Origin of the sequence: Paracraurococcus lichenis (genome assembly GCF_030657435.1) — a bacterium.
GTDB lineage: Bacteria > Pseudomonadota > Alphaproteobacteria > Acetobacterales > Acetobacteraceae > Paracraurococcus > Paracraurococcus lichenis.
The window spans coordinates 1-41,860 of the sequence record NZ_JAUTWS010000048.1 but is presented as its reverse complement, the minus strand read 5'-3'; the positions used below and the strand labels follow the sequence as shown (position 1 = coordinate 41,860).

Sequence of the window (41,860 nt, the reverse complement as noted above, 5' to 3'; positions counted from 1 at the left end):
GCCTGTCAGCCGCGCGGCCGCCATCGTTGCAGGTTCAGGGCTTCGGCATGCGCCGCGGCGGCCTGCTGGCGCAGCGGCGAAAGCCGCTGCTGCAGCGTTTCGGCTTGGTCTGCAGCCTTGCGCATGGCGCCGGCGAGGCGGCGTAGCCGCAAGGCCGCGGCGGCATTGTCTGTTCCCGTGTTGCGTTCGCGGGTCTCGGCGCAGGTGAGAAGGTGAGCGGCGTGTTGGCGCATTCGTTCAACGGTCATGGAGCCTCCGCCAGGGCAACGCCCGGGCTTGAGGAAAGAAGGTCTCTGCGCCTGCTTTCTCCATAACTTCAGATATCGCGCCTTAACGGCAGCCGCCTCTCACCGCCGATAACGCCGCTTTCTCGGAGGGAAGCGGCGCTCGCCCGAATCACCTCAAGCCGCCCAATCCCGAGCCAAACGGTTGGCCATGCGGGCCGGAGGCCGCCGGCACTACCCGGCCAAGCCGGACTAGCCCCCGAGGCCGCGCGTCTCCCGCGCCCTCTGCACGTGGGCACGGGCCAGTTCCAAGGTCTCTCGCAGGGTCTCCAGCATCGCTCTGGCGCGCGCCGCCGCCTCGGGATGATTGTCCCTGTCCAATTCTTCGATAATGCTGATCTGGCGGGCGACGCGCTTTTCGCCCTCCCGAACGTGCCGTTCGGCTTGGGTAAGCGCATTTTCGGGCAAGGCCATGACCGTCATCCCCTCAGTCCCGACCACACCCGCTAGAGGCCCAGGCGCTTGGTAGGGCTCTCCTGCATCAGCTTGGCGCGGCGGACATAGCGCCGCATGGTCTTCAGGTCGCGGTGCCGGCTGTGCTCCATGATCTCCTCGTCCCGCAGCCCTGCTTGGTAGGCCTGGGTGACGAAGCCCGCGCGGAGGCCGTGCGGCGCGATCGGCTCCAGGGCAGTGCCTTCGATGCCGGCCTCTTCCGCGCGGCGCAGCAGGATGCGCCGCACAGCGCCGGGATGCAGAGCACAGCTCTCGATCCCACCCCAGCGGTCGATCGCTCGGAAGACCGGCCCGAATTGGCAGCCTGACACCTCCAGCCAAGCCTCCATCGCTCGGACCGGGCAGGTGGCACGGTGCTGGCCGCGGGCAATCCCGAGCTCCTGCCCCTGGCCTTCCGGGTCGCCCTTCGAACGTGGGACCCGCACCCGCAGGCCCTCGGGGGTGAAGGTCAGGTGCTCGCGCTCGACCGCCACCAGCTCGCTCCGCCGCAGCGCGCCGGCGAAGCCCAGCAGCAGCAGGGCGCGGTCGCGCGTGCCGGTGAGGCCGTCGGTGCAGGTGGCGACGAGGCGGCGGATCTCGGCGGTGCCGATGGCGGCGGCGCGGCGCTGCGGCACACCATGCTCCCGGGCAATGCCCCGCAGCGTGTCCCGGATCGCGGGATGGCTCGTGGCCAGGTGCTGCCCGGCCTGCCGGTGTGCCCGGGAGATAGCCGCGAGGCGGCGTCGTAGCGTCGCCAGGGCGTGGGTGCGCGCCATGCTGGCCAGGTAGGCACCGACTGCCTCTGGCGCCGCCGGGAGGGCGACGACGCCGGCGTTGTCGCACCAGGTGCTCCAGTCCCGCCAGTCGACCGCGTAGGCCCGGCGGGTGTTCGGGGCATCGGCGCCGCGGGCATAGGTGACGGCTTGGTCCGCTGCGGCCCTCGCGTGCGGGGCCAGTTCGGCCGACCGAGGGGAGGGCACAGTGCTCACGTCGACCTCCCAGCCTCGGTGGTGCCGAGGACCTCGACCTCCTTCACGCCGCGGAGCATGTCGACGATCTGCGCCACGCTCTCGTTGACCACAAGCGCTTTGCCCGAGCCCACCTCCACGGACGTGTTGCCCACCCCACGCGCCTTGAGAGACCGGATCTGGCTGACATTGATCACCACAGTCCGCCTCGATTGGGAGCCTTCGGTGAGCTGCAGGAAGGCGGCCAGCATGGGCTCCTCCTCCTTTTGAGGGACGATAACACCCGATTATCGTCCCTTTATCACCCCCGCCGCAATCCCGAGACGACCGCTCGGCAGTGCGGTCGGATGCCGCGCGGACTGCGCCAGATGGTGGTCTCGTGCAGGATCACCGCAGCCCGAAATCCGCCGATTGAGGCACCGAAGCCGCGGCCAGCCGATTCCAGCATATCAATCTGAAGTAGATTTATTTGCCTTTCAGAATTGTCGGAAGGCTTCCTTGCTCATCAGGGACCAGACATGAAGTTTGCTCGTCTGCTGGCGCTCGGCGTCGTCAGTCTTCTGCCTGCCTGTGCCTCCGTGATGGAGGGCACCAGCGAGAGTGTCGCCATCAACACCACGCCGGCGGGCGCCTCCTGCACCGTGGACCGCGCCGGGACCCGGCTGGGCACCGTCGCGCCTACGCCGGGCAGCGTGAACGTCGCGAAGTCGAAGAACGACATCACCGTCGCCTGCACGAAGGAAGGCTTCGAGCCTGCACAGGTCTCGGCGTCACCGAAGTTCGTCGGGACCACCTTCGGGAATGTGCTCGTCGGTGGCCTCGTCGGCGTAGCCGTGGATGCTGCCACCGGTGCGAACTTCGACCTGCCGGAGAAGCTGGACATCACCCTCGCTCCCAGCGCGCCGCCGACACCGCCGGTCGCCATGGCTCCCAGGATGGCGCCGATCCCGGTCTCCACTGTGCTGCCGGCACGTGGCAAGCCAGGCGTCTGAGCTGGCGCATGCCTGACGTCCTTCCGGCCCTTCAGAGCCGGAAGGACGTCAGGCGGCGTGAAGCCGAAACCGCCTCTTGATGGCCTCCAGCACGGCGAGGCTGCGCAGAAAGGGATGCCTGCGGCTGCCTGAGCACCGCGCGTGAGTCGGCAAGGGGCGTCACGCTCGCCGCCTGCACCCCTCGTCCTGAGCCTCTTTCCGACCTCTCGGCTTGAGCCCGTTAACCGGGAGGTCGTCGCTTTGCCGCCTCTTTGGCAGCCGCCAGTTCTCGCGTCTCCCGCTCGAACTGCTCACGCCGCCGCTTCAGCGCCTCGAACGCGCTCGTCCGGTCTGGCAAGTCGAGAAGCACAGGGGGGGTAGGGGGGAAATTAAACTGATTCCTCTCTTCACGGACGCCCTGTCCGCCGCAGCGCCGGCGCGTCCGCACGCGCTCCGGCGCGGCCGGAATCTTCGGGGTGGCAGGGGTCAGTAGCTCGTAGGCGTTGCTGGTCTGCTCGGTGCGCCAGCCGACGCGCTTCAGGCGGCGCTCCCAGCGCAGTAGTCCGAGATCGTAGAGAATGTTGACCGCGCGCCGTGCCGTCCGGTCAGAGGTGCGGGTGGTTCGGCCGAGCTCCTGGTGAGTGGGGTCCAACCGCCCGTCAGGGCCGACCAGGTTGATCAGCCGACGCGCGATCCGCAGTGTTGTGTCGGTGATGCGACGCGCCCACCAGAGCTCGGTCACCCGTGAAAGCAAGAGCGCCTTCTGGCCGATGGACACGGTACGCCGCACGCCCTCCCCGAACACGCTGCCACTGTGCCAGGGCCGCGGGTGAAGGGCCGGAAGCGGGAGGATCATCGGTCGCCACCGTGGCGACGCAAGTGCCAGAGATCGTCGGCCGCGTAGCCGTGCTGCGCGAGGTGACGGAGCTTGCGCATCACGGTGGATGCGTTGCGGCCGATTGCCGCGCCGAGCATGTGCACGCTCGGGCAGCGCTCGCCATAGCAGCGGGCTTGAGGGGCGAGATCGCCCGTCAGCAGCTCGCGCACCAGCGCAACATGATCCTGATCAAGCGGGCCGCCGGCGCGCGCCAGATCCACGACCCGGCGCATGATGACGCATGAATCGTGCTGACGAGACTTAAGGGTTGGTCGAACGAAATCAGTGTGTGGGCACGCGCGATCGATCGCGCGAACGTCGTCGGGCAAGGCCTTCTCCTCTCGGGGGAGCGACCCAGCACGACGGGATCCAGGGAGCCGCCAAGCCGAGCATCAGCACGCGCAAGTTGGCTTGCGTTTCGTGCGGCACGGCACGAGAATGGGAGTTGGAAATTTGGCTCCACTCTCGCTGGCTATTTGGCGGCCCTCGTGCTCCGCGTGTCGTCACGCTGGACCGCGAGGGTTTTTTTTGGCTGCTAGCGGCTGATCGGCACCTCCTCGATTCCTCGAACCGTCACCATGCCGCAGGCGTGCGGCATGCGGCAACGTAGCTGCAAACCCAACTTTATCGGTCTTGGCAGCGCCGATTCGAGGCGTAACCGCAGCCTTATTGCGATTTCGTTTTATAAAGCCAAATTATTCGTCGTTGTAGAGCGATCTATCGGTGCAAATTCCACGCGCCGATGAAGCCTGATCGACGAATGCCAACTTACATGGCGCCTCCTGCCCCTGCGTAGCGACATAGGCAACCAGCAAACTGACACGTGCTGCGCAGCTAGCAGGCCACCAAAGGAAAGCTAGGCGCGAATTCTAGGCGCGCGCAACAGGCGAGTGCCAGCACGCATCTGGTTTACCCGCGGTCTATTGCGCATACGAGAGGAGTAGGAGCGTGGTAGTGCGACCCTGCAGTGCAGAAGAGGCCATCGCCTCCGCTCACGGCACTGAGAGCGGGGTGAGGTCTGTTCAGGCGCAGAGATGCATGTTCTGGATTTTGACGCCTCAACAGGCATTCGCGGTTGGGTTCTGGATGGTCGGCTTCTCGGACCGTCCTCTAGTCGGAGCCCTGCTCTGGTTGAGCCTGTTTCGATATGTTGACATTAATACGGGTGAGATCCTACTCAGCCCGAGCGAGTTGGCCGTCGCCACCGGCGTCAGCGAACGCGATACCGTGCGAGTGCTAAGGCAGCTCGAGCAGATTAATGCTCTTCGCAGACGCTTGGTGCGTGTGCGTGGCGTGCGCGGGCCAGGCGTTGCGCGCTATTACGTTAATCCGAACTGCCCTGAGCACATCCCTCCGCCCGAAAATCTTGCAGAGCGGGGCCAAAATCGCAGTCGTCGTGCCTTGGTCGTGCAACCCAAGCCGAAATTCGACGACACCTCTGAAGTGCGCATCTTCCTCGCCGACGTGCTGGAAGCCGCAAACGAAGCTGTCCGCACCGAAGGTCTTGACGTCACGGCTCGCTCAATCCAGCGAGATGTACCTCTCCCACGTACCGTGGCCATGGCGGTGCTGGAAGGCGCGAAGCAACGGGTCCGAATAGCCAAGGCGCAAGAGAGCTTGCCGCCTGCTCCGGACGAGGATTGAACCATGCGCCGCGAGCCGGCTACCTCGTCCGCGGGCCTTTCCAGTCGCAGTGGACTGAGGATACGCCCATTTCGCCGTGGCGACGGATTGACTGATTGATACCATTCCATCAATCTATCTATCATGATAGATCGGTAGGGCGGTGTCCGATGTTCGTGACGGTGGCGAGCTACAAGGGCGGCGTGGGCAAGACCACCACCGCCGTCCACTTGGCCGACTACCTGCAGTCGCTGGGGCCGACCCTGCTGATCGACGGCGACCCCAACCGCTCGGCCACCGGCTGGGCCAAGCGCGGTGGCTTCAGCTTTGCCGTGGTCGACGAGAAGGCCGGAGCCTACACCGCCCGCAGCTACCAGCACGTCGTGGTTGATACCGAGGCGCGGCCGGGCTCGGCCGACTTCGAGGCGTTGGCCAAGGGCTGCGACCTATTGGTGGTCCCGACTATTCCTGCTTCGCTCGATACCGATGTCCTGGTGCAGACACTGCGCGCCGCCCAGGCGCTCGCTGCCGACAAGTACCGGGTCCTTTTAGTGAAGGTCCCTCCCCCACCCGAGACCGACGGCGAGCAGCTGCGCCAGGCCCTGGTCGCCCAGGGTATCCCCGTCTTCCGGGCCGAGGTTCCTCGGCTCAAGAGCTTCGAGCACGCGGCGGCGGCCGGCGTCTCGGTTCGCAACCTGCCGCGCGCCATCCGCGCGTGGGAGGCCTATGCCGCCGTCGGTGAGGAGGCCGCACATGTCCACGCCTAAGAGCAAGTTCGCCAACCTGGTTGGGCAGATCGCCCAGCCGGAGCCCGAGGCAGCCCCGGAGCGGGTCGAGAAGGTGTCCTCCCCTACCGAAGTGACGCCCCCGGCTATCGAACCCCGGACGGCGATGACCTACCGGCCGCGCGTCGTCACCCACGAGCGGCTGCGCAAGATCAGCTTTGAGACTCGCCGCTCCATGCAGGAGTTGGTGGATGAGGCAGTCGAGGCTTGGTTGGCTGATAGATAGATATCAAGATAGATTGGTATCATGCGGTACGAGATCTACCGGATCACCTGCGCGGTGACCGGCTAAAGGAGCATCTGCGGGCGGCCCTCAGGGGAGCGGGCAGCGCGCTCAGTGAGGCGATGCGCTAGCACGGCGAGGACGCCTTCACGCTTGAAGTGCTGGAGATCGCACCCGACCCGGCGACCGCGGCCCGCCGCGAGCGGGCGTTGATCCTGGAGCATGGCACCGGCTTTCCGGCGCGGTACAACATGCACGCGCGAAAGATGATTGACTTACTTCATTCAAGATACCAAGATAGAATGATACCATAAACGCGCGGAACGAGAGCGGCGGAATTGCTCTACCTACCGCCCGCATGCGGTCCATGACCATGACAGGTCGCCCCGACTGGCTGGCGCATTATCACGTCCTAAGATTGTGAGATGTCATGATTGAGAAACCAGGAACGTCGCTTTGGAAGTCCATCACTGGCGACAAACTGACCGACCTATTCGGTATGGCCACCGACGTTGCTTTGAATGCGGCCACCTCCGGCGCTCTAGACGGTGTGCCAGTGGTCGGCCTGTTGACCGCCATGGCCCGGACCGGGCGCAGTGCCCGTGATCAGCTCTACCTGCGGAAGGTGATTGAGTTCCTCCATAACCTGAACACAACCAGTCAGGAGAAGCGGGACGCCTTCATCGCATCGCTGGCCGATCAGGACGAGTTGGAGAGGTTTGGCGACGCTATCATCCTCATTCTCGAGCAGAACGACGACTTGCGGAAGCCGGGCATCATCGGCCGGGTGGTGGCGGCGCACATTGACGGCCACATCGAATACGCGAAAGCGATGCGCCTAGTTAACATTGTCAATCGCGCTTACGCTTGTGACCTGCCTTACCTGAAGACTTTCAAATCTGGGGTCCAGGCCCATTCGCCCGATATCGCCGCCTCGCTGTTCTCGGCGGGGCTGCTAGCTAACGCTGGCATGGACGGTGGGACCTTCGACCAGGATGGGGGCCTCCTTTACGAGATGAACGAGTACGGCAGGCTGTTAGTACAATACGGCCTGAATTGATGAGATCCGATCGCGCTGCTCGGATGCGTGCAGCGTGACCTGTTCGCGCTGGCAGGACTGGCGGCTGCACGGCCCCTGCTTTCCGTCGCTGGTCGAGACGCTGCGGGCGGAGCGAGAACGGCGGAACGGCTCCGGGCTACCGAGGGCCGAATCGGCGCGCTACCGTTTGCGGCATGATCGAGCTGTTCGAGTTGCTGGACCTGACGAACAGGCGCCTCGGCGTCATCACCTTCGACCGGGGCAGCTATCACTGGACCCGCATCGACGGTTACGAGAACGGCCCGTTCGAGACGTCGGAGGCGGCCCTGGCGGACCTGAGCACGGATCTGCGGCGCCAGGTCCTGACACGGCCGATCGGCACCATGGACGGCGAGCCGGATCTGAGCGGACCCTGAGCCTGGCATGCGAACTCCGCACGAGGTGATCGCCCAGGCGAGGGTCCGGGCCGGCAGCCGCATCGGCGAGGCCAATGCCGACGCGGCCATGCTGGCGCTGACCGAGGCCGGCTATGTCGTGTCGAGGGCGGCAGAGCTCCCCCTCGACGCCCAGGTTGCGCGGCTGCAGGCACTCTTTGCGGCGGCCTCCGAGTTCCTCTCCACACCCAGTCTGGCCCGCCTGGTGGTGCAGGGCGTCTGGATGACCCGCGAGCAGGTGGTCGCCGAGATCCGCGCCATGACGCGGAAGCCGTGACCATGGCCGATAGCTTCGCGGAGTTCCTGGCAGGCGAGCTGACCACTATGACGGACGATCTCCGGCGCCATCGTCGCGCGCTCATCCGCGCCATGCAGAAGGCGCGAGGCTGTGCGACCACCGGAACCCGCTGTCGGGCCAGCGAGGACTGCGCCTGCTGCCAGGCTTACGAGGAGGCAATCGCAGATGCCTGATCCACACCTAATTTGCGCCAACTGAACCAAGGCGGACCATGACCGAGACCGAGCAGGTTTTCACCCTTGCGATGGCTATGGCTGGCGCGCTGGGCTTCCTCGACGAGGAGGCGAAACACGCCCATCTTTATATGAACGATGCTCGCGCGGTGCTTGCCAGAATGAAGCGCCACGGCTGCGAGATCACTTGCACCGGGCCGCGTGGTGACGTGCAGCTCCCGCAGGAGAAGCAACACTAGGAAGGTGCCATGGGCAAGGCCACCGACCCGCAGACGCTCGCCGAGGCCCTGGAGGCGGGCCTTTGGCTGCAAGCGCGGCGGCGTGCCTTGGGCCTCTCCCAGCTCGACCTCGCGCAACGCCTAGGCAAGACCGCGAGCTGGGTGGCCGGCGTGGAGAACGGCCGGGCGCGCGTACCCCCGCGGAGCTGGCGCGAGTGGGCGGCGGCGCTGGAGATTGAGCCACGCATCCTCGCGCGCGAGCTGCTGCGACGCCTCGAGCCGGAGGTCGCGTCCCTGGTGCTGGCGAGGATGGATAACGCCTAATGCGCGCTATTTCGCTTGCATCATAAATGCGGGCGGTTTAGCTTGCATCCGACGGCGGCAAATGGCACGGCCGGGAACGAGGGAAACGACGGATGCCTGCCATCACCATCAACGGCACCGCGCACACGATCAGCGACAATCTCAAGTGTAGCCTTAGCGATGCGCTGCTGGCCGAGGTCAAACGGTGCGCCCAAATGGTGGCCGAACATCCCGATGCCGATGCGCTGTTTGGCATTACCAAAGACCGCAGCACACTTCGCGAGACTGCCAACCGCGACGGCTTGGAGGCACAGAGGATGCACGGCTCCCTATGGAGCTATGACGCAACCGAGGCTCAGGCCCGTTGGAACGACGCGTTGTATCTGGTTGCCTAACCCATGGGTGACTTCGCCGCACTGCTGGCCGAGGCCGGGGTTTCCCGCCCCTGGCTGGCCGCCCGCACCGGCCGCACTCGCGGCGCCGTAGATCGCTGGTGCGATGGCAGCGCTGAGCCGCCGGCCGAGGTGATGGATTGGCTGCGCCGCCGCCTTGCCGACCTGCCGCCAGTCCTGGCCCGCTACACTCCAACGCCGCCCGCCCGCCGGGCGTTGAAGGCTGCCGCCGAATGAGCGACATCCCGACCGACTATCAGGACCGGCTGAACCTGCGCGAGCAATTGGCGCGGATCGACAACACTTTGGCCAGCACGCAGAAGCTGATCAGCGAGCGGCACAAGTTTGACCGTGAGCCTTGGATCATTCTCGCGGCGGCGTTGGTCGCGGCCCTCGGCGGCATCATCGTCCGGCTGCCAGAGATCATCACTGCTCTGCGCTAACACCCGCTCTCGTCCCCGGAAGCTCGCACACCGGCCTATGACCCAATATACCATTGACTTGAATACCCGGATTGTTCCTCCACAACGTCAAGTGTGGCGCCTTTTCCCGGGCAAGAAATACCGCTTCCTACAAAGCTTTGAGCGACAGCACTCGGTCTTTCTTGACCTGCCTGGGCTACAGCTTCCCGACGGGCCTATCACCTCCGACCTGCCGGATTTAGACGCACGCATTCTGGCGGCGCGCGCGATCGAGCCATGGGCTGCGCGAGCAGCACAGCTGGCGCGACAAGGCCGTACGGACGAGATCCCAGATCCGCCAGACCGCGACATCGCTGCATATGCAGACAAGCGACTTCCGAAGGAAGCACACACCGACAAGGGCGCGGTGATCGGCTTCTTTGCAAGGGCCGCTATTGGCGATCTCGTCGTGGTGCCCGACGCGATCCCCACACGACGGGTACTCATCGGCGAGTTCATTGACGGTCCCGAGCGACGTACGAGCGTCATCCTACCGGAGATGTATGGCGACGAACCGATGCCGGCACGCCTAGTTCGCTGGTATCCGCCCGTGAATGAGCTTGAGTTGTCAGCCGAGCTGTCAACCGTGCTGCGGCGCCCAAACGCTTTCACGCTGCTCGGGCAATCCTTCCATCAAGAAATTTTCGACCACAGCTACGGTACCTACTACGCCGACGGCGTCTATGCCACGAGGCTCTGGACCGAGGCCGAGCGGTTCACCACCGAGGACGCCCTGAGCCTGAGCCTACTCAGCCGTTTGGCTTCCACTGTGGCACAGGCCCAAGAGGCCGGTCTTAGTGATCCGGTCCAGATCGCACACATTTGGCAGGTCTTGGAAGTGGATGTCGCGGAGCGCTTCCTGCTCGACCTCAAGGTCAACATCAACTCACCAGGCTCCTTGGCGCTGAAGTCTCGTACGTTGGCGCCGCTTATCTTAGCTGCGTTGTTTTCTCTTCTCACCACCGCCAGTGCGGCCGAGCCGCAACCCAATCCTAATGGCGCTAAGGTCGTAAACACGGCCGCAACTGGCACGCCCGATCCATGCGCTCCCGCTGTGGACGAGGCCGTCCGTGAAGCGCTAAGCTATATGCAATACGATGTCTGGCGAAATGCCTGCCTGCGCGCCAAAAGTTTGGCAGAGCATCCGAGGATGCGCGGTGACAGTCGCGCGGCGACCCGGTAATTTCGGTTTGGGAGACGGAGGCTTACCGATGCTGGGCTGGTTGAAGAGGCAGTCTTGGCTGAAGCCGGCAGGCCTGTTGCTCGTTGGCGGCGTCGGGGGTAGCGCTGTCGCGCCTATTTGGCAGGGAGCCGTTACCCAGTACTACGCGGACCGTCAATCAGCGTCAGACAAAACCGAGAAAGCAATACGAGACTTCCGCGAAGCAGCGATGGATTTTGATCACCTTGTTGCTTCTTTCGTCATTGCTATTTCACAAGACAACAAAGTGAACTTAGAGGCGAAAAGCCGTCTTCTGTCAAATATTTTGAATCAAAAACAACTTCTTGAAGCGGCGATCCCGATGCTGCCAGCTGAAGTTGGCCCGCAAGTTCGAGCTTATGAGACTGCTCTACGCGCGCTTAATGGGACAATTCCTGGCATCCGCGAGGTTGCAACTATGCGGGAGTTTTGGGAACGGACAAGCGATTTGGTTGTTGCGCGTAGCGACTTGTACGCGAAGCTCAGAAGTACAGGTGCCTAGGGCTGGCTGGGCAACATCACTGTCTATTTTATAGCTCAAGACACAGAATCACCGCTCCGCTTGCAGCCGCGCCCTCTGCTTCGGCGAAAGCGACCCGACCTCGACTTGCCGGGCGAGTTTCGCAAAGGCGTCGCCTTTGCCACCCTCTGCGCCGATGAAGAAATCGCCCGGCTGCAGCAGGAGATGGCGGAGATGCAGGACGAGCTAGACACCCTGCGCCGGCTGCTGGGCCTCTCCCTCGCCCCGCTCTCCGCCTTACCTCTGATAATCCCGCCATATCGAAGGGGAGTAGAGGTGAACTGGTGGAGCGCCAAGGAGCGTGTGTTAGGCGGCGTTAATCGCCTTCGCCCGCTCAATGATGCGCTCGGCTTCGTCGCGCGTGGCGACGGAGCAGCGCACTCTGACTATACCATGCAAGCATGCGCTGGAGTCGGCCCAATACCCGGTCTCTTGCAAGGGAACCCAGACGGAGTGACCGCCGACGATCGTCAGGATGCGCTGCTGCGCCTCGTAGCCGCCAAGCACTGGCTCGACACGGTACTCGTCCATGAGCTGTGGTTCTCGCTTTTTCCAGATTGCGCGTTAGCAGGCGGCAACAACCTGGCTGGCGGTACCCACAGCGCACAGCAAGGCGGTGAATGCGGATAGGAAAGGGCCGGCATCCAGGAAGGTTGCCGGCCCTTTCTCTCTTCGGCTGATCCGCCGATTAGGCAGCGCGCGCGTCGCGTAAGAAGGTGCCTACCTCGGTGTCGAGTGTCGTGGCCTGGCGCGACAGGTCCTCCGAGGCGCTGGCCACTTCACTGGCAGCGGCGCTCGCCTCAGTGGCGGCGCGGCTGACCGCGCCGATCGCGCCCGAGACACTCTGTGTGCCGGCCGCAGCCTGCTGCACACTGCGGGCGATCTCGGCAGTGGCCGAGCCCTGCTCCTCGACGGCGGCAGCGATCGCAGTCGCTATTTCGCTCACCTCGCCGATGCGCGCCCCGATCGCCTGGATCGCGCCCACCGCATCGCCCGTCGCCGACTGCATGGCGCCGACCTGCGCCGCGATCTCCTCAGTGGCTTTCGCGGTCTGCGCCGCGAGGTTCTTGACCTCGGAGGCGACCACCGCGAAGCCCTTGCCGGCCTCGCCGGCGCGGGCGGCCTCGATGGTGGCGTTGAGCGCGAGCAGGTTGGTCTGGCCGGCGATGGTGGTGATCAGGTGCATGACCTCGCCAATGCGTTGAGCACCCTCGGCGAGACCGTGGACCACCTCGTCGGTGTGGCGGGCCTCGGCGACGGCTTGGCCTGCGACCTTGGAGCTCTGCGAGACCTGGCGAGTGATCTCGGCGATAGAGGCGGAGAGTTCCTCGGTTGCGGCAGCTACGGTCTGGACGTTAGCGCTGGTCTGTTCAGCCGCAGCTGCGACCGAGGCAGCCTGCTTTAGAGTACCCTCGGCGCTGCCGGACATGATTTCTGCGGCGCCCTTCAGCCGTCCCACTGCGGCCGAGAGCGTGCTGACTGCGTGCCGCACCTTGCCCTCGAAACTCTTAAGCAAGGCTGCCAACCGCGCTGCATGCTCAGCCTTGGCGGCCTGCTCAACGGCCTGTGCTGCGCTCAGGGCGTCAGCCGCGCGCAGCCCGGTGCGACATTCGTCGATAGCCCGCGCGAGATCACCAATCTCATCAGCCCGGACAGCGCACGGCAGTTCGAAAGCGTAATCACGTTGGGCAAGCTGGCGCGTTGTGCCGGCCAGCCGGAGCACCCGCGATACCACCTGCTTGTTCAGCCACAAGGCCGAGGCCAGCGCTACAAGGGCGGCGAGGAGGGTGACACCGCCGATCATCCAGAGCGCCGAGGCATAGGTCACGTGCGCAGCCGCGGCGGCATTCCGACCCATGCGGGTATTAAGGTCCTGGTCGGCGGAAACCGCCTCAAGGGTACGACGGTAAACAGGCCACGTCTCGCCTTCGTAGAGGGCGACCGCCCCATCCCTGTCCCCACGTCGGGTCAGATCGTCGATCCGTTCAGCCTTCGCCTTATAGTCGCGCCACGCCGCCACAATGGCATCGGCCCGTTGGCGTTCCTCACCTGGGGTGACGAGCCGGTCATAGGTACGCCAGTTCTCCTCGACGAGTGCGAGCACCTGCGCGTATTGCCGCTCAGCCTCTGCTTTGGTGTTCGGGTTGGTCGTCAACAGGATCTGACCCTGTAGGGCGCGATGGCGCGTGATGCTCGCTGTCAACCGTCCCAAAGTGTCGATCGACGGCATCCAGTTGTCGGCCAGGTCTGCAGCGGCCCCGTCAAGGCGCGAGAGCTGCTGGACAGCGACGCCGCCCAGGCCGGCCAGGGTGAGGAAGAGCGCGCCGAAAGCGATGATGAGCTTGCTGCGCACGCTCGTATTCTGAAAAAGAGCCATGGCGTTAACTCGTCACCGAGGCCCGGCCAGCCTGGGTATGGCGGAATGGGCCATCGGTGCCGGTGGCCGTGGAAGGACCACTGGACCATTCTTGCAACCAAGAATGATATGTGGTGCCATAAACAATCAACAAAGAGGAGAACGACTGTAGCTACAAAAGAAAAAGATGTCATGATGAAAAATTAATATTATTATATTAGAATTAAATAATATGTCGAAGGGCATTGCTGGAGATGTGTCGGACTGCGCCTATACCAGCAAGCTGCGCGCGTAGCCGCTGAACTATCCTCCGCAGCGTGCAGCGCATGGCCAACGGCGACGCGCGGGCCTCGGGCGAGATGCGGGTGATCCTCTCCATGATGCGGGATGGCCAGCGGAAGGCCATGCAGCGGAAGGCAGCGGCCCGCGAGCCTGCAAGCCAGCAGGGCGGGTGAGGGGGGCCGTCCGGCCCCGGGTCTGTCCTGCAGCGATCCCCATCGACAGCATCCGAGCGGATACTGACCGTGCAGCGGCCCCCTCCCGGCCTCCGCGCGGAGATTACCTCACTGCAGCGCTGCTGGCGCTAGGCGACGCCCGCGAAGAAGACGTGCCCACCGATCCGCGCCACCTCGCGCGCCGGCGGCCGCGCCCAGGCTGGCGTCCGGTCGATCGACAGAGCGTAGTAGTGCCGGGCGTCCGCAACGGTATCCGGCGCCGCCCAGGCGCGATCCACCACCGCGGCAATCCGCTGATAATCCGGATCGGCAGGCTTCAAGCTGAGCATCTTGGCCCGGTTCGGATCGTCCGCATTCCACGCGCTGAATTGCCACCGCCGCTGACACTCGACCGCCGCCGAGCTTCGGCGTGCAAGCGCGCGATTGCGCACCACGTGCACCACCGCGACCTGTCCCGCCTCGGGCTCGCCGCGCGCCTCGCCCCAGACGGTGCGCACCAGGATATCGCGGTCGGCCGCGGAGAGTGGAGGCGCAATCGCTGCTGCCCGCCACCCGCTGAGTAAGCCCTGCGCCACGGTCGCCGCCGAGAGCCGGGCCGTCAGGGCTCGGTTGGCGGCATTACCGTAGTTGCCGGCCAGGCGGTCCAGCAGGCTGCGGAGCGTGCCCCAGGCCGTGCCCGGCTGGCCCTGCGGCAGCCAGGCCAGCAGGTGCGGCAAGGCTACTGCCGCCAGCAGTGCAGGCAGCACCCATCGTGCCGGCAGGAGTGCCAGCAGCGTCTCGAGATCCATGGTTTGCCCTCTGTAGGAGTGCCGCCTTGCCCAGACGGCGGGGAATTTCGGACATAAATGTCCGATTCAGCTTGCGTCTCGGACATAAATGTCCGATTACCCCGACATGAACGGGATCGAGCTGCTCCGCACAATCCGCCGCCTCGCCAACCGGCGCGGACTGGTTCTGGTGGAGCGGCCGGGCAAGGGCAGCCACATCGTGGTCACCCTGAGCGGACGGCGCAGCACGATCCCGCAGCACCGTGCCGACCTGCCGATGGGCACCTATCGCGCCATCCTGCGGCACCTCGGGCTGACAGATGACGATCTGAAGGAGTGATCGCGATGCGCTACGCCTATCCTGCCGAGGTCGAAGAAGCCGCCGACGGCGTGACGGTGACCTTCCCGGATGTGCCTGGGGCTGTTGGCTGCGGGCCGGACCGGACGCAGGCCCTGGCGAGCGGTGCGGATGCGCTGGCCAGCATTCTCGCCGCCATGGTCGATGATGGCGAGGTCGTGCCTGTGCCGTCATCTGCAGATGGGCGCCCGATGGTGGCGGTTTCGGCGCTGGAGGCCGCGAAGCTGGCACTCAACGCCGCCATGGCGAAGCGGGGCATCAGCAACGTCGAGCTCGCCAAATCCCTCGGCTGCGACGAGAAGGCGGTTCGCCGCCTGCGGGGCGTGCTGCACGTCAGCCGCATGCCGGAGGTCGAGCGTGCACTTGCCGCGCTCGGCATGAGCTTGGTGGTCGAGGTGGAGGCGGTCGACGCATGAACGCGATCAAGCCCCTGGCTGAAACGCCAGAGACCGTGACCCTGAGCCGCGCTGACTTTGAGGCGTTGTTGGATGCGCTTGAGGACGCGCAGGATGCTGCGGCTTTCCGGGCCTTCGAAGCGCGCATTGCGGCCAAGGGGAAGGAGGCCGTGCTTGCCGATTGCCTGCCCATCGACCTCGTTGACCGCCTGCTCGCGGGCGAGAGCCCGGTCCGGGTCTGGCGCACGCACCGGGGCCTGACGCTGCCGGACTTGGCAGCGCGCGCCAGCATGCCGGCCAGCTGTCTCAGCGCCATCGAGACCGGGCAACAGCCAGGCAGCCTCGCCGCCATGCTGAGGCTTGCCAGGGTGCTCGACCTGCGGGTCGAGGATCTGGTGGCCGGGGATGAAACAACGGGCTGCTGAGGGCGCCGTACCCCGGCGGCAGGGCAGAGAGGTAGCCTCTGAGCTGAGACGATGCCTTAGGTCCGGCGCAGCAGACCCAGGGCCGCCGCGCGCAGCGCCTCGGTCACGAAGCCCTGGTCGGTCGGTTTGTCGGTCAGGAACACCATGACGGAGCCCCGCACGTCACCATCGCCGGTGCGTACTCCGGTGATGCAGTAGATGGTCGCGCCCGTTTCGGCCGTGATGAATTTCACGTCCACGCTGGCGTCGTTGGTGATCTCGATGCATGGGACGGAGCCGGCCCACATCTCCGCCAGGACGCGGGCGCTGACGTGGCTGCCGCTGCGCAGGATGGGGACGAGGTCCATTCCGTCGAGCACGGATTGCCCGGTGCGTGTCGCGGCGAGCACCAGGTGCCGAGAGTTGCGCGGGAAGTCGTAGCGCCACGCAGCGGCAGCGACGCCGCCTGTGGCCCGCATGAGACCTGCGAGGACTTTGGCGGCACGTTGAGGATCGACCTCGTAGGAGTGCGAGGCTTCGTTCGTCCACACGCTGACCACGACCACTCGTTGGTCCCAGACGACGGCGAGACCGGTTGCTGCCGCGGAGAGGAGGAGGAGCATGGCGAGGCGGTTCCAGGCAGTCCGGAGGCCGCCAGCACCAAGCCATTCGAGAAGAGTTTGCACAATCGCAGTCACGGCAGGGTCCGACGGGCGCTGGTTGCGGGGCAGCGCCCGCGCCCGCGAGACGTGTCCCGAACCTGTTAGGTGCTGGGCGCGCTGCTCGGCGGTGTGCCCGCGAGGATCTGCGGCACGCGGTCGGTCGCGAGGACGCCGAGCTGCACCGCTAGGCCGAGCAGGGCAGCGGTTTCGGGGCTGTCGAGATTGCAGGAGCCCTGGCCCAAGACGGTCATCGCGCCGACCATCAATCGTGCATCGGCGGTGAACTGCGCCGCGACCTCTGCCGGGGTGAAGAGCGCGATGAACTCCGCCGCCGAGACGACGCGCTTCGGCGTGGGCTCGACCGGCGGCGCGAAGCCGATGCCGTCGAAGGTCCAGCCGGGGCCGGCTGTCTCGCTGGCGACCCAGCCCCGCGCGGCGGCAAAGTCGGGTTCGGCCTCGGCCACGTTCACCACGCGGCCGCTGTCTATGATTGCGTATCGCATTGATGTGTCCTCGCCCGCGGACGCACGGCCCGCTAGCTTGATTGGCGTCGGTCTACAGGGGCGGCATCACTCGGGCGCAGCGCCTCGGCGACGGTCCGTACCCGGCGCCAGCGTCCGACGCGGCGCAAGCCGCGGGCACACCACGCGGCCGGCCTCGATGACTGCGAACCTCATGCCTGCCCCCTCACCACCAGAACACGCGGACTTCGCCGCGGCCACCGAGCCCGCCGTTGCCGAAGCCGGACGCTCCCGCCCCGCCGCCGCCGCCGCCGCCTGGGATGGCGCCGGCCGATCCGGGGCCGGGTGTGCCGCCGCTGACCGAGCCGCCATTGCCGCCACCGCCGGCGCCGAACATCAGGGCGCCCGGCAGGCCGAACGCGGCGTTTGAGCCCGCAGGCGTCGTGGTGCCGAGACCCGGCCCGCCCTGCGTGGTGGCGAAGCCGCCGGCCGCGCCGCCGGTCGCCGCGCCGGCGGCCGAGTAGCCGCCGCCCCCGCCGCCGTTGCCACCGTAGACCGACGAGCCGCCCGGGTTGCCGTTGCTGGTGCTGGCCAGGCCGCCGGCTGCGCCGCCCCACTCGGCATTGGGCGCGCTGGTCTGCGCGCCGTAGCCGCCGATGCCCGGCGCGTTGGTGCCGAGGCCGGCGATGCTGCCGCCCGCCCCCGTGCTGCCGGAGCCGCCACCCGAATAGACGAGGTTGCCGAAGTTGCTCGCCCCGCCGTCGCCCCCAACCGCGCCGCTCGTCGTGGCATTGGCGCCGGACGCGCCGACCGTCACAGTGATGGTGGAGCTGACCTGAGAGGCCGGGATGATGCGGATTTGCCGGGCGCCGCCAGCGCCGCCGCGCCCGCCCTGCGAGCCGGTGGTGCCGGCCTGGCCGCCAGAGCCCGCGCCGATGCAGTCCACGAGGTAGTAGGACGCGCCGGTCTGCGGCGAGAAGCTGCCCGACGCGGTGAACTGCTGCGAGCCCGAGGTGAGCGCGCCGGCCAGGAGGAACACGTTCCAGCTCGCCACCACGGCGCCGGCATTCGAGAGGCTGATAACCTGCACCGTCATGGCGCCGGTCGATGAGTTGTAGGCGGTGACCACGCCGTCCATGCGGGTCGTCGGTGTCGCGGTGCTGGCGATCCTCACCGGCATGCCGACGACGAAGTTCTTGCCGGTCTGGACTGTGAGGCTCTGCGCCCCGGTCGCAACCGTCATCGACGTGCTGGAGGTGGCCTGCGTGTTAGTGAAGCCGCTGAGCGCCGAGATCGCATTTGCCGCCGAGGTGACGGAGCCGGCGGCATCGTTGAGGGCAAGCTGGAAGTAAGCGAGCCAGCGCGGCAGATCGACGCCGCCGACCGTCACGGTGTCGAGGTAGCCGCCATTCGCCAGGAGGCTGCTGTCCACCTGCTGCCCGGCCCAGGTTACGATGGTCACGCGATTACCTCGCTCAGTTGGAAGGTCGGTTTCATCCGGCCGAACGACGTGTATTCGAGCGCCGACAGTTCCTTCATCGTGGCGAGGAAGGACCGGCGGTGCAGGTGCAGCGTGTCGTCGGGGTTGTGGATCCAGAAAAGCTGGCCGCTGATATCGAGCCGTCGCTGCATGTCGAAGGCCTGCGACAGCGCCTCGGCCTCCGGTATGTCGAGCTCGAACTGCATCGTGCGGCGCCCGGTCTGCACGTCGTAGAAGATCGCGCCGCCCCAGCTCTCGGCGCCGCTCGTGCGGCTCTCGAAGCCGAGCTGCGCGCCGTACTGCGGGTTGACGCTGACCCGCCAGCCAGGCGCCAGGAAGATGCGCGGCACGTCGACGTAGCCGAGCGTGCTCGCGCTGTCGTCGATCTCCACCAGCCAGTAGCGGGCATATGCGACAGGCGCGAAGGTCGCCACGAACGGCACCGGATAGGTGCCCACGTCCTCGGCCGACAGCCGCCGGTCCCACCAGGCCGGGTCGCCGTAGTCGAGAACGCCGTCCGGGTAGATCGCGGGATAGAGGGCCTTCCAGCCAGTGTCCGCGACGGCCGGAGCCGCGGCGTTCTTGACCGTGAAGCCCCGCACCCGCACGCGGCAGTCCCGGGACGCGGTGAGGAAGGGGATCGCTGCCACGCGCACGCCCCGGCTCACGCCGAGGTCCACCCAGAACTGAGTGGCGGTCAGTGTGACGCCGACACTGCGCGCCCGCTTCACGAGCAGCGGGGATGCGAGGTTGGTGAGCGGCAGGCCGGCAAGCCAGGTGCCACCGCTGAAGGCGACGGTGGCATAGGTGGGGCTCGCATCGACAAAGTTCGGGTAGGCCAGGATGGCGCGCGACATGGCGTTACCCCCAGAGGGTGAGTTCGGAGCGATTGCGCTGGAGGTCCTCGGCAATGCCGGTCACGCGGAACAACTTGCCGGCGGCCAGGCCGAAGCGCGGCACGGTGAGCTGCACCACGTCCCCGAGATCTACAGCGGCGGCGTAGCTCGTCGGGATCATGACTTTGAAGGTGTCGCGCACGACCGAGTAGATCGGCCACAGCGCTTCGCGGAGCGCGATGGCATCCGTCTCGCTGTCGAGCAGCGTCGTGATGACAAGCTCCTTGGACAGCGGGTAAGTCGTGCGGATGGTGCTGTCCTCGTGGGTAGCGGTGGTGCGGTAGTCGAGCCCCAGCCGCTCCTGCTCGGCGCGCGCGACGCCGGCGAGCTGGTCCCGGCTCTGCGTGCGCCATACTCGCTGGTACTGCACCGACACCCGCCAGTAGGGCAGGCCCTCGTCGTCGTTGACCACGCGCTCGATGGCAGTCCCGTCGTTGAGCACCATCCAGCTCTCGATGGTCAGCACGGGGGTGCCCGTCGGGGCGCGGAGTACGCCGAGCCGAATGCTCCCGTCCCGGCCGCCGATCCAGTAGCCATGGATGGAGGCGGCGAGGTCATCCATCGCCTGCCCGACCGTGACGCTCTCGCCCGCCCCGCTGAAGTAGCCCGCCACCCAGCCGGCCACGGCATCGACGGCCGAGGCGCCGAGGATCTCGCCTGCCGACAGTCCGGCATTCTGCAGGATCCGCGTCATGATCTGGGCGACCGTGCGGTCAGCGGTGGTCGCGCCCTCGGACATATCGGCGGTGAGGATGCGCACGGGCGACGAGCCGGTGCGAATATAGGCGCCTTCGGTGCTGCTGCCGACATAGGCCCGGTACGTGCCGGCAGACGGCGCGGTCACCTGCACGTCGGCCAGGGTCGCATAGGCCGTGCCGGCGGTGATCGCCGCGCCGCCGTCCTGCACGGCATCGACGCTGGTGATGCCCCGAACCGAGAGCTGATGGATCTCCCGGCTGGTGTTGACGGTCACCACCTCGGCCACGCGAACCTTGCCGTAGGCGCGCGGCTTGGTCTGCCCCTTGATATCGTTCGCCGTGCCATCGAGGCCGGCGGGCAGCGAGTTGGTGCCCCCGTAGTTTTCTTCGACCAGCAGCCGATTGGCGACCACGGCTTGCCGGTCGCGCACCCGGAACACCACCTGATCGCGCCGCAGCTCGAAGCCGCCGCAGGCGCCGCGCAGGATGACCGTGCCATCCTGGTACGTGATGAGGATATCGCGGCTGTCGAAGGCCACGTCCTTGAGCCCGTCGAGGGCGCCGTCCTGGTTGTTGATGACGACCTCGCCGTACCCGACCTCGCTGCGCCCGCTGTTGCGAGTGGGCGCCACGAGGGACCGGGTATAGTTGCCGGCCTGGACGACGCGCGGCTCGTACACGCGGGCAGACGCGTCGATAAACCCCGCGCCGGTCGCCCACCGATAGGTGGTGGAGACGCCCGCCGCGAGGCCGGCCACTGCGACCAGGATGATCATGCTGCTCTCGGTTTCGATGCGGCACGCCGCTGCGCGGCGGCAATGTCGGCCGCGCTCTCGTTGCCCTGCTCAACCGCGCCCTTCACGGCCAGCGCACCCTGCGCCGTGACGGTGACCGCCTGGCGCATGATCGCTTGCAGCACGCGGAACTCGGCCACCAGGTCGACGCCGCCGAGCAACTCGCGGGTGCGCCCCGCCGGGAGGACCATGCCCGGCTGCTTGAACCGCACGAGCTCCGGCCCTTCCTCGCCTACGAGGGCCAGGCCGGGCGAGGCGAGCCCGCCCACGGCGTAGCCGCGGATGGACTTCTCGTTGGCGACGCCCTTCATGAACTCGGTCAAGGTGCCCTGGATGTTCCCGGTGCTGGTGAGCGCGTTCGTCCAGTAGGCCAGCCCCGAGGCCTCCGGAGACCGGCCGAGGTTGGTCGAGTACCAGTTCGCCACGATGGACTGCGCCGTCGCGGCAGACAGCGAGACGGAGCCCGTCGCGGTCGGCGTGGCGGCAGGAGGCGCGGAGGCCTGGACGGCATCCCAGGCCGGGCTGACCGTCATGCCGCCGCTGCCGTTCAGCGCGGCCTTGTAGTCGGCCATTGCCGCCGCAACGGACTTCGTCGCATCGGTCAGCACGCCGAGCGCGGTGAGCTGCTGCTTCATCACGCTGAGCTGCTGGTCGGCGATGCTGCTCGTCCGGTCAGCCGTGCTGGCCGCCGCCGCCAGCGCGTCCTGCACCTGGGCGAAGTCCTGCGCGTACTGGACGCCGCTCGCGTAGTAATCCTTCGACGCGGCCAGGAAGTCGCTGGCCGCGCCCTGCATGTCAGCCATGGCATCGGCATCGCCGAGCTTCGCCCGTGCCGACACGTCAGCGAACCGGGCGCGGGTGGCGGCCAGTTGTGCTTCCGGCGACAGCGGCGAGAGGTCACCCGTCTTCAGGCTGGTGCTGAAATCCCGCAGCGTCTTGGCCAGGGCGGCGAACTTGGTCCGCGTCTGGTCGATGGCGCTGCTCTCGGCCTGATAGGCCGACAGGAGATCGGCCCGCGCCTGGTTCACCAGGGCGGTGCGGTCGGCCACCGCCTGGGCGGTCACCTGCGCCGCCTGCTGCGCGGCCTCCTGCTCGGCCGCGACCCGCTGCTGAGCGTACTTCTGGACGATGGCCGTCCGCTCCTGACCCTCGACGGTTTCCAGGATCGCCAGCCGGTCGGCCACCTGCTGCGCCGTCAGCCCTAGGGCCTGGAGCTGCTGCCGGGCCTGCGTGACCTCGGCCGCAGCGTTGCGGTCGAAGGCAAGCAGGTCGGCGGTCTGGTCGTTGCCCACGGCCCGCTGCCCACGCTCGGCAAGTGCGCTGTCAAAGCTGGTCAGGGTGTCGATCACCTGCGCGTTCCAGTCGGAGATGACCTTGAGCCGCTCGGCACCCTGGATCCGCTCCAACATGACAATGCGCGCCGACACGTCCTCGGCGGTCAGCCCCCATTGCTCGAGCGAGGCTTGCGCCTGTTCCACCCGCTGCGCCGCTGTCGCGTCGAAGTTGGCCATCAGCGTGCCGAAGGGATCGGAGGCCGTCTGGCCGTTGGCGGCTGCCATCCGGGTGGCAAGATCAGCGTCGAACGCATCGACAACCGCGGCGCGCTGCTTATTGAGCGCGTCGATCTCCTTATCCCGTGCCTCGATCACCTTGTCGGTGGCGAGGCCGAGCCTCGTCGCTTGGTCGATGACGGCCTGGTACTTGGTGTTCAGCGCGTCAAGCTGCTGCTGGTACTGATTGGCAGCCTTCGCTGCATCCTGCATCGGGTCGTACACGTCGCGGACCCATTGCAAGTCGGCTATCGCGCCCTGGAAGTTCGACCAGTCGGTGTGCTGGGCCGCGATGTTCTGGCTCTCGCTCGCCTTGCCGCCATTGGTGACAGCGGCGAGCGTCGCAAGGTCGGTCATCATGTTTTCGATGGTGTCGTGGCGGACCGAAGCCAGGCCCGCCCGCACGGCCTCCGCCATCTTCGCGCCGTTCTCGGCCAGCAGGACCGACAGCGCGTTGATGGTGAGGTTCTTGGCGCCTTCGTCGTTGGCGCCATAACCGCGGCTCGTAGTGGTCTGCGTCTGGAAGTAGAAGCCGTCGCGGTCGCCGGCGCCGACCTTGAGCGTGCCCGACGCATCGTAGTTCAGGAGCTTTTCAGTAGAGGCCACGAGCTGCTGCAGGTTCACCACCATCTGGCCGGCGATGCCGCGATTGGTGCCGGAATACTTGGCGCCGGTCTGACCGTCCTCGACCGCCGTCATGGTGTCGAAGTCGTATGTCCAGTTGCCCTCTTTGTTGCTCGGCTTCTGGCCAGGTAGCAGGCTGCCGATGATGGCGAGGACGGCAGCCGCGATCATTCCATACGGGCCCAATGCGGCGAGGGTGCCCGATGCAGCGAGCAGGCCCGCGCCCGCCGCGGCCGAGACGGCACCACTGGCGATGCCGATGGCCCCGCCGACTGCCGTGGTGTAGCCGCCGACGCCGCCGCGCTGGAGGCCGGTCGCGAGCCCGTAGGCCCCGCCGGCGATGCTCGCCACGCCGCCGAGCGTTTGGCCCCAGGTGCCGATGCCCGCCGCCGGCGCCGAGCCCGCCGCGTCGATGCTGTTCTGCGCCATCGAGCCGTAGCCGGCCGCGTTGGTGACGGCGCCCGTCGCATTGACCGAGGATCCGGCGAAGGGACTGGCGAGGAAGTTCGACACGCCCGTGTAGGCGTCGCCGATGTAGCCCTTCACGCTGCCGAGCAAGCCGCTGCTGCCCCAGCCTGACGGTATGAACCCGAGCTTGTCGGCCAGCGAATAGAGGGTGCTGCCCGTGGAGGCGTAGCTAAGAAGACCGGAGCTGCTGCCGGGCGACGTGCCATCGCCCACGGCGGTGCCCGTGCTGCCGGAGCTGCTGCCCCCGGCCACGTTGCCGAGCACGCTCGCCACCGTGCCGATATCGGGGTTATTCGACCCGAAGAGGGCATTCATGATCGGTCTGACCACGGCAATTTTGGCCAGGTACTGGATCACCTCGGACAGCACGGCCTTGGCGACGTTGCCGAAGTTCACGGCCGCGCCCTTGCCCGACACGAACGCATCGGTGATGCTCTGGCCGATTCGGTCAAAGCTCCGTTCGGCCAGGCCTTGCAGCTCCTGCATGGCGCTGCTCTGCTTCCGCAGGGCCGAAGTCTCGTCGGCGATGGCGGCGGCATTGGCGATGCGACGCTGCGACGATTCCTCGTCCAGGGCGGCTTCGTTGCCGTAGTTCTCCTTGAGGATCTTCCGCTTCTCTTGGAACACGGCCAGCTCACGCGCGCTCGCCTCAGTCGAGACGCCGACGAGCCTGATCTGCTTCTGAATGAGGTCGAGCTGTTCGGTCTGCGTTTCCTCGTCCAGCTTGGCGCGCTCAGCACGCTTGTCGGCGCGCTGGTCGGCCGCCTTCCAGAAGTTCTCCCAGCCGGTCTGGAGCTTGTCGGCGTTCGCCTGGGCTTTCTGTGCGGCCTGCTCGGCTTCGCGCTCGGCGCGCTTGCGCTCCGTCTCGGCCTCCTGCGCCGCCCGCTTCGCCGCGTCGCGCGCCGCCTCGGCGGCTTTCTGCCGAGTAGTCACCTCGCGGTCGGTCGCCACCGCCTCGGCGGCGAGCTGGGCGAACTCGCCCCGGCGCGCGGCGGCCTGCGCGGCTGCCGCGTCGGCCTCGACGCCGGCCTTCTTGAGCTTCGTGATGTAGTCTTCTTCGGCCTTCGTCGCGAGCTGCGTCGCCGTCGCGTTGTCTTTCTGCAGGTTGGTCACCCGCTCCAGCGCTTCGAGACCGCCGGCCTTGAGCGCGGCCAGCCGGTCGTTGGCAAGGCTGATCGACGCATTGAGCCCGGCCATCGGATCGGAGGCCGCCGCCTGGGCCAGCGCGCGCAGCCGCCGCTCCGTCTCGGTCAGGTTGCCATTCAGGCCGCGCAGCCGGGCATCCGTCTGGTCGATGGCCGTGGACAGCTTGTCGGCCTCGGGCGCCATCTTCTGGAGCTGGTCGGCCGCGGCCCGCAGCCCGACGCTGTAGCGGTCCTGGGCGTCGCCGGCGATCTCGCGCAGGCGCGCGGCAAACTGCGCCAGGTCCTCGACGCCCACCTTGGACGTCGCCTGGAAGTCCTTCAGGACCTGCACCCCCTGGCGCATCCGCTCCAGGTCCGGGTTCGACAGGTAGAGCTCCCGCTGATCCGCCGGCAGGTTCTGCGCCGCCGCCTGGGCCTGGTCGAGTTGCGCGCTGTTGATCCGGCCGCCGAGCTGGCTGATAGCGCTCTTGCGGAGGTCCTCCTGCGCCTGCTGCAGCTCGGCCCGCGTCGCCTCAAGGTTCCGCTGCTCGAACTGCTGGCGCTCCTTCGACAGGGACGCATAGAAGTCGCGGAGCTGGTTGACCTGCGTGGCTTCCTTGGTCAGGCCGTCGCGCCAGCGTTCCGCCGCTTCCTCGGCCGCCTTGAAGCCCGTGCCGGCCCCCTCGATCGCTTCCTTGAGCTTCTTGCTGTTGTCGGCCCCGAGCAGGAGGCCCGCTGCCAGCACGCCCACCGCGACGATAGCGCCTGCAATCGCGCCGCCCGTGCCGAACACACCGAGGAGCTGAGGCGCCTGCTGGCCAAACGCGACCATGGCCGAGGTGCCGCCCGCGACCTGGGTGGCAAAATCCTGGATCTGGAAGCCCGCCTGACCGACCACCCGGCCGAAATTGCTGAAGCTGCGACCCGCGTTGTCATTCGCCGCGACGGCCGTCGCCATCGCGGCCGCGCCGGCCCCGCCCGTGTCGTACATGCGCGAGAGGGTGCGCAAGCGTTCCTCGGTCTTCTGCACCTCGTCGCGCAGCTTCGTCAGCGTCCGCGCCTGCTGGTCGGACGTCACGTCGCCCTTGGCAACGCCATCGGCCAGGGCCTTCTCTGCTTCAGCCAGCTTGCGCTTCGCGGCTTCGGCGCGGTTCGCCGCTTTCGTCATGTCGTCGGCCGAGTTGACCCAACTCGTGGCCGACCGCTGGCTCCGCGTGATCTTCTCATCGGCCTCCTGGACCGAGACGCCGAGCTTCGTCATGCTGTCGCGGGCGGCGGCGGCCGCGTTGGACATGGCATCGTCGAACCGGCCGCGGAAGGCGGCTTCGGTGACGGTGGAGAGCTCGGCCATGGGGTGTCCTATTGGCGGGCGCGGATGGAGATGCCGGGGTAGTCGATCCAGCGTTGCTTCTCGGACTTCTGTCGGCCTGGCCAATCAACGCTGTAGAGGCGCCAGCAGTCGAGCGACGGATAAGCCTTGCGGACTTCGCGGGCGGCATCCTCAAAGAAGTTAGGCTTGACCTTCACGCGCAGCTTTTTACCGCCGACGAGTTGCACATCGAGCTTGCGGCTCTGCGGCAGCTTGTCGAACAGAATTACCTCGTCGACGTCGCTGCCGAGCTTGTCGGGCGCCCAACTCTTGCGGCTGATCGGCCGGTTGTTGACCGCGTACCAGAGTGCGTCCCGGTAGGCGCCGCTCGTGACTGGCACCCGCGTTAGCAGGTAGGTCATTGCGAAGGTCGCCGCTTCTGCAAGCAAGCTGAAGCGGTAGAGAATCAGGCCCTCCGCCTTCACGCTCTCCTCGCGGGCACCTTCGCGGCCGTCGACGAAGCGTCTGAAAGCCTCGGGGGCCCGGCCGCTGCCCTGCAGCTCGGCCAGGCCCGCCTTGGCAACGCGCGCCAGATGCGCGGCGCGCTCCGGTTCGGACAGGTCACGCGAGACGAACACGTCCACACTGCGCTTGAAGGCCGAACCGCTCATGGGGCTTCCTGCTTCTCAGCCCACCACTCGATGTAGTGGGCATCCATCGCGCTCAGGCACTCGACCAGGAAGTCGAACACCTCGCCGTGGTAGCCGTGCCGCCGTGCGTACCGGTCGATGGCTGTCCAGGGGGTCACCCCTGGGCGCGACCGGATAACCATGCCGCCGAGGGGTGCGGCGACGCCCTCGACGCGGTGGGATCGCTCCGCGTGCAGCGCCTGCCACGCGCGCCACACCCAGCGAAGCCACGGCTCTAAGGTCGGGGCTTCGCTGCACGCGGCTTCAGCGGCCGCAGCCGCATCCGGGTCCTCCAGCGCGACGCGGGCGAGAAAGCCAGTCGTGCCCGCGCCGTCCCGGAGGCTCCAGGTCAGGCAGGCACAGAGTTTCCCACCGCATCCTCGATGTCGGCCTCGAGCTGCTGGCCAACCCGGTTCACGGCGCGGAACGAGGCCTCGACCAGCGGTGCATAGCGCGGATCCTTCAACAGGTTGCAGAAGGTCGGAAAGTCCACCGGCGTGCCCTGAACCGTCAGGTTGCGCACGCCCATCAGGACGAAGTCGCAGAGGCAGTCGATGTTGATCTTCCGGCGTAGGGCGACCGGCAGGCGGGACACGTCGCCTTCGTAGGCTTTGGCCGCCTGGCGCTGCCGGCGGGTCTGCGCGTCCGTGTACTGGTCGGTGAAGCCGCGGGTCTGGATCTCGAGGTCGCCATACTCCTCGCCGACGCGGATCCACGCGCCTTCGGTGATGGCGGTATAGTTCTGCTCGAAGCGGGCCAGCTCAACCATGGTCGGATTCCTTGCGGGTATGCGGGTTGCGGGAAAGTGGGGCGGCGGCCACCCGCATAGCCGCCGCCCCGTGCGCCGCGCGGCGCCACCCGGCCTCGCGGCCGGGATCTGGTCAGTCCTGGTAGAACTCGAGGCGATCGAGCAGCAGGACGGTGTTGGTCAGGGTGTCCGCCGAGGCCATCGCCTTCGTCGGCAGCATGACGTCCTGGTTCTTGCCGCCGGCATTTGGCGTGCCGCTGGTCAGGGTCAGCCGCGGCACCTGCCAGATGCAGGCCTGGCTGTTCTTCCGGCCGTGCAGGTTCACGTTGGTGGCCGCACCGGACAGCAGCTTGGCCAGTAGGGCGGAGCTGCCGAAGTAGGTGTTGAGTTCCACCGTCACGGCGGCCTCACCCACGCCGATATCGACCGCACCGACCGTGCCAACCGCAGTCTTCATGCGGAGGTTGTTGTTGATTGTGATGGTCGCGGATTTCACCCAGTTCGGGCTGGACAGCGTCACGCCGGCCTCGGCCACGCGCCCGACCGATGCGTTGCTGGTGAGCGCGCCGCCGGTCGGCGCGTCGTCATACTGCGAGCCAACTCCGGCGCCGTTCACCGCACCCGTCAGGCCCATGAAGTCGAAAGCGGCGGTGACGGCGCTCTCCGACGTGAAGGTATAGGTCGCCTGGTTGGCGCACATGCCGGCCTGGAGGATGTGCGACGGCACGGCCTGTGCCAGGAAGCTCCGCTCGATCGACGTGCCGATCAGCGTCGTCCCGTGCTTCACCCGGTCACCGAAGAATACGCGCAGGGTCTTGCCGGTGCCGGCATCGGTGGTCCAGGTGCCCGGCAGGTTGTCGAGGGTGAGCTTGTTGGCGGCGATGGCGACGATGCGCGCCCAGACGTTGCACAGCTCGTTTGCGAAGCGGAAGCCGGCGCCCGTGCCGCCGATCTTGATCCACTGGCCGACAGCCAGGCCCATCGTGGTGAAATTCATCGTGGTGCTGGTGATGCCATCGACCGCGGCCACCAGGTCGCCCGAGGTGCCCTGCAGGCCGACCACCTTGGCGCGGCTCTGCGCGGTCGGCACCGTCTCCGCGACGAAGCCGGAGCCCGTGCTGACGAAGCTGGTCGTGCCGCCGGTCGTGACCGGGAACAGGCCGTTGTTGGCGGCATTCGCGTTGCCGCTCATGCGCACCAAGTGCCCGACGACGAAGGCCGCGCCGGTTGTGAAGGTGACGGTGTTGGCGGTGGTGCCGATGTCGGTGATGACGCTATCGGTCACGCCGTCGTTGTAGCGGACCGGCGTGTTGCTCCAGGGCGACAGGAAGCTGGACGCGATGAAGTTCGACAGCGTGGAGCCGTCATCGGGGAAGTGAAACTCGGTGTTCACCCCGCCCTTGTTGCTCTCATTGGTCTTGTACGGGTCGGAGTTCATCCGGTCGTCGCGGATGTCGTTGCTCTGGCCGTATTGCGGCTCATAGGCGAGGCTTTCGCCGGTGAACCGGACCTTGCGCATCCGGGGCGTGGTCGGCGTGGTTCCAAGCGTCGTCTCGACCACCGCGGACATCCGCGTGCGGTTGCTGTCAGTCATCTTGTGCTCCTGTTGGTTACCCGCGGGTCCACTCGGCGCGTAGCGTGACGACCCAATAGGTGCCGTCTTCGGTGCCGGCGGTGCCGGCGCCGATCGACATGCGGCGGAACTTCACATCGCCTGCCAGCTCGACGCCGCGCAGCAGGTCGGCCAGACCCTCCGCATGGATGCGGGCCGTCAGCGTGCCGGTGCCCTGCGGCACCATGACGTGGCAGAGCACGGCGCCTTCCTCGCGCCAGCGATTGGCCGCGGCCGAGCCGGCCCCGAGGCTGATCTGCTCGTCGCTGTCGCCGTACACCTCGACCATAACCCAAGGCGTCGGGACGGCCGGGAGGTCGAAGATCTCGTTCTCGAAGACCAGCGGCGTGTTGCTCCACCCCGCGGTCAGGTAGTCGTGGATCGCCGCGAATGCGGTGGCGCTGCTCATCCGCCACGCACCCACACGTCGTAGGCCAGGACCGTCGCGCCGATTGCGCGCGGTGTCGCGTTCTGCACGATCCACACCCGTCCATCGATGGTCATGAGGTCGGACTTCTTCGGCTGCCCGAGGCCGGCCGCGATCAGTGGGGCGGCATCGGCGATCACCTGCGCGTCGCCGATCTGGATGCCACCGATCAGCTCCGTCGGCCGGAAGGATCGCATCAAGCAGTTCACATCGACGTCCACGACGGTGCCGCCAGTCTGCCGGCGCTGCAGCGGCATCGGCCGCCCATACTTGGCGAGCGCGGCGGCGACCTGGGTGGCGGCGTTCACAGCGCTACCGCGCGATACGGCTGCAGCCGTGCGGCGATATCGATGGGCAGGCCACCGATGGACTGGACTTTATCGGGATCGAAATAGGCGGTTTCGATCTCGTTCAGGACCTTCAGCGATCGCACCTGCGGGTCGCGCCCCTTGGCGCTCCACCACGCCTTGCAGAGGTCGAGCGCCGCGCGCTCAAGGTCGTAGGGCAGGCCGCCGAGCAGCGGGTATCCGGCGGCATACTCGATCACCACCCTGCCGCACGACCACGCGACGCGCCGATCGCCCGACAGACGGTAGAGCAGCGAGCCGTCGAGCTCATAGTCGACGTCGGCAACGAGCGCGGTGTCCGCGGCGGTGACGCTGCTGATGCTCGGCACCAGGTCGCGCTCGAGGAAGATGCAGTCGCGCCATCCGGCGAGCCGCTCGATCTGCCGCACTGTTTCCCGCCCCCATCCCGGTCGGCCGCAAAAACTGGCGCAGGTGCCGGAGACCTGGGTGATCAGGTCCGCGAGGTAGGTATCCGAGGCGGCGTCGGTGACGCCGAGCTCCGCCTTCAGAGTGGCCAGGATCGTCAGATCGTCGGTCGAGGCCGGCGTCAGGACGGTGAGCATCAGGATCCTCTTGCGGTAGCCGGAGTGCGTAGCCCTCTCGCGGCGGTCAGGGTGCGTCCCGCCCGTGCAATGGCGGCGGTCTGCGGACCGCGCGGCAGCGCCTGGCGGGCCGGGTTGACGCCGCGCGCCTGGGACGTGCCCGCCGAGACGCCGGCGGCGTAGGCGAGGCCCATCCCAGCAGCTGCGGCGGAGGCGGCGCCCGACGCCCCGCCAGAGGCCAGCGCCAGGCCAGCGCCAGGTGCCGTGGCCCCTGACATGCCCGCCGCGACGCCGGCGCCGTAGATCGCCGTGACGCCGGCCGCGACGGCCGTGCCGAGGCCCGCCGCGACGCCGACTGCACTGCTACCGCCCGAGGCTGCCCCGTCCGCCGCCGACGACCCGCCGGCTGCGCCGACGGCATAGGCGCGCGCGCCCCCGACAGCCGCGACGCCCGCCGTCCCGGCGGCCCCGCCGACAGCCGGGGCGAGGCCGACGCCGGCCGCTACAGCTCCTGCCGTCCCGTCGGCCCCGCCGGCGGCGGAGGCCACCGCGAGGCCCGTAGCGCTGGCCGTGCTGGCGCCCGACGCGATACCGGCCCCGCTGCTGCCGCCCAAGGCCACCGCGACAGCGGAGGACGACCCGCCGGCGGCGCCGACGGCTGCGGCGAGGGATAGGCCGGCAGCCGTGGCCGAGGCCGTGCCGACCGCCCCGCCAGTAGCCGCCGTGGAGGCTGCGCCGGCAGCTGCCACCAGGGCCGCGCCGGCGGCCCCGCCGACGGCCGCCACGAGGGCCGTGCCAGCGGCCGTAGCGGTCGCAACGCCGGCTGCGGCACCGGCCACTGGGGCGGGCGATGCGCCCGCGGCGGCGACCAGCGCCTGCCCGGCAGCTGCGCCAGCTGCCATCGCGGCGCCGATGCCGGTCGCCGAGGCGGCCCCGGCGCCTGCCGCACTGCCCGAGGCGGAAGCCAGCGCCAGGCCGGCGGCGGCGCCCGTTCCGGTGCCAGACGCGGCGCCCGCGGCGGAAGCCAGCGCAGCGCCGGCCGCCGCGGCGGTTCCGACGCCTGCCGCGCCGCCTGCGCCGGGCGCCGTGGCGACGCCGGCCGCTGCGGCCGTTCCGACGCCGGCGGCCGCGCCGGCACCCGATACCGGGGTTCCGCCGCCCCCCGCCGCCGGGGCGATGGCCGCGGTCAGGACCGTGACCGGGTTGGTCGTGGACCCGCTGAAGGCGTAGCCGTGCGAGTAGGTGCCGGTGGTCGCCGCGCTCTGCTTGGAGGTGTAGAGGCGACAGCCGGACGTCGTGTTGGTGTCGTTATCGACGACGCTGGTCAGCCCGGAGGGGCTCGACGAGCGCGTCATTGTCGGGCCGTAGTAGCCAAGCGCCGCCGAGAAAATCAGGCTGTCGACGGCGGTGGTAGTGACGCTGTCGCTGGTCGTCGACGTGTTGGAAGGCGAGCCGGTCGCACCGGCGCCGGCGATCCAGGCCGACGACGTCGCCGTGCCCGAGAGCACGACTGCGGAGATGCAGCCAGCGGCAACATAGGTATTGGCGACCGAGAACGAGACCGTGCCGGAGGACTGTGCGGGCGAGGCCAGCCCGTAGAGGAAGATGGTGCCGCCGTTCGTGGCGGACTTGCTGCTGATCAGCGTGAGCGAGACGCCGCCGAAGGTGGCGCTCGTCGGCGTCGGCGCGCTGCTCGTCTCCGTGGTGATGGCGACGAGCAGCAGCGAGCCGCCCGTTGCGTCGACTGCGGCGAGGGAGCCGGCACCAGGGAAGCCGCTGCTGAAGGTGCCCGTCTTGCTGAATACGACTGACGGGACCGCCATGGCGCTCTATCCCTGGTGAGAGGTGTCAGTCTTCAGTGATCGTGGTTCCTGAAGCCAACAGGATCGGCTGCACGCCAGCGGCCACGCTGATGTTCGGCGTGATCGTGCCGCTATACAGGATCGTGGACGCGCCGGAGGACGCCACGCCGACGCTCCAGTGGGTGGCCGTGCCGCCAGTGCCGCCTGTCGACGTCGGGAACTGGATGTTCGCCGTCGGCGACACGCTGTTGCCGGTGACCGTCCAGCCAGCCGAGGAGCGCGCGACAGCCTGGCGCGCGTAACCAGTGTAGCTGATCTCGCTGGTCGCTTCCGTCCCGGTCTCGCCCGGGTCGGCGGTGTGCAGCGAGACGTAGAGGTTGCCAGCGGTGGTGCTGCCGCGAAGGCCAGTCGCGTCGCCGATGTTGGCGATGTTCACGTTGTTGAAGACGAGCTGCAGCCAAGCGTTCTCGAAGGCGTCCGACTTGGACACGGGCGGTCTCCGCGATTAGGGGATGAAGGAAAGCGGGCGCCCGAAGGCGCCCCGAGACGTCACGCCAGCCCGCAGGCCCGCGCGAGGACCGGCTCGAAGGCGCGGCTGCGCTGAGCATTGGCGAGAGCGGGCATGGGGTATTCCCTCAAGCCTGCTCGGCGTCGGCATCGGCGGACGGCGCGAGCGCGGCGATCGCCTCGAGCGCTGCTTCCGGCATGGCAATACCGAGCGTCTCGGCATAGGCGACCGCGGCCGGATCGGGATCCGCCGCGCCGAGCGCCACGAGGTCGGCGACCAGCTTCTCCGGCAGGTCGGGAACGCAACCGACCGGCAAGGCGGCGCCGAGGATACGCGTCTCGGCGAGGATGCGGGCTTTCATCGGGAATCTCCAGGACGGAGGAGCGCATTGGCGGGCCCGGTCGGGCCCGCCGGCGATCTCAGGTCGCGCTCTGCGCCAGCACCTTGATCGGCGCCGCCGCGGAGACGGTGCGGCCGTCGGTGCGCTGGAAGGCGATGAAGCCGACCTGCGCATTCTCGGCGAACCGCTCGTCGAGGCGCTTCACCACCAGACCCATCACGTCGCGGACGATGTAGTTCTGGAAGTTGCCGAAGCCGATCGTCTTCGCGTTCGCCGCCGGCGTCGCCATGTCCTGGTTGATGGACACCGGGTAGCCGAGCACCGTGTCCGCGGCGCCAACGGTGAAGCCCGGCAGGAACAGCGGCCGGTTCTGGCTGTCCTTCAGCTTCTTGACGCCCTTGAAGGTGGCATCGGCCATCATCCACCGCGCACCGGCGCGGTACGCCGGGTCGACGCTGTGCTCGAGCTCGATCAGGCCGTCCGTCGAGACGGTGGCGGTGTTGCCGGTCGGCATGGTGTAGCCGACGGTCGCGCCGGTGACGAAGCCCTCCGGCTGGGTAGTGCCGTTGCCAGTGGTGAAGTGGGGGTTCTGGCCGCGGGCAAAGCGCTGCGCCAGCGCATCGCGGATCAGCGTGTCGAAGTTAAAGGCGCTGTCCTGCAGCAGCTCCAGGCTGATCACCAGATAGCCGGAGCGGTACGTCCAGGCCTTCAGCGTCTTGCTGCCGAAGGTGAGGTCGGTGCCGGCAGCGCCGGACGTGTTCTCGCCGACGATCGTCGCCACGTTGGAGGTGTCGTCCATCGTCGGCCAGGGCAGGTCGACGCCGGTCCCGCTCTCGATGACGCGGGCCGCGCCACGCACGCCGCCGAACGCCTTCTGCGCGATCAGCAGCTCGCGCATGAAGTCCGGCGCGACGGTGTAGCCGCCGGCCGTGGTCGTGCCGACCGAGGCGGCGGCCTGAATGCGCTGCGCCACGATGCGGCGGTCATCGTCGGTCAGGGCGGAGACGCGGCCGGTCACGAAGGCTTTGAAGAGGCGCTGCTCGCGCTCCTTCTCCGCCTCGATGTCGCCTGCGCTGACACCGCGACGCTCGGCCTCGGCCCGCAGGCTGCCATCCAGCTCAATGGCCAGAGCGTCGGCCTTCTCGGTGCGCTCGATGCGCGCCATGAGCTCGTCGGCGCGCGCCATCATCTTGTCGGCCTCGGCCATCTGCTCGGCCGTCACGTCGGCCGCGTTCAGGATGGCGCGCGCCTTGATGATCAGATCCCCGCGCTCAGCGCGGAGCTGCTTCGCAATCTGCGACATGCTTACCTCTGTATAGGAGAGGCCGCCCGAGGCGGCCGGGAGTGGCGCGGCCGATGACCCGCGCGCCTCGGGGTTCAGGCGGCTTCGGCGACCCGCAGGCGGGCGCGCCGGAGCGCGATGTCATGGGAGGAGGCGCGCGGCGCACCCGTCGCGGCAGCAGCCGGCGCAGGAGCGCTCAACACCTCGTCGACCAGACCGAAGGTCTTGGCCTCGGTGCTGGTGAACCAAGTCTCAGCGTCGAGGACGGCGACGATTTCAGCCGTATTCTTGCCGGTCTTCGCCTCGAACATGGCGGCCTGCTGGCCGTCAATTTTCTCCATGGTGGCGGCCTGCTCGAGCAGGTCGTGCCGATTGCCCACCACGAACGCCCAGCAGTTGTGCAGCATCATCATCGCCCTCTCGGCAATGGTGACCTTCGTCCCCGCCATGGCTATGAAGGCAGCTGCCGACGCCGCAACGCCGTCGATCTGCACCGTCACGTCGGTGCGGGCCTTCAGCGCGTTGTAGATCGCCAAGCCGTCGAAAATATCGCCCCCGGGAGAATTCAAGCGCACCAGCAGCGGGCCGTCACCGATTCCGGCGAGCGCTTTGACGACGTCCTTCGCGGTCACGCCGTAGTACCCGATCTCGTCGTAGATCAGGAGCTCGGCGGGCTTGTCCGCCGCGGCGGCTCGTACAGACAGGCCGGGCTCCGGCGCCATGGAGGCATAAAGGGACAGCGCCTCGGGCCGCGCCGCGAGGACACGCTCGGCGAACTTACGCATTCAGATGGCTCCTGGAAGCTTTTGCGGCGGCGGGGGCTTCGGCGGCGCAAGCTGCTGGTCGAGCGGCTTATTCGTGCTGTTCACGAGCGGCGTGTCACCGCCCTCGACCGGCGGACGGTTCCGCATGGACCGCGCCTCGTTGATGGTGAGGACGCCGGACGAGATCTCGGTCTGCATCACTTCAGCCGACGTGACCGGATCCATCGCCAGCAGCGCCGAGCGCTCGAACTCGACGTAATAGCGGCCATCGCCGAGCAGCCGCGCGTTCAGCACGTTCTCAATGCGCGAGAGATCAGCATCGAGGGTATACCCAAGAAAGGCGAGATGCTGCTCAGCGATGCCCGAGCCCCAGCTGGTGCTCTTGTCAGTTTCATTTAATAACGAAAGCGGCACGCCGAAAAATCTAGAGATGTCGGCGACCTGGTACCGGCGGCTGTCGATCGTCGCCAGGTCGACCGGCTTCATCTGCAGCACCGTGAGCTTGCTGCCCGCGTCACCGAAGTAAGCCTTGCCGGCATTGCGCCAGCCACCGTTGTCTTGCGCCCACTGCGCCTTGAAGCGCTTGAAGCTGTCCGGCTTCATGTTCGCCGGCGCCTCGACGAAGACCGAGGGGCTCGAGGCATTCGCGTGCGCGAAGCCGGTCTGCTCTTCGAGCAGCTTGGCGAGGCCGATGCTGTCGCCGGCGGCATAGCGGATCCGCGACACACCCTGGACGCCGTCGAAGCCCGGCCCGGCGACGTGCAGCATGTCCTCCCAATCGATGTACTCGACCGGGCGGCCGTCGTCCCAGGAGACGCGATAGACCCGGCGGCCGGTCGTGGTGCGCAGGATCTCCACCAGCCATGGCAGGACGAGTTCGAGACCGACCACGCGCGCTGCCTGGTCGTAGCGGATGATCGCGTAGCCGTTGCCGTGCATCAGCATCGATTGCGCCAGCACCTCCTTGAACTGGTGCGCGACCATCGGTGAACCGGGCATCGGCTCCAGTTTCAGCAGCCGGTTAAGGCGATGCTCGGTCGCCTCGCGGCGGCCCTCGGGCGTGCGCTCGAAAACCTTCAGCGGCAGGTTGGCGATGAGGCCGGAGATCAGCGTCACGCAGCGGAACACCGCCGAGACCGCCATCGCGGTCCGCTCGTTCACCGCCGGGCCGAACTTGGCCGCGGCGCCACCCATTGCCCAATCGGCGAACCAGGTGCCGTCGACCTCGGAGAGGTTCACGGTGGGGTTGTCGAGGGATGCGACAGGGGCGAGCGTGGGCTCCCGCCGCTCCCGCAATGCGGTGCGGCCGAAGCCGAAGAGGGTCAGCAAGCCCATTCTCAGCTCCAGAGCTCGGCGTCGTCGAAGATGCTGCCGCCGGTCTCACCGGCTGCGCCTGTTGCCGCCCCGACCGCCATGGCCAAGGCAATGAGTGCGTCGATGCGGTTCACCGCGCGGCGCTTGGAGAACCAGGCGTTGCCGAACGGGTCGCTCTCCATGCCCGCCGACATCATCGCGGAGATCAGCACCGGCGAGCGCCGCAGACGGATCCGGCCCTCGAGAATCAGCTGCTCCAGTGCCAGCTTGCTGCCAGGCATCCAGAGGCCGCTCTCGGCGCCCTTCTTCTTGCCACCCTGCGGGTGCTCGATCAGCGGCACGCCGACGCCGAGGGCGTCCAGCTCCGGCTCGAAGTGCTTCTTGAAGCCGTAGCTGTCATACGCCAGCGTCCGGATCTCGAAGACGCCGACGAGCTCGGCCAAGCGGGCGGCGACGAAGTCGAAGCGCACCATTTTCCCAGGCGCCGCCTGCAGCCAGCCCTCGCGCTCCCAGAGATCATACGGGGCGTTGTCCCGCAGCGCCCGCTCGGTCAGGGTGTCCCGCGGCGTCCAGGCCTCGACCCAGGCGTCGAAGGTTGGCAGGTCTGCGACGGTCCCGTCGTCGCGCGGCAGCGATACCGTCCCCGTTGGGACGACGAAGGCCATCGCGGTCATGTCCTGCGTGGCCGAGAGGTCGAGGCCGACGAACACCGGCGCGCCGCTGTGCTCGCTCTCTGGCTCGAACTCGGCGAGGCAGGCCTCCAACGCCGGCCGCGCCATCCAGGCGGTGTCAGCCTCCGTCCACTGGCAGAAGTGCAGGCGGAGGATGTTGTTCAGCTTGCCAGGGATCGCCTTGGCCTGGCGCACCACGCCGGCGAGATAGTCGGGCTGCACGGTCACGCCGAGCAGCGGGTTGGCCTTGATCCAGCAGGACGGGTCCTCAAGCGGATCATCCTTGGGATCGAGTGAGCAGACGAAGCTGAACGTCTCGTCGTCGATGACCTCGCCGACATAGGTGAAGGCCTCGTCCGGCTCGCGCGTGCCGGCGGCAACCCGGACCGCATGCTGGTGCTCCTGCCAGCAGACCGATTGGCGGTCGCTGCCGGAGTTGGTGGCCATCAGCAGGATCGGCTGACGGCGCCACTTGAAGCCGCGCTCCAGCATCTCGATGATGGTGCCGTTGCGGTGCTCGTGCACCTCGTCGCAGAGCGCACAGGACGGCCGCGGGCCGCTCTGTCCGTCCTCGCTCGAGATCGGCCGGAAGAAGGATCCGGTCTTCAGGTCGGCGAGGTTCCAGATCGGATTGCCGCCCGAGGGCGTCAGCCGCGCTGCCAGGGCGGGCGACTGCTGGAACATCGCCACCGCATCCCGGAAGAGGACCATGGCCTGGTCCTTCTTCGAGGCGGCGGCGTAGACCTCTGCCCGGTCCTCGCCATCCGCCAGCAGGCACCACATGCCGATGCCGGCCAGGAGCGGCGACTTCCCGTTCCCCTTCGCCTCCTCGTCGTAGAACCGCCGGAAGCGGCGCGACCCATCGGCGCGCTTCCAGCCGAACAGCGAGCCCACCCGGAAGGCCTGCGAGGGGTGCAGGGTGAAGGGCCGCCCCTCGAACTGGCCGCCGTTCAGCCGCAGCACGTCGCGGAAGAAGCCGAGCGCCTTGTTCGCCGCCGCTAGATCCCAGGTCAGCCCGCGGGCCGGCCCCTTCTCCAGATCGTCGAGATGGCGGCGGCAGGCGTTGCGGATGTGCGGCCCGGCTACCACCCGGCCGGCCACCACATCCCGCGCCCAGGCCGTCGCGGTGTCCGCCGGCGGCTCACTGGAAATAGGCGGCTGCGGGGTCTTCCTGCTCTTCGCCACCATTACCCTTCACCTTGCTGCGGGCGGCGGGCGTGGTCCCAAACTCGACCAGCCACGCCTTGAGGCGGCGGTCGGCGTCCATCAGTGCCGTGTAGGCGGGCCGCAGCCGCTCCATCTCGCCGCCGGCCTTGGTCTTCACCGTCTGGAAGCGCCCGTTGTCCTCGATGTCGGCGCGCAGCCAGATGATCTCGGCATAGGTCTCCGCCATCTGCTCGAGGGCGGTCGCATCGGCCTCCGTCAGCACGCCGATGCGGTCGAGGAGGGCCGAGAAGCGCCCCCAGGCGACCCGTGCTTGCGGCGACAGGTGCGCTGGCGGACTGGGCAACTCACGCCGCGGCTGCGGCTCTGCGGCGTTGAGCGGCCGCTTGCCGGCGTTGCCCGCGACGAGCTTCAGCTGGGTCGGCTTCGGGCGTCGGCCGGCCATGACCCTTTTCCCTCCAATTCGCGGCAGTGCACGGGAAGGCCCCGTCCGGTTGCCAAATTTTTCCGCCCAGACTTTCAGCCCCCCCTGGGGGTGGGGACGGTGGCGGGGGCGAGGGGCCAGCCCTCGGCGTCGCAGCCGCGCGCCGTCGCGCGCCCGCCGCGGCGGCGCTCGCCGTTCGCGGATTCCTTCACCTGGTTGTCGCAGTCGATGCAGCGGGTCATCAGGTTGGGCAGGGCGTTGGCGCCGCCGGCGCGGCGCGAGACGATGTGGTCGACAGTCAGCCGCTTGGTGCTGGTGCAGCCCGGCGTGGTGCACCGGTGGCCGTCGCGCTTCAGCGCGGCCCGGCGGAGCGCCTGCCACTCGGGGCTGCGGTAGAAGGGATCGGCGGGCATCGGCTCAGGCGTCAGGCACGGCGTCGGCGAGGATCCGCAGCAGCGCCGCGATGCGGAGCTGCCGTGTGCCCAGGCTCCAAAAGATCTCGGCCGAGACGGGCGCTTCGTCGGCGATCCGCTGCGCCGAGGTGAGGGCATGCCGCCCGAGGCCGGCGATCGCCTCCGCGCCCTCGCGGAGCTCGTCCTTCGACACTCCGAGGGATGCGATCGCCGCCTCGAGCCCAGGCCCGGGCGGGATGGGACGGTGGTCGGTCGGGTCTGCGGGCACGTCGCCTGCTCCTGGGTTGGGGTCAGCGGGGCGTCCCGAGCAGGGCGAGGGCTCGGCTGGTCAGCCGGTCGATGTCCTGGCGCAGCGCGAGGACAGCCGCGGGATCCACGGCCAGCCAATCGTCCTCGAAGCGGTCGAAGACCTCGCCGAGACGGGTGGCGGCGTCGAAGACCTGGCGGCCGGCATCCCGCACCGGGCTGTCCGACTCGGCCTGCAGGCAGCGCGGCGGCTCGGTGTTCAGGTAGGGCGGCATGATCAGCTCGCCGCGGGCCGAAGAGCGGCGAGCAGCCGAGACACCTGCCAGGCACTCCACGTCTCCCGCCCGAGCGGGGTGCGGATGCCGCGCGCCTGCAGGGCGGCCGCGATCTGGTTCAGCGACGTCGCGCCGGCGCGCTGCGCCGCCTCGACGTAGGGCCGGAGGTCGTCGGTGTAGGCCTGAGCCTGCTGCCGGTAGACCTGCCGCGCCTTCTCGGCCGAGCTGGCGTCACCGGCGCGGAGCCGGGGGTTGCCCAGCTTCACGCCCCGTGCCTTCGCCTGTTGCAGCGCGGCCTTGGTCCGCGCCGAGATCATCCGCGCCTCCTCCTCCGCCACGGCCGCCAGGATGTGCACGGTGAGCCGGGTGACCGTCGGCATGTCGGCGGCGACGAACTCGACCCCGCTTTCCATCAGGTGCGAGATGAAGGCGACGTTGCGGGCGAGCCGGTCGAGCTTGGCGATGATCAGGGTGGCCCGGCGGGCGCGGCAGGCGGCGATCGCCTTGGCCACCTCGGGCCGGTCGGACCGCTTGCCGCTCTCGACCTCGACGAACTCCGCCATGATCGTGCCGCCGGCGGCTTGAACGTGCCGCTCGACGGCTGCCCGCTGGGCCTCCAGGCCGAGGCCTGAGCGGCCCTGCTTCTCAGTGGATACCCGGAAGTAGGCAATGAACCGAGGCGGCCCGGCAGCCACCTGGAGGGGCTTTCGGGCCATCGCAGCTCCGGGGTCCCGGCTTGCCGGGGCTCAAGGGTTCAAAGGGACGTTTGAGAGGACGTGAGAGCGGACGGGGCCTCAGCCGGCGGGGCGTCGGGGGGTATCCTCCCGCCCGGACCGGGCCGGCTCGGCCCCCTCAGCCTCACCAAATTCCACGGTCTGGAATCGAAAATCGGGCACGGTTCCAACCTTCGGGCCGGGCCGGCGCTTCGCCAGGGCGTGGCAATCGGGATGGTTCACGCCGCAGATTCGACGCGGGTTGCCCCGCGCTGCCGCGCAGGTGCAGGCATAGTCGACGAGGCGCATGGGGCCGTCCGGATCGGTGAAGCCGCCCGGACCGCAGGGGCCGAAATTGCAAAACGCCCGGGCTTTCAGAGCACCGGGCGCAGCTGTGGCGACAGGTCCTGATGCCGTTTTCGCGAGCGAAAGTCAACCGCTATTCGGGCAACCGCCACTCGTCCGCCAGCACCGACAGGCCCCGGGCGACGCGCCAGCCGAGCGCCGGCTCCCGGTGCACCACGGCGAGCCGCACCGCCCGCTCGACGGCATCGCCGCAGACCCGGCGCAGCAGCTCGAGCGCCGCGCGGTAGTCCCGCCAGGCGACCGCCGCCGCCAGGTACTGGTCGTGGCTCAGCTCGCGCTGCCCACCCTGCGACCCGCCGCCATAGCTCCCGGGCATCTCGGCCGCCGGCAGCGCATCCCGCCAGAGGTCCGCGAGGATCGCCGCCGCCTCGCGCTGGCGGGGGGACAGGGACAGGCCAGCCAGCGGCCCGTCCAGCCGGGTACGGAGGTACTCGGTGCCGGCCACGTCCGCCGGCACCAGCTGGCCGCGCCGCGCCACCATGGCGGGGCCATCGCCGCCGCGGTCATCATCCAGGATGCCGAGCTTGGCAGCGGCGCGCGCCGCCGCGCTGCGGGCATCGTCGCGGGCCAGCTCCTGCACCCGCTCCCGCACAGCCGCCTCCGCGTCCTGCCGTTCCTCGGTGATGAGCATGGCCACCAGAATCCCCGCCTTGGCCCGCATCCGCTCCCACCGCTTCGGGTCGGGCAGCACCGGCTCAGGGAGGATCGGCCGCCGGTGCATGACCTCCGCCGGGGGGAAGACTGGCAGCCGGCGTGGCAAACGGGCGATGGCCGGCTTCCTGGAGGAAGCCGGGACAACGGGAACGGCGGCAGTCGGCATGGGCGGGGCGCTCGGAGACTGGTCCGAGAATGTTATAACATTCCTGTGATGACAGCAACTTATGGTAGAAATTGTCAGATCAGAAGCAGGCCGTGGCCTGTGCCATGCGAAAGACCATCGCCACGCCCGTCGCCATCCCGCAGCTGAAACTGAGCAGTGCTGTGACGATCATCCAGGGTGCCAGCCGGCGGCCGCGAGCCTGCCGCGTTTCCGCCTCGGCGATGGCACGGTCGATCCTGGCCAGCTCCGTCGCTAGGTCCAGCTTGGTGGCGTCCATGTCCCGGTGACGAGCATCGGAGATCAGAGGCCCAGGCGTTTCGTCGGGCTCGCCTGGAGGAGCTTGCCGCGGCGGACGGAGCGCCTCCTCTCTCTCCTCTGATAATGCCTGTC

General features: G+C 68.0%; 54 protein-coding genes. 20 read left to right on the top strand and 34 right to left on the bottom strand.

Features of this window, described 5'->3' with window-relative positions; translation table 11 throughout:
• Window positions 1-476: 476 nt before the first annotated feature.
• From Q7A36_RS29375 to Q7A36_RS29365, 3 genes are read right to left on the bottom strand one after another with little or no spacing between them, the layout of a single operon-like run.
• Complete coding sequence (locus tag Q7A36_RS29375; protein WP_305107347.1) at window positions 477-698, bottom strand: hypothetical protein; 222 nt, start codon at window positions 696-698, stop codon at window positions 477-479.
• 32 nt (window positions 699-730) lie between these two features.
• Window positions 731-1,705: a tyrosine-type recombinase/integrase gene (locus Q7A36_RS29370; protein WP_305107346.1), complete on the bottom strand. Its 975-nt coding sequence runs from the start codon at window positions 1,703-1,705 to the stop codon at window positions 731-733.
• Entirely contained in the window at window positions 1,702-1,935 is a 234-nt protein-coding gene (locus Q7A36_RS29365) for a hypothetical protein (RefSeq protein WP_305107345.1), read from the bottom strand. The genes Q7A36_RS29370 and Q7A36_RS29365 overlap by 4 nt, the downstream gene beginning before the upstream one ends.
• 267 nt (window positions 1,936-2,202) lie before the next feature.
• Between Q7A36_RS29365 and Q7A36_RS29360 the strand changes: the two genes are divergently transcribed.
• Window positions 2,203-2,676 carry a hypothetical protein gene (locus Q7A36_RS29360; RefSeq protein WP_305107344.1) on the top strand — a complete coding sequence of 158 codons (474 nt, stop codon included), beginning with the start codon at window positions 2,203-2,205 and terminating at the stop codon, window positions 2,674-2,676.
• A gap of 220 nt (window positions 2,677-2,896) precedes the next feature.
• On the opposite strand, the gene Q7A36_RS29355 is transcribed toward Q7A36_RS29360, so the two are convergent.
• Together Q7A36_RS29355 and Q7A36_RS29350 are read right to left on the bottom strand one after the other, a co-directional pair.
• Window positions 2,897-3,511 (bottom strand): hypothetical protein, encoded by a 615-nt coding sequence (locus tag Q7A36_RS29355; protein WP_305107343.1) that lies wholly within the window; start codon window positions 3,509-3,511, stop codon window positions 2,897-2,899.
• Window positions 3,508-3,861 carry a hypothetical protein gene (locus Q7A36_RS29350; RefSeq protein ID WP_305107341.1) on the bottom strand — a complete coding sequence of 118 codons (354 nt, stop codon included), beginning with the start codon at window positions 3,859-3,861 and terminating at the stop codon, window positions 3,508-3,510. The genes Q7A36_RS29355 and Q7A36_RS29350 overlap by 4 nt, the downstream gene beginning before the upstream one ends.
• Before the next feature lie 709 nt (window positions 3,862-4,570).
• On the opposite strand from Q7A36_RS29350, the gene Q7A36_RS29345 reads away from it, so the two are divergent.
• The 15 genes from Q7A36_RS29345 to Q7A36_RS29275 all read left to right on the top strand — a co-directional run bounded on the left by Q7A36_RS29345 (window position 4,571) and on the right by Q7A36_RS29275 (window position 11,832).
• Complete coding sequence (locus tag Q7A36_RS29345) at window positions 4,571-5,176, top strand: hypothetical protein (RefSeq protein ID WP_305107340.1); 606 nt, start codon at window positions 4,571-4,573, stop codon at window positions 5,174-5,176.
• 149 nt (window positions 5,177-5,325) lie between these two features.
• Entirely contained in the window at window positions 5,326-5,922 is a 597-nt protein-coding gene (locus Q7A36_RS29340; RefSeq protein ID WP_305107339.1) for a ParA family protein, read from the top strand.
• Entirely contained in the window at window positions 5,909-6,166 is a 258-nt protein-coding gene (locus tag Q7A36_RS29335) for a hypothetical protein (RefSeq protein WP_305107338.1), read from the top strand. Before Q7A36_RS29340 ends, Q7A36_RS29335 begins: the two co-directional genes overlap by 14 nt.
• A 427-nt stretch (window positions 6,167-6,593) precedes the next feature.
• A complete protein-coding gene (locus tag Q7A36_RS29330; RefSeq protein ID WP_305107337.1) occupies window positions 6,594-7,223 on the top strand; it encodes a hypothetical protein in 630 nt (209 codons plus the stop codon).
• Window positions 7,224-7,396: 173 nt separating this feature from the next.
• Window positions 7,397-7,618 carry a hypothetical protein gene (locus Q7A36_RS29325; protein WP_305107336.1) on the top strand — a complete coding sequence of 74 codons (222 nt, stop codon included), beginning with the start codon at window positions 7,397-7,399 and terminating at the stop codon, window positions 7,616-7,618.
• 7 nt (window positions 7,619-7,625) lie between these two features.
• On the top strand, window positions 7,626-7,913 hold the full coding sequence (locus tag Q7A36_RS29320; RefSeq protein ID WP_305107335.1) for a hypothetical protein: 288 nt from the start codon (window positions 7,626-7,628) through the stop codon (window positions 7,911-7,913).
• A gap of 2 nt (window positions 7,914-7,915) precedes the next feature.
• Window positions 7,916-8,107, top strand: coding sequence for a hypothetical protein (locus Q7A36_RS29315; RefSeq protein WP_305107334.1), 192 nt, complete (start codon window positions 7,916-7,918; stop codon window positions 8,105-8,107).
• A gap of 38 nt (window positions 8,108-8,145) precedes the next feature.
• On the top strand, window positions 8,146-8,346 hold the full coding sequence (locus Q7A36_RS29310; protein ID WP_305107333.1) for a hypothetical protein: 201 nt from the start codon (window positions 8,146-8,148) through the stop codon (window positions 8,344-8,346).
• 9 nt (window positions 8,347-8,355) lie between these two features.
• Window positions 8,356-8,649, top strand: coding sequence for a helix-turn-helix domain-containing protein (locus tag Q7A36_RS29305; protein ID WP_305107332.1), 294 nt, complete (start codon window positions 8,356-8,358; stop codon window positions 8,647-8,649).
• A 92-nt stretch (window positions 8,650-8,741) separates the two neighbouring features.
• The gene (locus Q7A36_RS29300; RefSeq protein WP_305107331.1) at window positions 8,742-9,023 is read left to right on the top strand and encodes a hypothetical protein; all 282 of its coding nucleotides are present in this window, start codon (window positions 8,742-8,744) and stop codon (window positions 9,021-9,023) included.
• A 3-nt stretch (window positions 9,024-9,026) separates the two neighbouring features.
• Window positions 9,027-9,257 carry a hypothetical protein gene (locus tag Q7A36_RS29295; RefSeq protein ID WP_305107330.1) on the top strand — a complete coding sequence of 77 codons (231 nt, stop codon included), beginning with the start codon at window positions 9,027-9,029 and terminating at the stop codon, window positions 9,255-9,257.
• On the top strand, window positions 9,254-9,463 hold the full coding sequence (locus Q7A36_RS29290) for a hypothetical protein (RefSeq protein WP_305107329.1): 210 nt from the start codon (window positions 9,254-9,256) through the stop codon (window positions 9,461-9,463). The genes Q7A36_RS29295 and Q7A36_RS29290 overlap by 4 nt, the downstream gene beginning before the upstream one ends.
• A 37-nt stretch (window positions 9,464-9,500) precedes the next feature.
• Window positions 9,501-10,664, top strand: coding sequence for a hypothetical protein (locus tag Q7A36_RS29285; protein ID WP_305107328.1), 1,164 nt, complete (start codon window positions 9,501-9,503; stop codon window positions 10,662-10,664).
• A 28-nt stretch (window positions 10,665-10,692) separates the two neighbouring features.
• Window positions 10,693-11,184 (top strand): hypothetical protein, encoded by a 492-nt coding sequence (locus Q7A36_RS29280; protein ID WP_305107327.1) that lies wholly within the window; start codon window positions 10,693-10,695, stop codon window positions 11,182-11,184.
• A 105-nt stretch (window positions 11,185-11,289) separates the two neighbouring features.
• Window positions 11,290-11,832, top strand: coding sequence for a hypothetical protein (locus Q7A36_RS29275; RefSeq protein WP_305107326.1), 543 nt, complete (start codon window positions 11,290-11,292; stop codon window positions 11,830-11,832).
• Between the two features lie 58 nt (window positions 11,833-11,890).
• Here Q7A36_RS29275 and Q7A36_RS29270 read toward each other — a convergent pair whose 3' ends face one another.
• Window positions 11,891-13,579 (bottom strand): methyl-accepting chemotaxis protein, encoded by a 1,689-nt coding sequence (locus tag Q7A36_RS29270; RefSeq protein WP_370655718.1) that lies wholly within the window; start codon window positions 13,577-13,579, stop codon window positions 11,891-11,893.
• Window positions 13,580-13,884: 305 nt separating this feature from the next.
• Here Q7A36_RS29270 and Q7A36_RS29265 point away from each other — a divergent pair, with 305 nt between their 5' ends.
• On the top strand, window positions 13,885-14,013 hold the full coding sequence (locus Q7A36_RS29265) for a hypothetical protein (RefSeq protein ID WP_305107324.1): 129 nt from the start codon (window positions 13,885-13,887) through the stop codon (window positions 14,011-14,013).
• 128 nt (window positions 14,014-14,141) lie between these two features.
• Here Q7A36_RS29265 and Q7A36_RS29260 read toward each other — a convergent pair whose 3' ends face one another.
• On the bottom strand, window positions 14,142-14,801 hold the full coding sequence (locus Q7A36_RS29260) for a cell wall hydrolase (RefSeq protein ID WP_305107323.1): 660 nt from the start codon (window positions 14,799-14,801) through the stop codon (window positions 14,142-14,144).
• 88 nt (window positions 14,802-14,889) lie between these two features.
• Here Q7A36_RS29260 and Q7A36_RS29255 point away from each other — a divergent pair, with 88 nt between their 5' ends.
• From Q7A36_RS29255 to Q7A36_RS29245, 3 genes are read left to right on the top strand one after another with little or no spacing between them, the layout of a single operon-like run.
• The gene (locus Q7A36_RS29255) at window positions 14,890-15,120 is read left to right on the top strand and encodes a type II toxin-antitoxin system HicA family toxin (RefSeq protein WP_305107322.1); all 231 of its coding nucleotides are present in this window, start codon (window positions 14,890-14,892) and stop codon (window positions 15,118-15,120) included.
• 5 nt (window positions 15,121-15,125) lie between these two features.
• Complete coding sequence (locus Q7A36_RS29250; RefSeq protein ID WP_305107321.1) at window positions 15,126-15,554, top strand: type II toxin-antitoxin system HicB family antitoxin; 429 nt, start codon at window positions 15,126-15,128, stop codon at window positions 15,552-15,554.
• Window positions 15,551-15,958 carry a helix-turn-helix domain-containing protein gene (locus tag Q7A36_RS29245; protein WP_305107320.1) on the top strand — a complete coding sequence of 136 codons (408 nt, stop codon included), beginning with the start codon at window positions 15,551-15,553 and terminating at the stop codon, window positions 15,956-15,958. Before Q7A36_RS29250 ends, Q7A36_RS29245 begins: the two co-directional genes overlap by 4 nt.
• A 56-nt stretch (window positions 15,959-16,014) precedes the next feature.
• On the opposite strand, the gene Q7A36_RS29240 is transcribed toward Q7A36_RS29245, so the two are convergent.
• From Q7A36_RS29240 to Q7A36_RS29115, 27 genes are all read right to left on the bottom strand, one after another.
• Window positions 16,015-16,560, bottom strand: coding sequence for a hypothetical protein (locus tag Q7A36_RS29240; protein WP_305107319.1), 546 nt, complete (start codon window positions 16,558-16,560; stop codon window positions 16,015-16,017).
• A 140-nt stretch (window positions 16,561-16,700) separates the two neighbouring features.
• Window positions 16,701-17,102 (bottom strand): hypothetical protein, encoded by a 402-nt coding sequence (locus Q7A36_RS29235; RefSeq protein WP_305107318.1) that lies wholly within the window; start codon window positions 17,100-17,102, stop codon window positions 16,701-16,703.
• A 184-nt stretch (window positions 17,103-17,286) separates the two neighbouring features.
• Window positions 17,287-18,522, bottom strand: coding sequence for a hypothetical protein (locus Q7A36_RS29230; RefSeq protein WP_305107317.1), 1,236 nt, complete (start codon window positions 18,520-18,522; stop codon window positions 17,287-17,289).
• Window positions 18,519-19,397, bottom strand: a complete 879-nt coding sequence (locus Q7A36_RS29225) for a hypothetical protein (protein WP_305107316.1) — start codon at window positions 19,395-19,397, stop codon at window positions 18,519-18,521. The genes Q7A36_RS29230 and Q7A36_RS29225 overlap by 4 nt, the downstream gene beginning before the upstream one ends.
• 4 nt (window positions 19,398-19,401) lie before the next feature.
• Entirely contained in the window at window positions 19,402-20,910 is a 1,509-nt protein-coding gene (locus Q7A36_RS29220; protein WP_305107315.1) for a hypothetical protein, read from the bottom strand.
• Window positions 20,907-26,045, bottom strand: coding sequence for a hypothetical protein (locus Q7A36_RS29215; protein ID WP_305107314.1), 5,139 nt, complete (start codon window positions 26,043-26,045; stop codon window positions 20,907-20,909). The genes Q7A36_RS29220 and Q7A36_RS29215 overlap by 4 nt, the downstream gene beginning before the upstream one ends.
• Window positions 26,046-26,053: 8 nt before the next feature.
• Window positions 26,054-26,674, bottom strand: a complete 621-nt coding sequence (locus tag Q7A36_RS29210) for a hypothetical protein (RefSeq protein ID WP_305107313.1) — start codon at window positions 26,672-26,674, stop codon at window positions 26,054-26,056.
• A complete protein-coding gene (locus Q7A36_RS42100) occupies window positions 26,671-26,988 on the bottom strand; it encodes a phage tail assembly chaperone (RefSeq protein WP_456306827.1) in 318 nt (105 codons plus the stop codon). Before Q7A36_RS42100 ends, Q7A36_RS29210 begins: the two co-directional genes overlap by 4 nt.
• Window positions 26,989-27,041: 53 nt before the next feature.
• Window positions 27,042-27,461, bottom strand: a complete 420-nt coding sequence (locus Q7A36_RS29205) for a hypothetical protein (RefSeq protein WP_305107312.1) — start codon at window positions 27,459-27,461, stop codon at window positions 27,042-27,044.
• 112 nt (window positions 27,462-27,573) lie between these two features.
• Window positions 27,574-29,034, bottom strand: a complete 1,461-nt coding sequence (locus Q7A36_RS29200) for a phage tail tube protein (protein WP_305107311.1) — start codon at window positions 29,032-29,034, stop codon at window positions 27,574-27,576.
• A 16-nt stretch (window positions 29,035-29,050) separates the two neighbouring features.
• A complete protein-coding gene (locus Q7A36_RS29195; protein ID WP_305107309.1) occupies window positions 29,051-29,461 on the bottom strand; it encodes a phage tail terminator-like protein in 411 nt (136 codons plus the stop codon).
• Entirely contained in the window at window positions 29,458-29,787 is a 330-nt protein-coding gene (locus Q7A36_RS29190) for a hypothetical protein (RefSeq protein ID WP_305107308.1), read from the bottom strand. The genes Q7A36_RS29195 and Q7A36_RS29190 overlap by 4 nt, the downstream gene beginning before the upstream one ends.
• Window positions 29,784-30,389: a hypothetical protein gene (locus Q7A36_RS29185; RefSeq protein WP_305107307.1), complete on the bottom strand. Its 606-nt coding sequence runs from the start codon at window positions 30,387-30,389 to the stop codon at window positions 29,784-29,786. Before Q7A36_RS29185 ends, Q7A36_RS29190 begins: the two co-directional genes overlap by 4 nt.
• A complete protein-coding gene (locus tag Q7A36_RS29180) occupies window positions 30,389-32,191 on the bottom strand; it encodes a hypothetical protein (RefSeq protein WP_305107306.1) in 1,803 nt (600 codons plus the stop codon). The genes Q7A36_RS29185 and Q7A36_RS29180 overlap by 1 nt, the downstream gene beginning before the upstream one ends.
• 25 nt (window positions 32,192-32,216) lie before the next feature.
• Entirely contained in the window at window positions 32,217-32,660 is a 444-nt protein-coding gene (locus Q7A36_RS29175) for a phage tail fiber protein (protein WP_305107305.1), read from the bottom strand.
• Window positions 32,661-32,805: 145 nt separating this feature from the next.
• Complete coding sequence (locus tag Q7A36_RS29170; protein WP_305107304.1) at window positions 32,806-33,039, bottom strand: hypothetical protein; 234 nt, start codon at window positions 33,037-33,039, stop codon at window positions 32,806-32,808.
• A gap of 58 nt (window positions 33,040-33,097) precedes the next feature.
• A complete protein-coding gene (locus Q7A36_RS29165) occupies window positions 33,098-34,321 on the bottom strand; it encodes a phage major capsid protein (RefSeq protein WP_305107303.1) in 1,224 nt (407 codons plus the stop codon).
• A gap of 74 nt (window positions 34,322-34,395) precedes the next feature.
• Complete coding sequence (locus Q7A36_RS29160) at window positions 34,396-35,085, bottom strand: head maturation protease, ClpP-related (protein WP_305107302.1); 690 nt, start codon at window positions 35,083-35,085, stop codon at window positions 34,396-34,398.
• Window positions 35,086-36,399, bottom strand: coding sequence for a phage portal protein (locus Q7A36_RS29155; protein ID WP_305107301.1), 1,314 nt, complete (start codon window positions 36,397-36,399; stop codon window positions 35,086-35,088). It abuts the gene before it with no gap.
• A gap of 2 nt (window positions 36,400-36,401) precedes the next feature.
• A complete protein-coding gene (locus Q7A36_RS29150; RefSeq protein WP_305107300.1) occupies window positions 36,402-38,237 on the bottom strand; it encodes a terminase large subunit in 1,836 nt (611 codons plus the stop codon).
• The gene (locus Q7A36_RS29145) at window positions 38,191-38,658 is read right to left on the bottom strand and encodes a phage terminase small subunit P27 family (protein ID WP_305107299.1); all 468 of its coding nucleotides are present in this window, start codon (window positions 38,656-38,658) and stop codon (window positions 38,191-38,193) included. Before Q7A36_RS29145 ends, Q7A36_RS29150 begins: the two co-directional genes overlap by 47 nt.
• Before the next feature lie 74 nt (window positions 38,659-38,732).
• Window positions 38,733-39,050, bottom strand: coding sequence for an HNH endonuclease (locus tag Q7A36_RS29140; protein WP_305107298.1), 318 nt, complete (start codon window positions 39,048-39,050; stop codon window positions 38,733-38,735).
• A gap of 4 nt (window positions 39,051-39,054) precedes the next feature.
• Complete coding sequence (locus Q7A36_RS29135) at window positions 39,055-39,318, bottom strand: hypothetical protein (protein WP_305107297.1); 264 nt, start codon at window positions 39,316-39,318, stop codon at window positions 39,055-39,057.
• Between the two features lie 22 nt (window positions 39,319-39,340).
• Window positions 39,341-39,571, bottom strand: a complete 231-nt coding sequence (locus Q7A36_RS29130) for a hypothetical protein (RefSeq protein WP_305107296.1) — start codon at window positions 39,569-39,571, stop codon at window positions 39,341-39,343.
• A 2-nt stretch (window positions 39,572-39,573) separates the two neighbouring features.
• The gene (locus Q7A36_RS29125) at window positions 39,574-40,287 is read right to left on the bottom strand and encodes a recombinase family protein (RefSeq protein ID WP_305107295.1); all 714 of its coding nucleotides are present in this window, start codon (window positions 40,285-40,287) and stop codon (window positions 39,574-39,576) included.
• A 436-nt stretch (window positions 40,288-40,723) separates the two neighbouring features.
• Window positions 40,724-41,371 carry a hypothetical protein gene (locus Q7A36_RS29120; RefSeq protein WP_305107294.1) on the bottom strand — a complete coding sequence of 216 codons (648 nt, stop codon included), beginning with the start codon at window positions 41,369-41,371 and terminating at the stop codon, window positions 40,724-40,726.
• A 178-nt stretch (window positions 41,372-41,549) separates the two neighbouring features.
• Window positions 41,550-41,860, bottom strand: a 311-nt coding sequence (locus Q7A36_RS29115; RefSeq protein ID WP_305107293.1) for a hypothetical protein, incomplete at its 5' end; no start/stop codon positions are given.

Bases quoted from the DNA above. Each gene is read 5' to 3' on its own strand.
- Q7A36_RS29270 (WP_370655718.1), bottom strand. From the start codon at position 13,579: ATGGCTCTTTTTCAGAATACGAGCGTGCGCAGCAAGCTCATCATCGCT.
- Q7A36_RS29330 (WP_305107337.1), top strand. From the start codon at position 6,594: ATGATTGAGAAACCAGGAACGTCGCTTTGGAAGTCCATCACTGGCGAC.
- Q7A36_RS29165 (WP_305107303.1), bottom strand. From the start codon at position 34,321: ATGTCGCAGATTGCGAAGCAGCTCCGCGCTGAGCGCGGGGATCTGATC.
- Q7A36_RS29205 (WP_305107312.1), bottom strand. From the start codon at position 27,461: ATGGTTGAGCTGGCCCGCTTCGAGCAGAACTATACCGCCATCACCGAA.
- Q7A36_RS29310 (WP_305107333.1), top strand. From the start codon at position 8,146: ATGACCGAGACCGAGCAGGTTTTCACCCTTGCGATGGCTATGGCTGGC.
- Q7A36_RS29365 (WP_305107345.1), bottom strand. From the start codon at position 1,935: ATGCTGGCCGCCTTCCTGCAGCTCACCGAAGGCTCCCAATCGAGGCGG.
- Q7A36_RS29360 (WP_305107344.1), top strand. From the start codon at position 2,203: ATGAAGTTTGCTCGTCTGCTGGCGCTCGGCGTCGTCAGTCTTCTGCCT.
- Q7A36_RS29375 (WP_305107347.1), bottom strand. From the start codon at position 698: ATGGCCTTGCCCGAAAATGCGCTTACCCAAGCCGAACGGCACGTTCGG.
- Q7A36_RS29305 (WP_305107332.1), top strand. From the start codon at position 8,356: ATGGGCAAGGCCACCGACCCGCAGACGCTCGCCGAGGCCCTGGAGGCG.
- Q7A36_RS29315 (WP_305107334.1), top strand. From the start codon at position 7,916: ATGGCCGATAGCTTCGCGGAGTTCCTGGCAGGCGAGCTGACCACTATG.
- Q7A36_RS29220 (WP_305107315.1), bottom strand. From the start codon at position 20,910: ATGATCATCCTGGTCGCAGTGGCCGGCCTCGCGGCGGGCGTCTCCACC.
- Q7A36_RS29245 (WP_305107320.1), top strand. From the start codon at position 15,551: ATGAACGCGATCAAGCCCCTGGCTGAAACGCCAGAGACCGTGACCCTG.
- Q7A36_RS29280 (WP_305107327.1), top strand. From the start codon at position 10,693: ATGCTGGGCTGGTTGAAGAGGCAGTCTTGGCTGAAGCCGGCAGGCCTG.
- Q7A36_RS29260 (WP_305107323.1), bottom strand. From the start codon at position 14,801: ATGGATCTCGAGACGCTGCTGGCACTCCTGCCGGCACGATGGGTGCTG.
- Q7A36_RS29240 (WP_305107319.1), bottom strand. From the start codon at position 16,560: ATGCTCCTCCTCCTCTCCGCGGCAGCAACCGGTCTCGCCGTCGTCTGG.
- Q7A36_RS29140 (WP_305107298.1), bottom strand. From the start codon at position 39,050: ATGCCCGCCGATCCCTTCTACCGCAGCCCCGAGTGGCAGGCGCTCCGC.
- Q7A36_RS29235 (WP_305107318.1), bottom strand. From the start codon at position 17,102: ATGCGATACGCAATCATAGACAGCGGCCGCGTGGTGAACGTGGCCGAG.
- Q7A36_RS29285 (WP_305107328.1), top strand. From the start codon at position 9,501: ATGACCCAATATACCATTGACTTGAATACCCGGATTGTTCCTCCACAA.
- Q7A36_RS29250 (WP_305107321.1), top strand. From the start codon at position 15,126: ATGCGCTACGCCTATCCTGCCGAGGTCGAAGAAGCCGCCGACGGCGTG.
- Q7A36_RS29180 (WP_305107306.1), bottom strand. From the start codon at position 32,191: ATGGCGGTCCCGTCAGTCGTATTCAGCAAGACGGGCACCTTCAGCAGC.
- Q7A36_RS29325 (WP_305107336.1), top strand. From the start codon at position 7,397: ATGATCGAGCTGTTCGAGTTGCTGGACCTGACGAACAGGCGCCTCGGC.
- Q7A36_RS29195 (WP_305107309.1), bottom strand. From the start codon at position 29,461: ATGAGCAGCGCCACCGCATTCGCGGCGATCCACGACTACCTGACCGCG.
- Q7A36_RS29215 (WP_305107314.1), bottom strand. From the start codon at position 26,045: ATGGCCGAGCTCTCCACCGTCACCGAAGCCGCCTTCCGCGGCCGGTTC.
- Q7A36_RS29345 (WP_305107340.1), top strand. From the start codon at position 4,571: ATGTTCTGGATTTTGACGCCTCAACAGGCATTCGCGGTTGGGTTCTGG.
- Q7A36_RS29130 (WP_305107296.1), bottom strand. From the start codon at position 39,571: ATGCCGCCCTACCTGAACACCGAGCCGCCGCGCTGCCTGCAGGCCGAG.
- Q7A36_RS29125 (WP_305107295.1), bottom strand. From the start codon at position 40,287: ATGGCCCGAAAGCCCCTCCAGGTGGCTGCCGGGCCGCCTCGGTTCATT.
- Q7A36_RS29200 (WP_305107311.1), bottom strand. From the start codon at position 29,034: ATGACTGACAGCAACCGCACGCGGATGTCCGCGGTGGTCGAGACGACG.
- Q7A36_RS29265 (WP_305107324.1), top strand. From the start codon at position 13,885: ATGGCCAACGGCGACGCGCGGGCCTCGGGCGAGATGCGGGTGATCCTC.
- Q7A36_RS29320 (WP_305107335.1), top strand. From the start codon at position 7,626: ATGCGAACTCCGCACGAGGTGATCGCCCAGGCGAGGGTCCGGGCCGGC.
- Q7A36_RS29155 (WP_305107301.1), bottom strand. From the start codon at position 36,399: ATGGGCTTGCTGACCCTCTTCGGCTTCGGCCGCACCGCATTGCGGGAG.
- Q7A36_RS29225 (WP_305107316.1), bottom strand. From the start codon at position 19,397: ATGTCGCGCGCCATCCTGGCCTACCCGAACTTTGTCGATGCGAGCCCC.
- Q7A36_RS29300 (WP_305107331.1), top strand. From the start codon at position 8,742: ATGCCTGCCATCACCATCAACGGCACCGCGCACACGATCAGCGACAAT.
- Q7A36_RS29340 (WP_305107339.1), top strand. From the start codon at position 5,326: ATGTTCGTGACGGTGGCGAGCTACAAGGGCGGCGTGGGCAAGACCACC.
- Q7A36_RS29160 (WP_305107302.1), bottom strand. From the start codon at position 35,085: ATGCGTAAGTTCGCCGAGCGTGTCCTCGCGGCGCGGCCCGAGGCGCTG.
- Q7A36_RS29355 (WP_305107343.1), bottom strand. From the start codon at position 3,511: ATGATCCTCCCGCTTCCGGCCCTTCACCCGCGGCCCTGGCACAGTGGC.
- Q7A36_RS29210 (WP_305107313.1), bottom strand. From the start codon at position 26,674: ATGAGCGGTTCGGCCTTCAAGCGCAGTGTGGACGTGTTCGTCTCGCGT.
- Q7A36_RS29335 (WP_305107338.1), top strand. From the start codon at position 5,909: ATGTCCACGCCTAAGAGCAAGTTCGCCAACCTGGTTGGGCAGATCGCC.
- Q7A36_RS29255 (WP_305107322.1), top strand. From the start codon at position 14,890: ATGTCCGATTACCCCGACATGAACGGGATCGAGCTGCTCCGCACAATC.
- Q7A36_RS29145 (WP_305107299.1), bottom strand. From the start codon at position 38,658: ATGGCCGGCCGACGCCCGAAGCCGACCCAGCTGAAGCTCGTCGCGGGC.
- Q7A36_RS29120 (WP_305107294.1), bottom strand. From the start codon at position 41,371: ATGCACCGGCGGCCGATCCTCCCTGAGCCGGTGCTGCCCGACCCGAAG.
- Q7A36_RS29295 (WP_305107330.1), top strand. From the start codon at position 9,027: ATGGGTGACTTCGCCGCACTGCTGGCCGAGGCCGGGGTTTCCCGCCCC.
- Q7A36_RS29170 (WP_305107304.1), bottom strand. From the start codon at position 33,039: ATGAAAGCCCGCATCCTCGCCGAGACGCGTATCCTCGGCGCCGCCTTG.
- Q7A36_RS29150 (WP_305107300.1), bottom strand. From the start codon at position 38,237: ATGGTGGCGAAGAGCAGGAAGACCCCGCAGCCGCCTATTTCCAGTGAG.
- Q7A36_RS29290 (WP_305107329.1), top strand. From the start codon at position 9,254: ATGAGCGACATCCCGACCGACTATCAGGACCGGCTGAACCTGCGCGAG.
- Q7A36_RS29185 (WP_305107307.1), bottom strand. From the start codon at position 30,389: ATGCTCACCGTCCTGACGCCGGCCTCGACCGACGATCTGACGATCCTG.